Origin of the sequence: Spirosoma spitsbergense DSM 19989 (assembly GCF_000374085.1) — a bacterium.
Lineage (GTDB): Bacteria > Bacteroidota > Bacteroidia > Cytophagales > Spirosomataceae > Spirosoma > Spirosoma spitsbergense.
This window is the reverse complement of sequence record NZ_KB893543.1, coordinates 1-57,671: the sequence shown is the minus strand read 5'-3', so window position 1 is coordinate 57,671 and position 57,671 is coordinate 1. Positions and strand designations below refer to the sequence as shown.

Below are 57,671 nucleotides of genomic sequence, written 5' to 3'. Positions count from 1 at the left end.
AGTGGGTCAGGTAGCGTGGCACATAAACCCTTTAGTTCGCCTAAATTTCTAGCTGCTGCTGCTAACGCCCGCACAATTTTGGGCTGGTAATAATTGATGTTGGGCGGTAAATCGGGTAAATCGTTGAATGGAAGAAGCGGGTCGTAAGCCATACTGCGGTGATGTATGTCGAAAAAATCAGAAATTTTCGACAATGTACTCATTTCATGTCGAATGGCTTAACATTAAACGAGCATATTGTCGAAAAAATCAGAAAAATTCGACATAAAGCAGATCCTTCATTTTACTCCTCTTCTACCGCTCCCGCACCCAGTTCCGCAAACAGCGTTTGCCAGTACTGCGTAACGGCGGGGTTGTTTTCCTTCACCGAAGCATTCGGCTCGAAGGGTAGAACCATGGTGATGTCGGGGCTGCCAATGATGTACCGTTTCAGGGATTCGGCATCCGTTTTGGCCCATTCGTCGGCCTGGGTATTGTCTTTGGGGGGCTTCACCTGAAAATCACGCCGACCGTTGCCCTTCACGCTCTCGATCATGTCGCTGAGATAATACACCCTCACCGTTGCCCCCGATTCGTTGGCTTTGGCAATCACGGGCAGACTGGCCCATATGTCGGTTTCCTGGTTGGACGAACCGACATTCTGTGCCATCAATTGCTGAAATACCCGTTGCCTGATTTGTGCTTTTTCGCGGGTTAGCGTCAGGTTGAACTCGGTTTCGGCGGCTTCCCGGTCGGTTGGGCTGGCTGCTGAGATATCGTCCATTTCAGAGCGAATCGTCACGTTCAGGGCGCGGGCTTTTGACGTGTTTTCGTGAATGAAATACACCTCCAGTTTGTCGCCTTTCTGGTGAATGGTCTGCTCGACAATGTCGGTGATGGCCTGCTGGTATTTACGGGCTACGAAGTCTTTGTTGACGTTCACACTGCGGGTTTTATCGATGAAAATCAGCGTGTAGGTGGGGTCGTTCGTTTTTGCCGGTTTGTCTTTGTCCGATGAACAGGCATTGAGGAATACCAGCAGAAAAAGTGAATAAATGGCTCTACGGTTCATGCGATTGTAAGAAGCATATGGGGGTTGAACGCTCATGGCTTTGGGAGTAACTGTGCCCGTAACGTACTGTCTTCCGGTGCGTTATGGTTCCAGTAATCCGTCTGGATGGTTTTTGTCAAAACCGCTCTGGAGGTCAGGAGAGCATTTCGGCTTTTGTACGTTTCTTTCCAGCCAACGATTTTATACGGGAATCGGTTTTCAAAAACAATCACGAGTGTCCGGTCGTCGGTGTGGTATTCGAGTGTGTACGCTTTTAAAAACTTACCAGGATACAGGACTCCTTCATAATCCGCCAGCGTTCCTTTTACAGGCAACGGTTCCAGGCGTTTATGGCGCAGTCGGGCGGCCATCGTACCGGGAATCAGCTCAAATTCGCCCGTGGGTAATTTAGCGGGATTGATTCGGATACGGTTCCAGAGTTCATCTTCAAGCATGGCTTTGGGAACGGTATATTGTTCATCCGCTTCGTTTTCAAAATACGACTTACCGCTCACCTGATACCCCGCATCGCGGTAATTGAGCTGCTGATAGCTATGGCCACACCAATCCTGTACCGAGGTACTTACTTTTAGTGTATTCGGGAAAGCAGCCGCGCGGTCGTTACCGTTGGATGTGGGCGTAAAAACGGATGTAAACAGCGAATAGTCGTAGATACCCGTTGCAAATTTCCGGACTATATTCGTTTTCAGCACCGGCACCGATTTATCATAGCTGGCCGGTGATTCTGATTTAACCTGCGTGTCGGTGCGGAAGTTTTCCGTTACAAAAATCAGCACTGCTTCGCCGGGATATAGTGCCCCGTATTGGACCTGTTCGAGTGTATAGCTGTTTAGCTCAGCCTTTCCCGTAAACCAGTAGGCGGTAAAATCAGCCGGAACAACCTCAATCGGTTTCGGCTTGTTGTCCGGCTCTTTCTGGAAAATAGTTGCTTTCATGGCAAAGGCGAACGCAACGGACAAGAGCAGAACAATGAGCAGGAAGTTTTTGGTAATGATCTGTTTCATCGGAACCAATAAAATTTCAGAATGCCTGCTTTGTCAACAACGTCAAGTTCATGGTGGTCGGATGTAACTATCTCAGCGTTGAGCAAATGGGCTTGAGCCAATAAAAAAGAGTCCGCCACCGACATACTGAATGTCGCCTTAAAATGGCCTGCTGTTAGTATGAAATTCTCGTCAAGTGTATATAACACCCGTACGGGGAGTAAGTGAATGTCTGCCCATAATTCGTTAGCCTCTACTTCTCCTTTATCCCGGTAGAACTGATAATACAGTTCATAAGCGTTGATAGCATGAACAAATAGCAGGCACTCGGCAGTTTCTGCACGGGACATTAATCTTCTGATTACATCAACACCTGACTCTTTGCCGAAATAGGTTAACAGGGCGTTTGCATCCAGGACATACGTGTTTATCACTATAAAACTGGTTTCTGTTCACGTATTTTCTCCCGTTCATTTTCCTGAGCCAACGTTTGAGTCGTAATGCCAGATTTTGCGTACTTGCCTTCCAGGATACGCCAGTTTGCCGACGTGTTAGTTAGTTTTTGCTCTGGTTCAATCACAATGTAGGGTATTGTTTTCAGCAGATTCAATAGCCCTGCTTTTTGTTCTTCTGGAACATGAATAGTTAACGTGGACATATTTGTACTATTTTTTCTCAAAGCTACTAGCTAACACCTTACCTTGCTTGTTGAACCGACTTTTTCTGGTAACACTGTTAGCCATGGCAAAATTCTCAATTTACCTCCGCACACTCCTTATTCTACACTGCTCACTCTTCATGGGTCATTCTCTTTCTGCGCAGGTGGAGAAAGCGCCCCCCCGCCATGAAGGGGAAGGGCCATACGGGAAACTCATTATCCGGGGTGTTACGCTGGTGAACAGTACCGGCGCACCGCCCATTGGGCCGGTGGATATTGTGGTGGAAAAAAACAAAATTGCTCAAATCAAACAAGTGGGTTTTCCGGGCGTACCCATCGACCCGAAGAGTCGACCACAGGCCGGTCCGGGTGATAAAGAACTGAACTGCGAAGGCATGTACCTGATGCCGGGATTTATAGACATGCACGGCCACATTGGCGGGCAGGCGCAGGGGGCCAACGCCGAATATGTGTTCAAACTCTGGCTGGGACACGGTATCACCACCATCCGCGACCCAAGCTGTGGCAACGGGTTGGACTGGGTGCTGGAACACCGCGCCAAGAGCAATAAGAACGAAATTACGGCCCCCCGTATTCTGGCTTATACGGTATTCGGGCAGGGAGCAAAGGAACCCATCAGTACGCCCGAACAGGCGCGGGCCTGGGTGCAGTTAAATGCCAAACGTGGGGCCGACGGCATCAAATTCTTTGGGGCCGAGCCGAATATATTTCGGGCCGCGCTGGAAGAGAACAAGAAATTAGGTTTGCGGTCGGCCTGCCACCACGCCCAGCTGGAAGTGGCCCGAATGAATGCCCTGGCTACCGCTAAAGCAGGCCTGACCTCGCTCGAACACTGGTATGGCCTGCCCGAAGCCCTCTTCGACGATAAAACGGTGCAGAACTACCCCGCCGATTATAACTACAGCAATGAACAGAACCGTTTCGAGGAAGCGGGTAACCTGTGGCAGCAAGCCGCCAAACCGGGCACCGAACGCTGGAACAAGGTGATGGACGAACTCATTGCGCTGGATTTTACCCTCGACCCCACTTTTAATATCTACGAAGCCAACCGCGAACTGATGCTGGCCCGGCGCGCCGAATGGCACGACGATTACACGATGCCGAGCCTGTGGCGTTTCTACGGTCCCAGCCGGATTTCGCACGGGTCGTACTGGCACAACTGGGGTACAGAACAGGAGGTAGCCTGGAAGAAAAATTACCAGCTCTGGATGGCGTTCATCAACGAATACAAAAATCGGGGTGGCCGCGTTACGGCAGGGTCAGATTCCGGTTTCATTTATCAACTCTATGGGTTTGCCTACATTCGCGAACTTGAGCTGCTGCGAGAAGCCGGTTTTCACCCGCTGGAAGTTATTCGGGCCGCCACCCTGAAAGCCGCCGAAGCTCTCGGTATGGCCGATCAGATTGGGTCGGTAGAAGTAGGGAAACTAGCCGATTTTGTGATTGTCGACCAAAATCCGCTGGCTAATCTGAAAGTGCTGTATGGGACGGGGGCTATTCATCTGAACGACAAAAACGAAGTAGAACGGGTAGGAGGAGTTACCTACACAGTGAAAGATGGTGTTGTGTACGATGCCAAAAAACTGCTGGCCGACGTTCGCCAGATGGTAGCCGATGCCAAGCAGAAAGAAAACTTCGAGATAACCCAGCCGGGCGTACCGGCAAAAGCGGGTAAGGTGTCGGGCGGAAGTAAAAATTGACCGGAGTCATACGCGTTCGTGAGCCGACGGGCAATCGGTTTGGGTTGCCCGTCCTACCTTTACACTATGAAATTACTGCTGTTCGTCCTTCTGTTGACAATAGGTTTAGGCCAGTCGGGTCACGCTCAGTCGATTCCGGAAGGGGCTACTGGAATCGATCTGCAAACGTCTACGGCTGATTCGAGCCTTTACCGTGCCGTACAGGGGTTTCTGGAAACCCAGGATTATGTTATCGAGGATGCCGACGAAGCCCGGTACACACTGGCCACCGAACGCCGGGAGGAAATGAACAACGTGCGGATTCGGGTGCTGGTTACAGTAGATAACGGCATTGCCCATTTCACGGCGGAAGGCCGGGTGCTTGTTGGTGATACATCACCAGAGGAACCATTCGTTTACAAAGGAGACACCAAAGCTGGGTTTATGGTCCTTAATCGCCTGGTCGATCTGTTTGCCAAATCATTCGATCTGGCTACTATCGAGTACGACGTTCCCTGAGGCTGGCTGTATGACCCTGTGTTTGCCAATATAGTAAGAAGACATGAACGGGATTTTGAGAAACCTCATCCTGTCATATGGAGGTATCTGGCAGTAACGAGCAGGTTACTTCATCAAACTTGTTGCCTGTTTTTTCCGGCGATTGGCAATCAGAATCGGCACAATCAGGAAGCTCAAGCTGCTGAGCAGCAGCGAGAAACCAGTTTGAACAGCGTGCAGGAATGTGGCCACGACAACGCCTTCCGTAAGGGTCATTCCGTATAAAACCAATGCCCGGCTAACCAGAAAGTGGTACGTGCCAATTCCGCCCTGGGTTGGTACGGCTATCCCCCCCACTGAACTAACAGTCAGTATGGTCAGGGCGGCCTGGGGAGGGAGTGAAGTCGTTTGGGGAGAAGCAAAAAACAAACTGTACGTTATCAGAAAGGCTAGTCCGAAATTCACGACAGTCAGAAAGATAAACAGGCCCGGCTGTTTGAGTTGCCGAATGCTTAAAAAGCCCCGCTTCACTTCCCTGATAATAGTAATTACCCGGATAATGAGCCGGTTTTTCCAGAAAGCGTCACTTCGAAAAAGCCGATACAGGCCAATAAACAAAAGCAACAGGCTGATAGATAAGATAATAAGTAGTGTGTTCGATGGCTTGGCGGGTGTAAAGCGTCCCGTAACCGGCATCAGTAAGTCAAGCAAATACTGCCCTACCCGCCTGAATTCAAGCATCACTGTCAGGGCGATAATGACCAGCAGCATCACCAGGTCGACAACCCGTTCGGCCACGACTGAGCCAATACCCTGTGCCAGCGGTACACCATCGGTTCGTTGTAGGGTGCCGCAACGGGTTAGTTCACCCGCACCCGGAACGAGCATACTGGCCATTGTGCCGGCCAGCAACGCTATAGTTGTCCGGAACAGTGATGGCTGGTGACCGAGTGCCTGTAGGGTAAGTTGCCAGCGGGCCGCCCGTGCCAGTTGATACAAGCCCGTTATCAAACCCGATATAGCCAGCCACCCGACGTTAGCCTGCCGGAATTGTTGCCCTATTTCGGCCAGCGGAACGTCCTTCAGTACGTACCATAGTAAAACAATGGAAAGCATAACGGGCAACCCCTGCTGAACCAATCGTTTATTCATACGGGCAAATTAGGTATTTTTATAAAGAGATTGCCCGCCACTGGCAGAACTGGCATGGTATTAGTAGATTTGGTTTCGCGTACCTTTTTTGTACAACGTAGCCCATACAATAATTCGTCCGTAGTCTTCCTCATGTCAAAGAAAAAGAAAGGTTCGCCCGTTACTGCGGCAGCACCTTCGACCAGTCATTCGGCCCAATCACCACCAAAACCCCAAGCTACAGCGGTTCGTTCGCAACCCGTTGTGCCGCCAAAACCAGCCGATTTCCCCGAAGCTGAACGACCCTTTGAGTTGATCCGGTTTGATAAGCGGGTAAAGTGGTTTATCGGGATTTGCGTAGGGCTGTTTTTGCTGCTGACTTTAGCGAAAATAAATTATTCGTCCATTGGCATGTGGAACACAGTAATCCCCGATGGTTCGGATATCAAACGGGGTGTTATTTCGGGTACGCCCAAAGCGATACGAATTGATGAATGGGGCGTGGTGACGCCTTTTATGATGTCTCAGGCGCATCAGGGGTTTCCGCTCGAAAACGCTGCCATTGGGGGCGAAAAAGTAGCGTTGGTCGGCTATTATCCAATCAAGCATTTCGTCTCTTTTTTTCGGCCCAGTCATTGGGGGTTTTTCCTGTTCGACTTCGACCACGGTTTTTCCTGGCACTGGAATTTTGTTATTTTCTTCAATCTGATTGCCAGTACGCTTGTTTTTTTACTGTTCACCCGTAATAATTTCTGGCTATCGGTAATGGGGGCATTCTGGCTGGTTTTTTCCCCTGGTTTTGCCTGGTGGTCTTATTTTGTGCTCACTACGCAGTTCGCGGCCAGTTTGCTCCTGATTTCATCTGTCTACCTGTTCTACGCCCGCAACGTCCGTACCCTGCTCATTGCGGGGCCGCTATTTACGTGGTCTTTTGTCATGTTTGCCCTCATCTTATATCCTCCATACCAGGTTATGCTCGGTTATCTGATGATCATGCTGCTCATTGGGTTCGTCTGGAGAAATGCAAAAAAGGAGTATTTGCTGGATAAGGTATGGCTAAAACTGGCCACGTTCGCCATTGCCTTCGTGGTAATGGGTGTTCTGTTTTACCAGTTTTACCTGGATGCCAAACCGACCATCGATGTGATGAGTAATACCGTCTATCCGGGTAAACGCAGCGAAACGGGTGGTACAGGATTTATTGCCAACTGGTTTTCTGAATATTACGCCGGCTGGCTCATCAATAACGATAGTTTCCCAAAAATCTGGCTGAATGTCTGCGAGTTATCCCACTTTATTACGTTTACGCCAGTTGTAGCAGTCGGGTTGGGGATTTATTACCTGCGGCAGAAACAGTTCGATCCGCTGTTGACTATTCTGCTGGGATTCGTTGTTTTTGTATTGATCTATATTGAAGTTGGTTTTCCTGAGTTTCTCGCCAAAATTACGTTATTCGACCTCAGTCCGACCCGCCGGGCGCAGGTGCCCTTTGGTATCGCTAATGTATTTCTAGCCGTTCTGTATCTGGACTACATCAGCAAGCAAAAAAAACTGCTGCTTTCCGGTACAACTGCTGCTTTGCTGACGGTGGCCGTACTGGCCTTCATGGTTTTTGCGGCCTGGCTGAACATCTCAACCTCAGAGGGGTTCTTTAAGGTCCATCAGTTGGTGTTGCCAACGCTGTTTTTTGCGGGCCTGAACTACCTGATGCTACCCGTTACTACCTTCCGCCATAAAGAACTGTACATTGCCGGAGCACTCGTGCTGTTTACCCTGCCCAATCTAAAGATCAATCCGGTTGCCAAGGGAACATCGCCGATAACAGAGAACGCTCTTTACCGGAAAGTGCGGGAAATTCACCTGCAGGAACCCAACGCCAGGTGGGTGGTATTGGGGAGTCAGTATATTACCTACCTCGTAACGGCTACCGGAGTAAACCAGTTGAGTGGCGTAAAAAATCAGCCCGATTTTAAATCGATGCGCGTGCTGGACCCAACGGCCAAACAGGACTCGGCCTACAATCGGTATGCACATACTGTTTACGGCTCTTACATTGATCCTGCCCACCCGGACTCGGTCATTATTCAGAACGGTTATGAAGATGGCTATCAGGTGGGAATTGACCCTTGCTCACCTAAGTTAAGAACACTCAATGTTCGCTATTTTATCTTTGACCGGGTACCCCAACCCGTTGAGATTCGGTGTATGAAACAGGTGGCTGTGTTAGGGAACATTCAAATCTATCGTAGCAATGACTGAGCAGGTATACATCGTGATCCCTTCGTATAATGAGGGCAACGTGATTCGGCAAACGATCAATTCGCTTGGGAGTCAGTACCATATCGTGCTGGTCGATGATGCGTCGACGGATGAGACCGCTAACGCCGTACGCGATCTGCCGGTTTACTACCTGCGTCATGAGATCAATCTGGGGCAGGGAGCGGCTTTACAAACGGGGATGGATTTTGCCCGGCAGCAGGGGGCTGACATTGTTGTTCATTTCGATGCTGATGGGCAACATAACCCGGCAGATATTGATCGGTTCATCGAAACATTGCGTACCCAAAAACTCGATGTGGTGCTGGGCTCCCGTTTTCTGCGTAGAGAGGATTTAATCGCTATTCCGCGGCTGCGCCGTTTGTTGCTGCGGGTAGCCCGGGTTATCAATGGACTACTAACGGGGTTATGGTTGTCTGATGCCCATAATGGTTTCAGGGTGATGAATCGCCGGGCACTAAACGCCATTCAACTCAAGGAGAACAGAATGGCACACGCCAGTGAAATTTTGATGCAGATTCGGCGACTGGGCCTGAAGTACGTGGAGATGCCTACGCACATTATTTACACGGATTACTCACAGGTAAAAGGACAGCGCTGGCAGGGGGCTGTTGATATTCTGATTGACGTCTTTATTAATAAATACTTTCGCTGATGAACGCTGATATTCAATTTACACTAACACCAATTCAGTTACTACTATCTGCTTTACTGCTGGTAGTGGCGGTTGCTTCATTACGTTTATTTCGCAATAGGTTACTCTACCGACTTTTTTTTATCGGTATTGTGTTTACGGGGATTTTATTTGTTGCCGTACCCATTTTACCGGTTTATCTGGCCATAATGCTGGGTGTGGGCAGGGGTGTGGACCTGGTTTTTTATCTACTTTTTACTGGGTTCCTTTTGCTGATTGCGGTACTGTACCGTCGATTACTACAGCATGACGTGATTCTGACGCAGATAATCCGGCAAAATTCTATTAAAAATTGCCGGATTATGAATTTACTAGAAAAACCAACTTAATTAGTTCTACTGACTACTTTTTGCATATACATCCCCAAATTTTGATTTCTTAAAATTTGGGCTGTTTACAAGTTGTTTAAAATCAGATGCTGGTATATAATCGGGAAGGGCCAGTCGCATACTTTCGCCGGGAGAATAGTTGAAGCGCATACTTTCTGAAAGAGAATCAAGTCGCTCAATAACTTCTAATAAATTTTCTTTAGCTTCAGGTACAGTATATTCAAGTGAAATCATAGGTAATGGCTGCGTTAATCCTCGCAGAACTTGTACTTCAAATCCTTCTACATCAACTTTGCAGAAAGAAGGTACACCATAGGTAGCAATTAACTTATCAAGTGTTATAATTGGAACCGTAATTGTTTCATTCCATTCATATTGAGCAAAACGTTCCTGTTGTACTTTATTAATCCACTCTTCGGAAAAACTCGATAGTGTATTTGCATTACTAAGGTGCATAGGTAAATAACCTTCTTCTGCTCCTACACCTTTGGCTACAATGGTAATCTGATTTCCAAAACGACGTTCCAGCCGCTGCACACAGGCAGGTTGAGGTTCAACGGCTACAACACGGGTATTGAGAGCTAGAAAAATACTAGTTCTATCGCCAATGTTCGCGCCTATGTCGAAGCACAAATCACCTGGTTTAACAAGTGTACCGTAAAATTTTTTCCTACGGCCAGCCATAAGCAAATCATAGAAAATGTGCCAATAAGGCGCTACTAGTTGACGAATCATCGGACAGATGTTTATTTAAATTAATGTATCAATCTGGGGGTAAATCCCTCGCCTTTAGGCGAAGACCGCTCAGGCGGCCCTGTTCAGTTTTACTCTTTGGAGCAGCAGAAAAATCACTACTCGTTTTGTTTTTGTTTCTTTAGTCGGCTTCAGCCGAAATCAAACCCATCGGTCTTTTAGCCGATGGTAGTTTAGTTAGCTAAATTCTTATCCATGAATTAGGGATAAGGTCATTTGTCTTGACCGGTAAAAGAGGTTTGCCAAACCACTCTTTTGGCGCTACTACTATTTTACTGGCGTGAGGACTGAGCCAGGCACCCCACCAGCTGAATGAACTGTTGGCGACGATAGCGTGGCGGCATAAGCTCATCAGATACATATCCTGCCAGCTATCATTTTTTTGATTACCACCCACATACGTTGCTGGTTCCAATATAGGGCCTAGTTCCTGGCTTACCCATTCCAGGTCATCGGAAAAAATAAAAAAGAGAGGGTTTTCCAGATGCTCACGCATGAAGGTAACGGCGCGTTCATAGTACGTTCGGTCGCAGAGACCGTGATGTGCGTTGGCTCCTTTGTTAGTTACATAATCGCCCCGGCGGATATGAACAAATACGGAGTTAGGTATGCCGTTTAGGTTATTGGCCAGTCGGCTTGTGAAGGAATTGAAGGGTTGACGGAAAATGAATTTCTCCCGTACATGGACTGTCACTTCCTCAAAATAGTGTTCAGACTGCCAATAGCCTACACAGACTATCCGAGCGGAGGCTGCCGGGATGACCGCTTCCGGATCATCTGTTTCACGAAGTAGTGATGTATTCAGGTCAAAAGGCAGTAAGGCACGTAGTAGATTAAAAGGCGATGCTTTTGGTTTATCGATACCAAATATACACAACTCAAAAGGGCGGTAGGTATAGTTCCGCAGGTTGGCCAGCAATTTATTACTCAGCAAAAAGGTGCTGACGGTAAGTGTATCCTGCCGTTGGTGTGCCAGTTGCATACCAAAGGCATACTGAAACATCTGATTACCGAGACCCCCCATCAACTCAACTACAACCATAGTAACACTGTATTTTGATTGTAAGGGACTATTTTTTAATACATCGGAAATGGTAACCGAAACAAAGAATATCGCTCGATGCGTTGGCATGCCTGTTCAACCGATTCAGTACACGTAGCGCCAGTATCAGCCACCCCATCTCAATGGGGCTAACCCTGAATTTTGAGTATGTATGAGCCACCATAGGCACCCGCACAATTTCCTGAGCCAGGTATTCGTAAAAATTTCCATTGGCCGTAACTTCCAGAATGTTGTAATGTTCACCAAGTACCTGCTGGTAGAAATACCCATTGAAACCAGTGGTAAAATGGTAAGGTGAGAAGTGAGTAATACTGCAAAACGGGGTAGTAATAATAAGGATTCCTACCTTTCTGGGTACACGGGTTAATTCCTGCACGGCCCGATTCGGATCAGGCACATGCTCAAGGACCTCAATGCACATAACTACATCAAATGACTCGTCTGTTATCGGAATAGCTGTAATGTTTAATACAAGGTCGATTCTGGATGTGTCGAACTCACTGGTCTGTAAATCCGATTCGTCGCCTTTCCCGTCGTACTGGTTAAAATCCTGGCTTACGTAATCCAGATGGGTACACCAGGGTTTATATTGTAACTCGCCTGCACGTGCATCCAGTATCTTAAGACCGGCGGGAAGCGCAGCCAGCGGATTTTTCAACCAGGATTTGCGAGTGGCCACATTTTTCAGGGCTACATTAGGTAGTAAGCAATTAATCCAGCGTTTAGCTTTCTCTTGTCCGGCAGCTATTTCCATAGGTTAGTTATGCTTAATCAATTCAAAGATGCCACATCCATAAGTACAGCCAAAATTAGATTGTACGGCATATGACTGCCAATCGGCGTCAATCACAAGTTGCTCATTATAATCTATACACGAAAGATATACAATCGTGTACTGCTTCTCAGATAGTTGAATGAGGTAAGACAGATCGAAAACCCAATGTGCATTGTACACAATACCCTGGGGCCAATTGGCAAAGAGAAATAGAACCATCTACCAGGCTTCAGAATCTGAAGGATATTGGCTAGTGCCTTCAGGTGCCCATCCACATCGATCGGGTCGCCATAACGGCCCAGGCCGAAGTGCTCAATGGCGTGCAGGGCCGATATGGAGTCGGAATAGTGATGGAGGTCAGGAGGTAGGGCCATCAGGTCCGCTTGCCGGAAACTTACGTTGGGGATGGGCCGGTTTAACGGACGAATATCGAGGATTTCAATGGGTCTGAACGTAGCCACGTGGGCCACAAATCCATCAATTCGAGAGCCGATGTCGAGATGACGAACGGGGGTGTTTTTGAAGATTTGCTGCGCTACAAATAAATCCTGTTGAAAATAATGTTTTATCAGATGACCGCTCTCGTCATACCGGTCAAACAAGGCCGGGTAGTAACTGCGTACCGGGAAATCGGTGCGACTGTGCAGTTGCTTTCTGAGTTGCAGGTAACCGTCAATATAAGGGGGAATAGCTCTTATGCCGTTCCATACTACTTGCGATCCTAATCGGACCAATCGGCTAATCATGCTGCTTAAGCGTTTAAAAGTTGACGGGCCTGATTCATGAATTTAACCAACATTTTTTCTGGTAATGTATTGATGAACAGTGTAATAAGTCTGATTCTAATTCGATGATTCCATGGAGGATGATACCCGAAATCGTGTACAAAAGCCTTCTTTACCCCCAGGTTAATCATCCATTTCTTCCGTAGGTTTGTAAACACTGTATTGCTGTCATGGACCCGGTAAAGGGTGAGTGGTTCAGGTAAATTAGCGAACAACAAACCGTTGTGAAGATGTACAAACAAGCTGTAATAGTCGTCGGTAAACGACTTGTGGCGTAAGGTATAGAAATCACCGGCAACAACACCGTTCCGGTACATAATGGCCGGATTGGCCACGGGGAACCTGAGGTAAAACTCCGAATAAATGGCTTCGCTGGTGAGTGGATAACGACGTACTCCTACCTTGTTACCCTGGCTATCGATCAATTCGAGGTAGCTCCCAACCAGAAAGATAGTTGGGTTCGCTTCCAGAAAAGTAACCTGTTTCTCGATCCGGTTCGGCACCGCTACATCATCGGCATCGAGTTTAGCGATGTACTGTCCCTTCGCGTGTCGGCTAGCCAGGTTAGAAGCGGCTTCGCCCGCATGGCCGAGTGGTTCCGGGTGGAAAAGAATGGTAATTCGGCGATCTTTCTGGGCGTACGTTTCTAAAATAGTAGCCGTATTGTCGGTCGAGCCGTTATTGATGATGATTAACTCCAGTTGTTTGTAGCTCTGGTCCAGTATACTCTCAATGGCCTGTCCCAGAAAACGTTCGCCATTGTAAACGGGCATAATAACCGATACGAGTGGGCCGTCTGGAGTCGTCATAGAAAAGCGTTGGGCAATTATCGGACCAAAAGAGTTGCAGGACTACCGGTTCTGGTTATACATCCAGCGTGTATAATGCCCCGGTTTCAAGTTTTTTTTATCGAGAACGCAGGAAAAGTCGGGCTTCGTGTATGGCCTGCCTAACGTACGATCTGTCACATCTTTCCAGGCTATTTCATGGGTGCCCCACAGGCCCAGCCCCCCAAATATGAAATCCGTAACGAATGAAAGGGAGCTGTTGAAATCGTCCTCATAAGGAAAGTTATAGGCGCTTTTGTAAATGGTGAGGCAATAAATGCCGACAGGAATCGCTAACAGGAGTCCCCACAACGTAGTAAATAGAGCGGTAGAGGTTGAATCAGCCGACGATGAAAGCCAGGGAGCTGCTACGGGCTTTATTCGCAAACTTGTTTGTTCAGCGTGTTGCTCAAGTAATAAAATACGTCGGAGAAGAGAAGGGGTCTCGGCTGTAAATATCGCCATTGGGCAGAGCAGTCAGAGTTTGATGTGGTAATTATAATTCATTTTACTTGCTCAGTCAAGGGATAGGATGTATAATAAACTGTTCACAAAGTCGAACCACGCGTTTAAAAAAAGCGTTTGCCAGAAGTCAATAAGGCTAGTCCAACAACTATTTCGTACCTATTTTACGGGAGGCCTGCCTACATTTTTCTCTGTACACTCATCTAAAGAAATTATCGTTCAATGAAGTTGAATCTTCGTTACCAGGAATCCTTTGAAGACCGTCATCATGGTCAGACCGACGTGGCACTGACAGATATGCTCCAGACAGTGGGCGTTACCTCCATCGACCAACTCATTGAGCAAACTGTACCAGATACTATCCGGCTTGAGAAACCACTCGATTTACCTGCTTCCAAGTCGGAAATTCAGTTTCTGACCGACTTTAAAAAGATGGTAGGGCAGAATAAGGTATTCAAATCGTATATCGGCGTTGGATATTATGATACCATTACGCCCAACGTTATTCTGCGGAATATTCTGGAAAATCCGGCTTGGTATACCGCCTATACGCCTTATCAGGCCGAAATTGCCCAGGGACGGCTGGAAGCGTTACTCAATTTCCAGACGGTCGTATCGGACCTGACGGGTATGGACCTGGCCAACGCATCGCTGCTGGACGAAGGAACGGCGGCCGCCGAAGCCATGCACATGCTGTTTGCCATGCGCCCGGCCAGTCGGAAAAATGCCAGTACTTTCTTTGTGTCGGAGCGGTGCCATCCGCAAACCATCGATGTGCTGTTGACCCGTGCCACACCCATTGGTGTTACGGTCCTGGTTGGCGACCACCGTACGGTTGACCTGACGGGCGACGCTATTTTTGGGATGTTGCTGCAATACCCCGCTTCGGATGGAGAGGTGTTTGATTACACCGACCTCATTGCTGCGGCTCACGAACTGAACATCACCGTTGCCGTTGCTGCCGATTTGCTGGCGTTGACCCTGTTAACCTCCCCCGGCGAAATGGGGGCCGATATTGTTGTTGGGTCGTCGCAGCGTTTCGGCGTTCCAATGGGCTACGGTGGTCCACATGCGGCCTTTTTTGCTACCCGCGATGCCTTCAAGCGTCAAATTCCCGGTCGTATTATCGGCGTTTCGCAGGATGCCGAAGGGAGACCCGCTCTCCGAATGGCCCTGCAAACGCGTGAGCAACACATTCGACGGGAGAAAGCCACGTCTAATATTTGTACGGCTCAGGTGTTGCTGGCCGTTATGGCCGGTAGTTACGCGGTATACCACGGTCCGCAACGGCTCCGGGCTATTGCTGCACAGGTACACGGACTAACAAAAGCCTTCGCTACGGCATTGCGCCGGAGTGGTTATGAGGTGAGTACCCAAAATTATTTCGACACCATCACGGTAAAAGTGAACGATGCCGAGTCGCTGAAAAAGTCGGCAAAAGCCGCGCAGATAAATTTGTGTTATCTGCCCGATGGTGAGCACGTAAGTGTTTCATTCGATGAGGCAAAAACGGTTCATGACCTAACGGAACTGCTCACCGTATTTGGCGTGAAGTCGGATCTGGACACGATTCTGGATGGTCTGGAACTTACCTGGCCGGAGCAACTGGTCCGTACGTCGGATTATCTGACACACCCTATTTTTAATACGCACCATACGGAGCACGAAATGCTGCGGTATCTGAAATCACTGGAAGAGAAAGACCTGTCGCTGGTTCATTCGATGATTTCGCTGGGTAGCTGTACCATGAAACTGAACGCCACGGCCGAAATGATTCCGGTTACGTGGTCGGAACTTGGTAAACTACACCCCTTTGCCCCGAAAGAACAGACGGTTGGTTATCAGCAGTTATTTACGGAATTGAATGACTGGCTGTGCGAAATCACTGGTTTTGCGGCCATGTCACTACAACCTAATTCGGGTGCTCAGGGCGAGTATGCCGGGCTGATGGTTATCCGGGCCTATCACGAAAGCAGGGGTGACTATCATCGTACCATCTCCCTGATTCCACAGTCGGCACACGGCACAAACCCCGCCAGTGCGGTAATGGCCGGTATGAAAGTGGTTATCGTGAAATGCGATGAGCGCGGCAATATTGACATCAACGACCTGAAAGCCAAAGCGGAACAGTATAGCAATGACCTGTCGTGCCTGATGGTTACGTACCCATCGACACACGGCGTATTTGAAGAGAGCATCAAGGAAATCTGCGCCCTCATTCACCGCCACGGTGGTCAGGTATACATGGATGGTGCCAACATGAACGCCCAGGTTGGTCTGACCTCCCCGGCTACTATTGGTGCGGATGTCTGCCACCTGAATCTCCACAAAACGTTCTGTATCCCGCACGGTGGCGGTGGACCGGGGATGGGACCTATTGGTGTGGCCAAACAGTTAGTACCGTTTCTTCCCGGTCACGCACTCGTGCATACGGGAGGATCTCAGGCTATCCATGCGGTTTCGGCAGCACCTTACGGCTCGGCCAGTATCCTGGCTATTTCGTATGCCTACATTGCTATGATGGGTGGGGAAGGGCTGACGAACGCCACCAAGCGGGCTATTCTGAACGCGAACTACATCAAGGCTCGTTTGAATGGTCATTACGACTCCCTATATACCGGTACAAATGGCCGTTGTGCCCACGAGATGATTATCGACTGTCGCTCGTTCAAAATGGCTGCGGGGGTTGAGGTAGAAGATATTGCCAAACGCCTGATGGACTACGGTTTCCACGCGCCAACGGTATCGTTCCCGGTAGCGGGTACACTCATGATTGAGCCGACAGAATCGGAATCGAAAGCCGAACTCGACCGCTTCTGCGAAGCCATGATTGCCATTCGTGACGAAATCCGGGAAATAGAAACTGGTGCCGCCGACCGAGTAAGTAACGTGCTAAAACACGCACCTCATACCGCCACGGTGGCTCTTAGCGATAACTGGACCCGTCCCTACAGTCGTGAAAAAGCGGTGTATCCATTGCCACAGGTACGCGCACGGAAGTTCTGGCCAAGCGTTAGCCGCATCGACTCGGCCTACGGAGACCGGAATCTTGTCTGCTCCTGTATCCCGACGGAATCCTACGAAACGGATGTTGCGGAGGAAATGAGTATCGAACAGCAGGCCTAAGATTAAGCCTAACGCGTGGGTACCCGATGCCTGATTGATCCGCTTATTTTCCAGCCTGGTCAATTACGCATTGGGTACCCACTTTGCGTTAGGAAATGTCTCAATAAAAAGCCGATTGTATTCGTTAAAAGTTAGACCCGCCCGAATTTCTGTTATCTTGGGCGGGTTGACCAATTTCTGTTTACTAACCTCTATGAAAACCAATACGTTGTCTGTATTGCTGGTAGCGTTGGGTCTGGCTTTCACGCTAACGGGCTGCAACTCGGCCATGCAGGCGTATAAAAAAGGTGTTCGTCATTTCGATGCTGGCGAATACAATCTGGCGCTGAATCAATTCCAGAAGGCATCAACGGGAACGATTGACCCCGCACGTCTGAATTATTATACGGCGGAATCGTACCGATTATCGAATCGTTTTGGTGAAGCTGTTCCTTATTACCAGAAGGCAATCGAATCGAATACCACTGAACCGGATGCGCGGTTCAACTACGCCTACGCGCTGAAATCGCAGGGGAACTACGCGGCTGCGCTGGAGCAGTTACAGCAGTTCGTGGCTAACGCCCCCAAAACCACCGCAAAAGCTACCCTGAACAAGGCGAAGCAGGAGGTAGAAACACTGAAAGCCATCGACCTCATTGCGAAGAACAAATCGCTCATCAATCTCAAAAACATGGGTAATCTGAACTCGCCGGGGGCTGAATTTGCGCCCGTGGTGCGGGGGGAGGAGTTGATTTTTACAGCGTCGCGGAAAGAGCAGACCTACAAAAATAACGGTCAGCCGATGCTGGGTTTATACAAAACGAAATTACCGCAAAATCCGGATGAAACAGGGAGCGCTGTTGCGGCAGGAGCCCCCGAACTGTTTAGCACAAACGTCTTTCAGGGCAATGTAAATGAAGGGACACCGGCTTTTACAAAAGATGGAAAAACAATGATTTTTGCCAGAGGTAACAATGGTAAACGCAAAGGTGGCTTAGATGTTGATCTGTTTATCAGTCGGTTAGGGGAAAACAGCACATGGAGCGAACCGCTTCGGTTACCCATTAGTGACTCGTTAGCCTGGGATGGTTCCCCCGCTTTTTCGGGCGATGGTAAAACGTTGTATTTTGCCTCAAACCGGGCCGGTGGTGCCGGTGGTATCGATTTATATCGTACCAGCATCGACGCATCGGGGCGGTTTAGCCGCCCGGTCAATATGGGCCGGGACATTAATACACCCGGCGATGAGATGTTTCCGTATGTTGGGCCTGATGCCAAACTATATTTTGCCTCTGATGGGCATCCGGGTTTGGGCAAGCTGGACGTTTTTGTGGCTACCCGTTCGGGTGGCGTTACGCGGGTTGAAAATATGGGACAACCCATTAACTCGCCCGCCGACGATTTCGGTTTGGTTTATACGGACCCAACGAGCGGCTACATGGCATCGAACCGGTCGGGGGGTAAGGGTGACGATGACATTTATTTCTTCCAGGAAGGCCCTGAACGCGACACGACAGTTATCGTTCAGACGCCCCCGGCCAGTGCTCCCAAAACGGTTCACTACTTTATTGCCGGTACGGTTTCGGCCAATGAAACACCTACAACGCCACTCGATTCGGCAAAAGTGCGGATTCTGGACGATGCCACCGGGCAACCTATTGCTGAAGCGACGACGGGCCAACCCGGCACGTTTGGTAAATACCCGTTGCAGGAAGGCAAAGACTACACGATTCTGGCCGAACGAAAAGGGTATCTGACTCACCGGGAGCCGTTTACGATGCAGGGTAAAAGTATTCCGCCCGTGTTTCTGACCAAGCCCGTAACGGATACAACGTTCAATGTAGCTATTGTGCTCGACAAAGCAACGCTCAATAAAACGTTTGTGCTGGATAACATCTATTACGATCTGGATAAGTATAACATCCGTCCCGATGCGGCTGACGAGCTTGATAAACTGGTCACGATTCTGAAGGACAATCCAACGCTGAAAATTGAGTTAGGCTCTCATACCGATGCACGTGCCAGCGATGCCTATAACCAGAAGCTGTCACAGAACCGGGCCAAATCGGCGGTTGAATACATCGTTTCGAAAGGTATTGATGCCGACCGGCTCACCTATAAAGGATATGGAGAAACACAGTTGATTGTGAAAAACGCCAAAACGGAGGAAGAGCACCAACGCAACCGCCGAACGGAGTTCAAGATACTGGAGCTATAACAGACCGGCCAAACAAAGCCATGACCCCATTGGTTGGTATAGGTATCAATCAATGGGTTTTTTATGCAAAACGATAAAATCAGGCAGTTTGCCGTTGTGTTCAGTATCATCACGATGATCGTGATGAATTACCTGTCCAATGCGGGTGCATTCGGTGGTCGGACAAACGGCGAAATCTCCGATAAATACCATACACTCATTACACCGGCAGGGTATGCATTTGCCATTTGGGGGCTTATTTTCCTGAGTTTACTCGCCTTTGCTATTTATCAGGGGCTAGGATCTCAGCGAACGAATCTCCGTTTCCGGGCCATTGGCTGGTGGGTAGTATTGAATGCTTTTTGCAACGCTATCTGGAGTCCGTTATTCAACAATGAAAAGATCGGGATTGCGTTGCTGGTTATTCTGGTCATGCTGATGTCGCTGGTTGTGATTGAGCAGCGACTGCTCGAAAGGCGGCATCAGCCCCTCCTGGCGACCGACCCCAATGCGACTATGCCCGAAGCAAAAGCATCGGTAGCCGAAACATGGCTGGCTCGCATTCCCTTCTCCATTTATTTTGGCTGGGTCACCGTAGCCACCATTCTGAACGTGGCGGTTTACCTGAAGTCGACGGATTTTAGTCTGATGGGGCTGGATGAACAAACCTGGGCAGTAGCCATTCTCATCGTTGGGCTGGTAGTAGGAGCAATCGTTTTTAACCGATACCGTTCGGTAGCCTACATACTGGTTTTTGCCTGGGCTTACGCGGCCATTGCCGCAGAGCAGCAGGGAGTAGAACAAGTCCCCGCTTTGGCAGGGGGTGGTGCTGCGGTAGCGATAGGGTTAGCGGTTATTGGGCTGGTCAGAGCACGAAAAGCCGCCGTTTATTCATGATTAAAAATTACTGCCTTATTTTATCGCCTGATAGAATCGGCGCAGGATACAATCCGGGGAACACCTCTCTACAGGCTGGTGCGGCAGATAACTAAGCAGCACTACCGTTGCCCTGTGAGGCAAAGACCCCCAAAGCCAGTGCCGTTAAGAACCCCATGGCAAATGTGCTGCCTGGCCGGGATTTGGTAAACGGATAAGAGGTCAAGTGGTGCTACCACTTGACCTCTTATCCGTTTACCTGTTCTTACCGAAAACGCTGGATACTGAAGTCCCGGTCGTTGGCGTTCTGGCCGATACGGGCATTAAGCGTATAGACCTGCGCGTTTACGGCAACGCTGGTTGTTGCACCCAGATAACCGGTGGCGTCGTACTTAACAACCGACGCTGTTTGCCAGTTGTCAGTTGTGCGTACCTGAGCCACGCGATTACCGCCTGTCACCACGTACAGATCGTTGTTTAACAACGTGAGGCCGTCGCCGGGCAACGAGTTGGCAACAGGGCTGGTATTGGCCACTATGATCTCGGAAACAGCATTGCCATTGGCCAGATCAACTTTATAGAGCTTCCCCTGGCCCGTGTTAGCAACAATCAGGTAATTATTGGGGTGGTAAACAATGCCGTTCAGGCCAAAGGTCATACTGGAGAACCGAACGTTATCCCGGAGCAGAACGCTCGCGGCCCCATTCGGCATAACCTTGTAAATTACCGGCGAAAACGAGTCCGTCACGTATGCCGTACCGTCGGGAGCCAGGGTTACATCGTTGGCGAAGTTTGGCTCAGCCGCTGGCAGTAGCGCGGCTAGATCAGTCCGACGCTCCAGTTGTCGGGTGTTCAGGTTGAAAACCAGTAGTTCGGCCGTTTGTCGGGTAGTTTCCGGGGTGCTTCTTACTGAACGCCCCTGATCGCTATTACAGACAAACACGCGCTCGCCCGCTACTTTCAGGCCAATGCCTGCAATAAACGCAGGGTCCGTGAGCAGATCCTGGTACCGACCATCGGTGTCAACCGTGCCGATTTTTCCGAACGGAATCGACGTGATCAAAAATTTGGCCAGTTGGGAGGAGTACCCAATACCTTCGGGGTACTGACGCTCGGCCACAAATTCGATGCGCTCCGGAAATGATGCGTTCGGGCTGTTACGGTGGTCTTCGCAGGCGGTCAGCCCTATAGCTGACAAGAGGACAAGTGAGTAGAAAGTGTATTTTGCCTTCATGGTGAATAAGATTGGTTTAATCCTCGTCTTTCGGACGGGACGGAACGTGCCGGGCCCGGAATCCATGTCAATACTTTGTTCACCGAGTTTGTTTTACAACCTTGTATAAGCCTAACTTTTCAGGTACGGTAATGCAGGCTATGCCCTCCCTGGAAGCCAGTTTATTGCAACTTCCAGAGGTTTTAGCGGCTAGGCATTTGGCAAGAAATCAATGATGCAATGCGCGGGAGGGTAGGCTTGAAAAGTACGAAAAGGTAGCCCTCTGCTTGTCGTATTGATTTGCAAACTGTGAGGATACCCTTAGTGGGTGGGTAACGAGGCCATGATGGGGCTAAGTCGATAAACAGTCGACAACGGCATGGCATCGTTGATGCACTTGGGTTTCAACGTCAAAAAAACGTACACTGGTCTTCGTGAAATCGCCCGATTTTTTACATCTCAGCTTCCGCAGAAACCCTGGGTTTATGGGCTGGGTTTCTGCGGAAGCTGAAAAGAAACAACGAAAGGTAACAGGACTCTATTCTTCCAGTACAGTGATACTATTGATTTTGTCACCCTGCTGAATTTCATCGATTATGTCAAGCCCATCGACAACTTTACCAAAAACGGTATGATTACGGTCGAGGTGGGCGGTGTTTTGCCGGTTATGGCAGATGAAAAACTGCGAACCGCCCGTGTTGCGTCCCCGGTGAGCCATGGACAGGACACCCCGGTCGTGGTATTGGTTTTCGCCCGTTAATTCACAGTCGATGGTATAACCCGGTCCACCCGAACCGGTTCCGGTTGGGTCGCCCCCCTGAATCATGAAGTTTGGGATGACGCGGTGAAACTTAACGCCGTCGTAGAATCCTTTTTTGGCTAGTGAAATAAAGTTATCGACCGCTTTAGGAGCATCTTTTTCGAAAAATTCGATGGTCATTGTGCCCTTATCGGTGTTCATTTGTGCCTTTGGCATGATACAATCATTTTTGGTAGAAGGCAAAATTACGATGATTTTTGGTCATTGTCAGGTAAGACGGAGCAAACTGCACTTGTCTTCGGACAGATAGTGAAATCAATTTATTCTTTGAATAAGTCAATTGCATGGGCTCTGAATTTAGGGTAAATAGGGCTAAATTGCCTGATAATTAGAAGCAGGGGGAAATGTATATTAACTAACCTCTTGCTTTTGTGCAATTAGAATAAGTGTCAGGGTACCTTTACCAGTACATAGATGAACCTAATTTATCATGTTGTTGAGGCCAACGAATGGGCAAGACAGGAAAACCAGCCCGTTTATAGGGCCGGTAGTTTGGAAACTGAAGGCTTTATTCACTTATCGACGAAGGAGCAGGTGCCCGGCGTGATGGACCGATATTACCGGAACGTACCAAACCTGCTGGTGCTGCATGTCGATGCGGACAAACTGATTCATGAACTCCGGTACGAGCAGGCCACTAATAATGAGTTATTTCCACACGTATATGGACCCATCAACAAAGATGCAGTGGTAGTAATAGAAAGTAATGATGACGCCAAGTAAATCGTTTTTTGCAGTAAGTATCCTGTTCGTAAGTGTATTGGTTTTTCCGGTATGTGCTCAGGTTGCTCCGGTCAGCCCAACGGGTGGTGCCGTTACCATACAGACAGGCACGGGGCCAGTCAGTACACCTGGCACCATCCAGTCGCAGGCATCCACAACGGCTGGTGGGACCACCCTGCTCCCGGTTCCAACAGCGGGTTTGACCGATAATGAGCTGGCCATTACCACGAGCGGTTTCCAGCGATTTGGTGATTCCATGCTGGAGTCACTCATTCAACTTGGGCTGGATAATAGCCCGAACCTGCGGGGGGCTTTGAGTCGGCTGGAAGAGGCCCGCATTCGGGTGAAGGTGGCTCAGTCGTTTCTATCGCCCTCACTTCGGAGTTCGGTGCTGCTCACCACCCAGAGTCTGTCGCAACACCGTCCGCTGGCCATCTCAACGGCTGTGCCGGATGAGTTACCCCGCTTTCAGCTCAACACGCTTCAACTACTGCCCATCGATGCGAGTTACGAACTGGATTTATTCAAACGGATTCGCTCCGGCATTGCCGTGGCCGATTTACAGGCGCAGGCCAGCGTAGCCGACTATCAATCGTTTCGACTCTCTCTGGCTTCCGACATTGCCCGGACGTACTTGCTGATTCGGGGTAATGATGCGGAACAGGCCGTTTTTAAGCGAAACATCCAGTCGCGTGATACGACCCTGGGTATTCTACGGGAGCGTTTCCGGGTTGGACTGATTAACCAGATTGACGTGCAACGCGCCGAAACAGACTACGCCGGTTTGCAGGTAACGCTCAAAGGGCTGGAACGTGCCCGCAAGGAACTGGTTAATGGACTGGCTCAACTTTGCGCGCAGGACCAGAACCAGTTTTCGGTGCCGGCTGGATTGCTGCCAGTGGCCATCCCATCTTATCCGTATGCAACTGTTACACCCGAACAGTTACAGCGTCGGCCTGATGTAATTCAATACATCCGGCAAAATCAGATAGCGACTGCTCAGGTGACTTTACAGCAAAATACTACGTTACCGCGAATTACGCTGGTTGGCTCTGGGGGGGTGCTGTCGGGGCGGCTTGGGCCGTGGTTCACGCCCAGCAGTGCCACCTTCATTTTGGGGGTCAATGCGTCGGTACCGCTCTATGAAGGTCACCGCGCCCGCCAGACAATAGCCTTGTCGAAACAGCAGGCGCAAACGAATCAGTATGTGTACCAACAGGCCCTTCAACTGGCGCAACGGGATGCCGAAACGGCGTTGGACAACCTCGCTCTACTCCGTCAGCAAATTGATTTGCAGAATCAGACAGCAGCACTGGCCCGCCGAACGGAGCAGTACAACCGCGAATTGTATATGCGTGGACTGGCTACGTATCTGGAAGTACTTGATGCCCAGCGGACAATTCTAACGGCCGAGCAGCAACTGGTTCAACTAAAGAGCCAGGAAGCACAATATGCCGTTGCGTTGCTCCGGGCCGTTGGTGGAGACTGGTAAATGTAAATAAATTCAGGCCCGCATTTTGCGGTGATACCCGTTGGTTGCCAGACGCTAAATATCCTGAACTTTTATGGGGTAAAACAGTAAGATAATGGCAACTTCGTAACAAAATTAGCAAAGCACAGATGAATCATACGTATGTAATTATTATGGCCGGGGGTGTTGGAACGCGGTTCTGGCCCTTTAGCCGGACAAGTTATCCCAAGCAATTTCACGATGTTCTGGGCACCGGCCGGACATTGCTTCAACAAACCGCCGACCGGTTTGACGGTATCTGCCCGCCCGAAAATATTTATATCGTTACCAGTTCGCTGTACAAAGACCTTTGCCAACAACAGCTTCCTCAACTAACGGACGACCAGGTTCTGTGCGAACCCATTGCCCGAAATACAGCACCCTGTATCGCTTATGCGTGTTATAAAATTGCGCAGAAAGACCCGGATGCTATAGTTGTTGTCGCCCCCGCCGACCATATTATCCTCAAAGAAGAAGCGTTTAAGCAAACAATCAGGACAGCTATCGACGCTACAAAATCCGAAGAAATTCTGGTTACATTGGGTATTCAGCCTAGCCGCCCCGACACGGGCTATGGGTACATCCAGTTCATTCCCACCGTAGATACTGCCGCAGTGGATACTGCCACAGTGGATGGTGGTTCAACTAATGTGATTAACAAGGTAAAGACATTCACCGAAAAGCCGCACCTTGAGCTGGCGCAGCAATTTCTGGAAAGTGGTGAATTTGTCTGGAATGCGGGAATCTTCGTCTGGAATGTACAGGCCATCATCCATGCATTTACGCAGTACCTGCCCGAAGTAGCCGAGATTTTTGAGGAAGGTAATGAGGCCTATTACACCGACCGGGAAAAAGCCTTTGTCGATAAAGCCTACTCACTTACGCAAAGTATTTCCATCGACAACGGTGTGATGGAAAAAGCGAAGAACGTGTATGTCGTGCTGAGTGATTTTGGCTGGTCGGACCTGGGTACGTGGAAATCACTGTATGAAGTTTCGGAAAAAAACGCGGATTTCAACGTAATCGACGGCCATATCATGCTGTACGATACCAAAAACTGCATCATTAAAACTCCTAAAGACCGGCTGGTGGTTGTGAATGGGCTGGACGGCTATATTGTAGCCGAATACGACAATGTGCTGATGATTTGCCGGAAAGAAGAAGAGCAGAAAGTGAAAAACTTTGTTTCTGATGCCAAAGAACGGGGCATTGAGTTTGTTTAAGTAGCCTCATGCAGCTATTTTCTTCAGATAAACCCGGCAAGGCAATGGTAGAAACAGGCTGTTCGTTAGTGTTACGAGCTACCCACTGACTTGTGAAAAAAATCGTTTACCTAACTGTCGCTTTACTTCTGGCTCGTATACTGATTCGATGTCAGGACAATACGGCTGAATTTTCGCCTGGTGCGAGCGACCCCCGCATTATCGGTACGTGGCGACTGGTAGAGCGACTCTATCAATCCGACAGTGCTTACTATCGGATTGATTCGGTTTTTGTGAAAGGTGGGTATAAAATCGACTCGGCCATTGTGAATGGCGTTTACATAAAGGATTCGGTTTTCGTGAAAGACCGTTACGTAAAAGACTCCATCCGAATAACAAAAACGATTGATGTAACCCGGAAATATTCCGTAGCCTACCCACAAACCATCACTTTTGCGCCGGACGGTAAGCTGAGTGCCAACGGGAGTGAAATGACCTACTACGCGCCCATTAAGTACTTCCGGGTCGATTCAACGAGTCGGGACAGTTTAGGTGTAAACCTGTACATTACTACCAACCGGGCTACTGTTCCCTTTCGGCAGGGGGTGGCTTTTCGGGCCGATACACTGCTGCTGTTACCCCGATGCGAACGGGCCTGCTACTCCAGGTTTTTACGTGTCCGATAATAGGAATAATTCAGATTTGAAGGGGTAAAAGAATGAGGGGCCAGGTACCAGCAGTTGGTATCATGTCTCCTTATTCGTGCGTTCATTTCTGTCTGAACAGCTACTTACAGTAGCGTAGCCACTCTCTACCGTATGGCCAGTTAAACTAACGACATGTTAACCATCTTTTTTACGGTTCATGAAACATGAAGAGAGTGTATAGGATTTTCGGAGTAGCCTGCTTTATCGATAGCTGTTGCTACCCTTTCTGCAAACTTTATTAGCCGGTTAAAAAAACGGCATGACATATCTCCACCTCACTGATGGTGTTAAGCCCCCATCAGCAGACTACTTGTGGGCAAGTCCATCCTGAATGGCAGGTATTCAACTGGACGAAAAGGTTGACCTTTCTACAGGAATAAAGTCTAAATCAGACTGATACTTAACTTATCCAGCCAATGAAATGGCCTGCCTTTACGACCAAGTCTCAAAACGAAAATTACTCTTTTTCATCCCGGCCGGGTGATAACTGGCCAATACGGGTACTCATTGGTATTGGTCTGCTGTTCATGGCTGCCTTCCTGTGGGTATACTTTCAGCCCCAGAACCGGGGCGTATCCTGGCTGTTCATCCTGCTGACAATATCCGTGCTGTTCAAGTTACTGCGCTTGCTGCATGAATGGTACCATTACTGGCGTGTAAAACCAGCCGCTACACCAAAAACCACCCGCACCTGGACAGTTGATGTGCTGACTACCTACTGCGACGGCGAGCCGAAAGAGATGGTTGTCAATACGCTGCGGGCTATTCAGCGAATTACTTACCCACATACGACATACCTCTGCGATGAAGTCAATGACCCTTATTTACAAGAGATATGCGCTGAACTGGGGGTGATTCATGTAACGAGACCGGATAAAATTGATGCTAAAGCGGGTAATATCAACAATGCCCTCCGGCAGGCAACCGGCGAAATCTGCCTCGTCATTGACCCCGACCATGTTCCTATCCCCAGCTTTTTAGACCAGGTTCTTCCTTATTTCGAAAACCCGGCTGTGGGGTTCGTGCAGTGTGTACAGGGCTACTACAATCACAAAGAGAGCCTCGTGGCGTTTGGGGCTTCTGAACAGACATACAGCTTTTACGGACCCATGATGACCTGTATGGGGAACTACGGTACAGCGCAGGCCATTGGCGCCAACTGTACGTTCCGCCGACGTGCGCTGGATTCAATTGGTGGCCACGCCAACGGACTGTCGGAGGATATGCACACGGCTATGCGGCTCCATGCCGGGGGATGGCAATCCGTTTATGTGCCCCTGCCGCTATCCTATGGTTTGGTACCCGCTACCCTGTCAGCTTATTACAAACAGCAGCTCAAATGGGCCAGAGGGACATTCGAGCTGCTGTTTACAACGTACCCGAAGGTATTTGGGGGGTTAACGGGATTGCAACGGCTTCACTACGCCACCCTGCCCCTGTATTATCTGCTGGGTGTGGTACAACTGATTGATTTACTCATCCCGATTCTATCGCTGATGACGATGAAGCTGCCGCTTCAACTGGACTTGCTGTTATTCGGTACGGTTTATATTCCGCTTATGCTGACTGGCTTTCTGGTTCGGCAATACGCCCAGCGGTGGCTGATTGAACGGCACGAAGCAGGGTTTCACCTGGCAGGGGGGATTCTGGCCAGCGGGACCTGGTGGGTATATGTGCTGGGTTTTGTGTACACGCTGTTCCGGGTGAAGGTGCCCTATATTCCTACGCCAAAAGATGACCGGCCCCGCAATCATATTCTGTTGATATTACCCAATTTATTGATGAGTGTCCTGACGCTGTTAACCATTGCGTACAGCATTTATTGGTACGGGCGGTTCGCTCTGAATAATATTTATTTCCAGCTAATGATTGGTTTTGGCTTACTGAATGCCCTCATCCTGATGCTGAACGTGCTGGTTGGGCAGGAGAAAATGTTAGTAGGCATAAGGAATTGGGTAAGCCGCCTATCTGCCCGTCGGGCGCAAGTCTGGAACGTCCGTGTTCGGGTGTGGACTATACGGTATAGCCTATACAAATGGCTCCGCCGGGCTGTTGTCCCGCTTTTTGGGGGTGTTTTGATCCTGACTATTGGGATGGGGGTGTTTACCTATCGAAAGACAACGGGTACCATACCCCAAAATTTACGCTACGCCAACACGCAGCCTTTTTACGTAGGAATGGCTTTGTATCAACACTTGCCAGCGGCTGGTACCCCTGTCTCTTCCCGGCCCATCATTCCTTACCATCTAAACTGGTCGGTTGAGGCCCGGTCTATTATTCCACTCCCACCCAAACTGGACGTACTCAATCAGCTACCCCTGTTATACATCGAGCCAGCGAACATGGAATCCGGTTCGGAAATGGCTGTTCGTGCGTTCCTGCTTAGTATTATCCGGGGTGAGCGCGATGCGGCTCTCCATCGCTTCGTGCTCGAAACGCGGGCGTACAACCGGTTCGTGTTTGCGAGTTTTATGCCGGAGTTTGACAATGTAGCCCGGCCCTGGGGCGTGGAGCATACGGATAACCTAATCCTGTGCCGACAGGCGTGGCAGCATGTAGTACAATATTGCCACGACCAGAAAGCGACTAATATTACCTGGGTGTGGTGCCCTTTTCTACCCTCAACGCTGGTGACGCATTATCCGGGAAACAGTTTCGTTGACTGGCTGGGCTTCAATGTAACGAATGACCCGAGCCAGGCTCCTGACAGGAAAAGTCACTCTTTTGCCGCCCTCTTTCAGCTTTCTCATACAGCCATACGCACGCATCCTGCGTACAGTATTCGTCAGAAACCGATACTTATTACGAATCTGGCATCGGTAGCCGGACCAACGAATACCGTCCAATGGACGAGTGAAGCCATTGAGTTGGTGCAGGAGCGTTATCCAACCGTCCGGGGCGTTATTTTCAGGGATGAAAACGAGTGGCGTACCTACCGGGAGATGCTCGTGTCCGCCAGAACAGATTGATTTACTGACCAGACTTTCGGGTAGTAATCTGAAAGGAGAAGTTGGCGGTTGCTACGTGCTCGTGGGTATCGAACACGTTCACGAACAGCCGATAAGCGCCTGGTTTTTGAGGAAGGCGAAACTGAATGATCGCCAAATCTGAACGGGTCATTAACCCCTGGATGGCTGGTCTGGGAACGCCAACATAGTCGGAACCCGGTTGCGCCCGTCGCTTCATAACCCACTCGTATGTTAGTGAATCCCGTTCGGGGTCAGTTACTTGTATTTCTGCCCGATGCAGGGTGTCCGAAAGAGGGAACGAACGGTGTACAACTGCTTTTCCATTAATCAGTAGTTGTTGCATAACCGGGGCCATATTGGTTGGTTTTGTGCCTCGCCAGAGTTCCTGCATCAGCCCAACCAGGGGTGTTTGCCGTCGCTGCTCATCGAAAATACTGAACCAGGTATGGGTTTCCTCCTGCTTGCTGCCCCAGTAAAATAAGTAAGCTCCCAGGCAGTTAGGTGGCCGGGGGGCAATGTATTGCTGGTAAAACTGACGGACGAAACCTACTTTCTGCTGACTGTTTGGTTCATCGGGAGCACCCCAGGGAGCGGTGGGTACTTCCCAGTAGGCCGGGGCACCGTATTCAGAAATAAGGTAAGGTTTTTTCCAGCCCCCTTCCCGGAAAAACTCGTCCAGCCGGGCGGTCAGGCCGTAGGAGTTCACCGCTAAAATATCAATCTCCGTGCATCGCTCACTCACTAACCAGATGGCCCGTTTGCTATCGGGCGATATAGCCGTGCTGGTCGGATGGCCGGGGTCGAGTTCGTGGACCAGTCGGGCCAACCGATTCACCTCGTCGAAAACCTTAAAATTATCTGCTTCCTGCGCCCATTCATTGCCAACGCACCACATCAGTAGGGCGGGATGATTTCGGTAGCGGAGTATGGTTTTACGAATGCGTTTGTACTGCCGCTCAACGGCTGCCTGGTCGTCATAATCGAAGCCTTCCATCTCGCGTTCTACCCACAGCCCAAACATGACCGTAAGCCCCAGTTTATGGGCTTCGTCCAGAATTCGTCCCGCGTCAATATCATCCCAGACCCGAATGGAGTTGCCACCACAGGCTGCCAACTCCTCCAGATGGCTGATTCCGCCCGCACCTTTTATGAAGTAAGGCTTTCCGTAGTGTAGTAACTGAAAGCCGCTGTCAGTAGAAACAACCGTTGTTGGGGCTTGCCTGATCGTCGTTTTTGATTGTTGTTCGGTATCCTGGCAACCAGTTAACAGGATGAGAAGAGCATAGATACCCGGCCAGGGCAGCAGTTTCCGGAAGCGTACATGGTCAGGCATCATATAGTAATGACTCGTGCTGGCTGATAGGTCACCACTGCGCATAGCTATTTTGGGCTGGTTTTAGATTTTTGCGATTGTTACCTGAGGCTTTATGGTGTTCGCAGAACTGGTACAAAATGTAATACATAACCCGAATTATATAAGCCAACATCAGCGCAAAGGTTGTCTTTTTTTGTTCTGTACCTGAAGGTGGAAAGGAACGCCTGGAAGACAGATATTGTGCTCATAAAGATATGATACCGACGGATAAAATGACCCAGGCCAGTAAGCCTGTTACGAATAAAAAGGCAAATTCAGCATTGGCGCATGAACAGTTTCCCGTGCTGGAAATGAGCTGCGCTGCCTGTGCGGTGAGTGTGGAGTCGATGCTGAACAATACGCCGGGCGTTGCGCAGGCCACTGTAAACTACGCCAACCAGTCGGCCACGGTGGATTATGACCCGAAGGTGGTTTCGCCAACGGGCTTGCAGCAGGTCATACAGTCAATCGGTTATGATTTGGTGGTCAACGTGGAAGACCCCCGGCAGGTACAGCAGGAAGCACAGGAGAAGCACTACGAATCACTGAAGAAGCGAACCATCTGGGCCGCCATCCTTACGTTGCCCGTAGTAATCATCGGGATGTTTCTGATGGAACCGGCCGGAACAGCGGGTTATAAGAACTACCTGATGATGGGGCTGACCGCTCCCGTCGTTTTTTGGCTGGGTCGCTCCTATTTTAGTAATGCCTGGAAACAGGCTCGCTATGGTAAAGCCAATATGGACACGCTCGTTGCCCTGTCGACCGGAATTGCGTTTCTGTTTAGTGCATTTAACACCGTTAACCCCGAATTCTGGTTACAGCGTGGTTTAACCCCCGATGTTTATTTTGAAGCTGCTGCGGTGGTCATTACGTTTATCTCGCTGGGCAAACTGCTGGAAGAACGAGCCAAATCTAATACTTCATCGGCCATAAGGAAATTGATTGGATTGCAGCCTAACACCGTTCGTGTTGTGGAAAACGGCAACGAACGCGACCTGCCCATTGCGCAGGTTCAGGTAGGGCAGGTACTTGTGGTGCGGCCCGGCGAAAAAATTCCGGTAGATGGGCTGGTTGAGTCGGGGTCATCTTTTGTGGACGAAAGTATGATTTCCGGGGAACCCGTGCCGGTAGAAAAGAAAAAGAGAGCCTCGGTCTTTGCCGGAACCATTAATCAGACAGGGGCTTTTCGCTTTACAGCGCAAAAAGTTGGGGGAGATACGGTGCTGGCGCAAATTATCCGGCTGGTGCAGGAAGCACAGGGAAGCAAAGCACCGGTACAGAAACTAGTCGATAAAATTGCCGGTATTTTTGTGCCGATTGTGCTGGGAATTGCCATACTTACTTTTGTCGCCTGGATGGTGTTTGCGGGGGAGAATGCGTTTACTCATGCATTACTTACGTCGGTTACGGTGCTGGTTATTGCCTGTCCCTGCGCGCTGGGGCTAGCCACGCCTACCGCTATTATGGTAGGTGTAGGCAAAGGGGCTGATAACAATATCCTGATCAAAGATGCCGAAAGTCTGGAACTTGGTTACCGGGTCAACGCCGTGGTGCTGGATAAAACGGGAACAATCACGCAGGGTAAACCTACCGTTACGGATGTAGCGTGGCAGGTAGCGGGACCGGAAGCAGCGACATTGCTGCCCGTTCTATACGCCCTGGAATCGCAGTCGGAGCACCCACTGGCATCAGCGGTGGTCGAGAAGGTACGACATGATTATCCGGATTTGACGGGCGTCGCTCTGGATACATTCGAAAGCCTGACAGGGCAGGGTGTTTCGGGTTCTTACGCGGGTAAAACCTATAGTATCGGGAATGCCCGCTCGCTGGCTAACCGCACGATTGTGGCCGATGCTGCCGTACAAAAATGGGCAACGCAGTGGCAACAGGAAGCAAAAACGGTGGTCTTCTTTGCCAACGATCAGCGTGTGCTGGCCATACTGGCCATTGCCGACCCGGTTAAGGAAACATCGTCCGAAGCCATTAATACGCTCAAACAGCGCGGCATTGCGGTCTATATGTTAACGGGCGACAACGAGCAGACCGCAGGGGCGGTGGCGCGGGCCGTCGGTATTCAGGATTACCGGGCGGAAGTACTGCCGACCGAAAAGGCCGATTTCATTAAACAGTTACAGGCAAAAGGCAGCGTCGTTGCCATGATTGGCGATGGGATCAATGACTCGCAGGCACTGGCCCAGGCCGATGTAAGCATTGCCATGGGGCATGGGTCGGATATTGCGATGGATGTAGCCAAAATGACGCTCATCACCTCGGACCTGACCAGCGTACCGAAGGCGTTGTACCTGTCGAAGAAGACGGTGCAGACCATCCGGCAAAACTTATTCTGGGCTTTCATCTACAACCTTATCGGTATTCCGCTGGCGGCTGGTTTATTATATCCAATCAACGGTTTTCTGCTCAACCCAATGATTGCCGGGGCAGCTATGGCCCTCAGTTCCGTATCGGTCGTAACGAACAGTCTTCGGTTGAAGACGGTTAGGTTATAAGCAGACTGCAGATTTCTTGTAGTAAAAAGACGGCCGCGTTGTGGTCGGTCTGAATAAATAAAACGCTAATAAGACAATGGAAACGCTCAATTTCAAGACAACGATCAAGTGTGGTGGCTGCGTAGCTACCGTAACCCCCTTCCTGAACGACATCGAACAACTCGACGGCTGGAATGTAGATACCAACAGCCCCGATAAAATCCTGACTGTGCAAACTACGGATAACCGGATTGGCGATGTAGTAAAGAAAGCTGTTGAGAAGGCAGGTTTCAAAGCCGAACCTATACCCAGACCTTAATGCAGGTAGTAACCAAAACCGGGCCGTTCCATAAGAACGGCCCGGTTTTGGTTAGGTCAACGAAAAGGTACCCCGCCAGCCCTGTGCCTTGATAGGGGTTAACTGTCCGGCTTTTGTTGACAGGCCAAAGTAGTTGGAATCACTGGAGATATACCCAATGGCGGTAATACGCGAGTTGGTAGCCAGTTTTTCAAACGCCTGCGGACGAACGGTAAATAGCAACTCGTAATCTTCTCCTCCGTTCAGAGCCGCTGTTATCGGGCTGATATTGAATTCATCGGCCGCCAGATAGGTCTGGTCGTCGATGGGTAAATTCTCGTCAAAAATTATGGCACCCAAATTCGATTGATGGCACAGGTGAAGCAGTTCGGAAGCTAACCCATCCGACACATCAATCATGGCAGTAGGAACCACGCCGAGGTCGCGGAGTTCGTGAACAATATCGGTGCGGGCATCTGGGCGTAGCTGACGCTGAACCAGATAGGTTCGCTCTTCAGACAGGTTTGGCTGCATCCCGGAGTCGGCCATAAACACCTGCTTTTCACGCTCTAGTAGTTGCAGACCCATGTAAGCCGCTCCTAAGTCGCCGGTAACACAAACAATGTCATTGACCTGTGCTTTGCTCCGATAGGTAATTGCTTTTTTCGGTACCTTTCCCAAAGCAGACACCGAAATAATCAGGCCGGAACGCGAAGAGGTTGTATCGCCCCCCACCAGATCAATGTTATACGCCTTACAGGCCGCTCTGATACCATCGTACAACTCATCAATGGCTTCAACGGTAAACCGACTGCTCAATCCGATACTAACGGTTATCTGTATAGGCAACCCGTTCATGGCTGCAATATCGGATACGGCAAACGTTACGGCTTTGTAGCCGAGATGCTTTAATGGCACGTAGGTAAGGTCGAAGTGAATACCTTCAACGAGCATATCGGTGCATAACAGCCCAAAATCGTCCCCCCAGTCAAACACAGCGGCATCGTCACCGATACCCAGAATCGTTTCTTTGTGGGCTGGTTTTGGCGTTTTCTGGCGTATGCGCTCAATTAAACCAATCTCGCCAAGGGTGTTTAAATCAGTCATAGGGAGAGATAAAAGGTGTGTCCACAGTTAATAGATTATAAAGATAGAGAAAACAAATCATTACCCATAATCTACCAAAAAGCCGCTCCGTAATTACCCGGGGCGGCTTTTTAATGAAAATATAGTTATTGCTATCCTTATGGATTGGTTAACGTATACACATTGGTGGTACCCCCCGTTTTCTGGCTGGCCGATGTTCGGGTGAGTTTCAGATTAGTGTCGTCAATAGAATTGATGGTAAACGTAATCGAACCATTATCGCCGGTGGGGGATGGATTCAGGTTTGTTAATTTGAGGGTGTTATCATCTGGAACAGAATATTGCCCAACGAATACATTGCCGTCATATTCTGTGTACCTAACGGTTGGGGCGGCACTTAAGTCCAGTTTAAAACCAGCGTAATTACGAATGTTATTGGTAGCTCCCTTCGTGTAAACGGTCGTGCTGTTTTCGTCTACCTTGCTGGCGGTCCATACTTTAGCAATGCGTTCTGAAACGGGGGCCACTTTATTGCTCTTGCAGCTCAGGATTACACTAAACAGGGCTAGTGCCGAAAAGAAAGCGATAGATTGAGTCTTTCTCATAATTAATTCAACTACACAAGGATTAGAAGTGGCTAAAGTTACGCTAATTTTGTTTTTTCCTGCAAAAGTAATGCCTAATAATTCACTCGATTTAGCTAATGGATAGTGCCGCTCTTTATGCCTGATTCGTCACCAACGTATACACGCTCGCAGCTGGCACTGCGTAATGGACAGGATCGCGATAGTATCTGGTGTGCATACCAGGGAATTATCTACGATTTGTCGGCTTCACGACTATGGCGCAACGGAAAGCACTATGAACACTGGGCGGGGCAGGACCTGACCGATGAACTGGCCGACGCACCCCATACCGACGGGGTGTTCAAACGCTTTCCGGTGGTGGGGAAACTTGTATAAACCAGCAGTAGTGGTCATGGGTAATCCTTCATGGTCATGAAGCATGTATCAATTGAGTTAATGACCACACAATTAATTGCGGATAGCGGCTCTACGAAAACTGACTGGCGTTTTTTGGATGCCGATGGTAACGTCCACGCTAGTCAAACGGATGGATTAAATCCATATTATCAGTCGGCTGCCCAACTGGTAGAAATACTGAAAGGGCAACTGCATCTGCCGGTAAACGATGCCCGCATAGAACAACTTTTTTTCTACGGAGCGGGTTGCACTGGGCCTTCTGTAAACGGTATCGTGCGTGATGCCCTGAAAACGCTGGTTCCTGATGCAAGGCAGATCGATGTAAACAGCGACATGCTCGGTGCGGCCCGTGGGGCATCGGGCCATCATGCCGGGATTGTCTGTATTCTTGGAACGGGGTCGAATGCCTGTTGTTACGAAAATGGGCAAATTACGCGGGGAATTCAGTCGCTGGGGTTCTGGCTTGGCGACGAGGGGAGTGGCGGATACCTGGGAAAAACCCTCGTTCGGGATTTTTTTCAGGAACGCCTGCCGGCCGACCTGCATCAGGATTTCCAGACTCGCTACGCGCTCGCCCGGCCTGCGTTGCTCGAGAATGCCTACAAAAAGCCATTTCCGAACCGGTACTTTGCTTCATTCACGCCTTTCCTGTCCGATCATCTGACTCATCCGTACGTTGCGAAACTGGTAACCGATGCGTTTATTTTATTTCTTACTACCTACGTCAAACGCTTTCCGGAATCAGTGTCGTGGCCTGTTCATTTTGTTGGGTCGATCGCTCACTATTTTTCCCGGCAATTGCGTACGGCTGTTGAACAAACGGGATTAACAATGGGTAACCTCCTCAAAGCACCCGCCGAAGGATTGGTTGAGTACCACCGGAATGGATAAATTTCCCGTGTTCGCCGTACCTTTGCCGAACAAAATGAACGTCGGGCAGACGGAGAAGAGGAGGGAAGTCAGGCAGTTTTCTTTGTGCATCCTGTCCTTTCCAGCTGCCCATTGCGTTTAGCATATAGCAACCACAAGAATAGTAATGGCAAACCGGTATTTTTTAAAAGTAAAAGACATTGTTCGGGAAACGCCCGAAGCCGTGACAATCAGTTTCTGGCACCCCATCAACGAGGAAGTACGCTATCAGCCCGGTCAGTTTCTAACATTTTTACTTAACATCAACAATCAGAAAATCAGGCGGTCCTATTCAATGGCATCGTCGCCCCATGTCGACGTATCGTTGTCGGTATCCGTAAAGCGGGTGCCGGGTGGCCTGGTCTCCAATTATCTCTGCGACCGTATCCGGCCCGGCGATGTGCTGGAAACCCTGGAGCCAATGGGTACATTCACCCCGAAACTGGACTTGCAAAACCGCCGTACTATCATCCTGATTGGGGCTGGTAGTGGCATTACGCCCCTGTTTTCGATGGCTAAGTCGGCGTTGCACGTTGAACCCAACAGTCGGGTGTGGCTCATTTACGGAAACCGCAATCAGACATCTATCATTTACAAAGCGCATCTGGATGCGATGGAGCAGGCATATGGAAAATCCAGGTTTCAGACAACGCACGTACTAAGCCAGCCATCGGCCGGTTGGACGGGTGCCGAAGGACGCCTGAATCAGCATACGCTCACTACGTTGCTGGAAGAAATGCCCGCTGCCGACCGTGAGAATGCCAGCGTTTATCTATGTGGTCCTGATGGAATGATGGCCGAGGCCCGTTCGGCACTGGCACTGGTTGGCGTTTCGGCCGAACATATTCATAAGGAGAGTTACGCTACGGCACCAGTAATGGCGGGCGATGTAGTAGAAGAACCCTTCACGGCTGCCGATAGTGGCACGCCTGAAGTAACTGTACTATACGAAGGCAGCGAGTATAAGTTTGCCGTTGCTCCGCACCAGACCATTCTGGAAGCAGCTCTGGACCTGGATATCGATTTGCCCTATTCCTGTCAGGCGGGTATGTGTACGGCCTGCATGGGTCGGTGTATATCGGGCAAAGTAAAACTGGACGAGGAAGAAGGGCTGTCGGAATCAGAACTGAAGGCAGGTTATATACTCACCTGCGTAGCCCACCCCGTTGGGGCCGATGTGGTGATTGAGATTGAGTAAAAGATAGCGTCAGGTTTTTGTCATGCTGAGGTACGAAGCATCTTAATATTCACTTATTTACTCGTCAAAGGACATTAAGATGCTTCGTGCCTCAGCATGACAAAAAACTATGGTTTCGGTGCTGGTTTTGGTATCGCAGGCGTGGCAATTTTTGGGCGCGGTGCTCCGGGTACCGCTGGAGATGGTATCGTTAAGCCATTCGGATGGGCGGGCGGGGTAGGCGCAATGGCAGGCCGGGGTACGCGGACCGGGCGAGGGCCCCTGGCGGGCCGGGGTGTTACACGAATGTTCATAGGTGGCATGGGTGGCACGATGAGCGCCATTTTATCGCCGTACCTCCCCATTTGGTCGGATAATTTATCCAGTTGATTTTCGAGATGTTGGGCTTCCTGTTCAAGCTTTTGCATCGGTATTTTAAGTTCCTCCTGTTTAGCGTTCGACTGCTCCATTTGCCGGTTCAATTCCTCCATGCTCCCTTCCAGCTTCTTGATTTCTGGTTCGAGTGCTTCTACCTGCTTTTCAACCTCCGCCTGACTTAATTTCTGCTTCTCGTTATTGTATAATAACTTCTGATGCTTCTCAATCAGCGCGTTCCGTTGCTCCATCAGCTTGTCTTTCCGCCAGTTTAATACTTCGTTTTGCCGTTCAACTTCCTCCACGGGAAAACGAAGTTTTTCTATTTGGAGTTGTATCGCCTGCATCTGCCGAGAGCGTTGAGCCATTAACTGGCTTAGGCTGTCCATCTGACGTTGCTGGTAACGGCGTACTTCATCCGTATTTCCTGATTTGACCACATTGCCTTCAACCCGATAGAAAATGTTGGTATCTACCGACGCCATTGCGTCATTGATAATCTGGTTGTAGTTTATCGTCTTTACTTCCTCCAGAACATTGTCAACATCAACTGGGAATACGCCCGCCGAGTTAACGGCATCGAACGCGGTTTTTATGATAGTGTTGTAGTCAATTCGGGCTGAACCTTGTGCATTTAAGTCTGTGTTTAAGTCAGTATTCAAGCCTGCGTTTACCGCATCCATCCCGCTCTCAAACGCATTGTTTTTCTCGATAATAGTCAGCAGAATATCCCGATCGGGCTGCTTGACGGTGTCGAGATTGAGTTGACCCGCCATCACCCGGTCAAGTTGGCGTTGCAGACGAGCCACCCGGGTTATGGGTAACTTCTGGCCTTTCCAGATGATGTAGCCAATCCGCTTATTATCCACCATGCCGTACTCTGAATTGGAATCAACCGTATGCTTTCGGGTTGAGTGGGCGGGTTTTGGTTGTTTGGGAGCGGGTTGCTGTTGCTGCACGGCGTACACCGATACACTCATAAACAGGATAGTGGCCAGCGTCAGGCCTGCCAGACTACTATTCGACACGAAGGGGCGCGTGGGCACACCCAATACCCGCTGAACGCGGTGTAATAAATGCTGCCGTTTTGCCGCAAATGCCATAGCCAGTACGGGCGTTTGTGCTGATTGAATCAGCCGTAATTCTTCTACATGGGCCAGTGCCTGCGCGAGTATGCGGCCATTTCCCCCGCAAACCTGCACAGCCAGGTCATCGCAGCAATGTTCACGTTCTTCGCGTACCCGCGCCGACAGCCACCAAAGGGCGGGATGGAAAAAATACAATACTTCCACCACCGATTGTAACAGGTTGACAGCGTAATCGTGCCGCTTGATGTGTGCTAGTTCGTGGGCTAAAACCGCTTCAATTTCACGGGTCGATAAATGCGTGGCCAGACCAAAGGGTAGCAATAAAACGGGTTTCAATACACCCACTACCATAGGCATGGCTATTCGGGCCGACTCCCGAACCTGCACTACCGCCCGAATGGACAACGTAAAACGAATTTGATTGGTCAACTTTAGCCAATGCTGCGAGGCAGGGAGCGTAGCTGTTTTGCTGAGTTGTTGCAGATAAATCCATCCCCCCGCCAGCCGTAGCCCGAACATAGCCACCCCAATCAGGTAGATAAGTACAAACTGACTCAGGTGATTTTCCAGAAATTGCTGCGTTTGCTGATGCCAGGGTATTGACTGAGCCACCGTTTGCCACCGAATCTGTGGTGCATACCAGGCTGCATAGGCTGGAGATAGAGGCTGAGTAGCGGAAACGGGCTGGTAGTACCAGAAAAACGTACCGGCCGAAGCCAATACCTGCGCCAGCAGCGTGAACACACCCACGCGATAGCGGAGTATCCCCGACCGGTGCCGGAGAAAGTAGAGTAGTACCGCAGCGGGTAATACCAGGGCAAAACCCTGCCAAATGGCATGTAGTAACGTCCAGCCTAAGGCATCGGTGATTGGGCTTGTTAGAAAATTATAGACGTTCATGGGAAAATAAGTGGCTTTGGTTGGAAATGAAATCGAAAAGAAATGTAGATACAACGGACCGGCGACACGCCGTAAGTATATAATCAGGATGGTCCTGTAGATCACGCCGGATCATCGGGACGATTCAGATGATCCAGCAGTAGTTTAATCTCGTCCAGCTCCTCCCGAGAAGCTTTATGCTGACCCAGCACCTGCATCACCAGTTTGGACGCCGACCCCCGGAAAGCTGTTTCAACAAAGCGGTCGACCAATCCCTGCTGCGTTGCCTCCTCACTGACGGCTGCCGTGTACGTGTGCGACCGGGCATCCTCCTCGCGGGTGAGCAATCCTTTTTCAACCATAATCTGCATCAGCTTCAGGGCTGTTGTGTACCCCAGATCACGGCTTTGGCTCAGGGCGTCGTGTACCTGTCGCACCGTACTTGGGCCGTTAGTCCAGAGTACATGCAGAATTTCCAGTTCAGCGTCGGTTGGCTTCATAATTCATCTACGAATAATTTCGTAGTAAACATATACGAAATTATTCGTAGATGCAAATGTGTGAACAAAAAAGTGTCAAACGGGATTAAGTTACTACCGGCTAATCTCCGTTTTCTCTCTTTAAAACGGGCCGAAACCTGTACTACCGATGACATCAAACGAAACAATAATTGTACCTACCCGCCCGGCTCGCCTGTTCATTGGCGAAGTCATGACTCTACAGAGTTGGGATGATGTAAAACCGTTTTACGACGAATTACTGAACCGCCCCATCAATACCGCCGACGAACTGAAGCAGTGGCTTATGGACCGTAGTGAGCTGGAGTCCTATCTGTCGGAGGATTTTGCCTGGCGGTACATTCGTATGACCTGCGATACGGCCAACCAGGAACTGGTGAACAACCTGAATTTCTTTATTGCGGAGATTCAACCCCCCATGACTGCCTACGGCAACGACCTGGACCTGAAAGCTGTAAATAGTCCGTATATCAGTGAGTTGACTGATGAAGGGTATGAGGTAATGGTGCGGGGTATGAAGAAAGCCATCGAGATCTTCCGCGAAGAAAATATACCGCTGCAAACTGAATTGCAGACCGAAGAGCGCAAGTATGGAGCCATTGCCGGGGCCATGACGGTAAACATTGAGGGCCGGGAGGTGACCCTACCCGAAGCCAGCGACCGGTTGCAATCCACCGATCGGGCAGTACGGGAGGATGCCTGGCGCAAAATATGGGAACGGCGGTATCAGGACCATAAAGCGCTGGATCAGTTGTTCGACCGATTGCGCGATTTACGCCATCAGATAGCGGTTAACGCCGGGTTTGCTAACTTCCGCGACTACTCCTTCGCGGCTCTTGGGCGATTCGATTATACGCCCCAGGATTGTGTCAACTTTCACGAGTCGGTAGCCGAAGCGGTTGTTCCGCTGTTGGACGAACTGGCTAGTGAACGGAAGAGGAAGTTAGGCGTAAATCCGCTACGCCCCTGGGATAGCAAAGTAGATCTGGCAGGGCAACCGCCGTTGAAACCATTTGCTACGGGGGAAGAATTACTTGAAAAAACCATTAAATGCTTCGACCGGCTGGATAAAGAACTGGGCGATGACCTTCGGATTATGCGGGCTATGGGGCACCTCGACCTAGAGTCGCGGAAAGGGAAAGCGCCCGGCGGTTATAATTATCCGCTCGAAGAGATTGGCGTACCGTTTATTTTCATGAATGCCACCTCCAGCCTGCGCGACCTGGTCACGATGGTACATGAAGGAGGCCACGCAGTACATTCCTTCCTGACCCGCGAACTACCCCTGAAAGCATTCCGTAACCCGCCGATGGAAGTGGCCGAACTGGCTTCTATGAGTATGGAACTCCTGTCGATGGACCACTGGGACGTATTCTTCGATAATCCCGACGAACTGCGCCGGGCCAAACTACAGCACCTGGAATCTATTATCGAAACCCTGCCCTGGGTAGCGACCATCGATAAGTTTCAGCACTGGATTTATGAAAACCCGACGCATACAGATGCTGAACGGCGCGAAAACTGGCTTCGGATTTATACGCAGTTTACCGATACCATAACGGATTGGAACGGATTCGCTTTTTATAAGGAATACATCTGGCAGCGGCAGCTGCATCTGTACGAAGTTCCCTTCTACTACATTGAGTACGGTATTGCGCAGCTAGGAGCCATTGGCGTCTGGCGAAACTACCGACGAGACCCGGCATTGGGTTTGGCAGGTTACAAAAACGCGTTGAGCATGGGTTATAAAGCCCCCATCCGTGAGATATACGCAGCCGCCAACGTACCGTTCGACTTCTCCCGCGATCATATACAGGAACTAATGGCTTTTGTAGCGGAGGAAATCCGTCAATTAAACCAGTAGCTATGTGGCCACCGACAGGGTATAGAAGTAGCTTATTATAACAAATACGCAGCGGATGAAGAAAAAACTAATGCCTAAATACGGTTGACTAAAGACTGTTGCTTATTTTTGCCGAATCAATTAGTAATTAAGTAGCTATGAAACGCGTACTCAACATAGGTCTTTTGGTGGTATCAGTATTGTCACTGGCATCCTGCGACTATCAGAAATACAATACCGTTCGCCAAACCGACAACCGGGCTGAAGATTATAGTTCAGATTACCGTGCTGGTGATGAAGAGGTTTATGGATTAGGCAGGGATTCGGTGGCCGTACAATCACGCTATCAATACACGCCTAACCCCGCTCTGGACGCAAGAACTCAGAAAATTCGCGAAAAACTGTTTGGCGCTGGCACGTCCGGGCAGGGTATATAACGTCTATCGATCGAAAATGTAAAAGCGATTAATCAGTGCATACGTACTGGTTAATCGCTTTTATAGTATGAGACCGCTTACTGGAAAAGCCCTTTCGTTACTACGCCTAATAGACCCGTTGGCTATAATAGGTGTAAATTTTTACGTTACTTTGTTCAACAGTACTGATTCAATAAAAGAGTACTATTTGAATAGCTAATCGCTTTTAAGCAAAAATAGAGACATGAAAATTGCATTAGTTACAGGCTCGGCCGGTTTGATTGGGAGTGAAGCTGTTGCCTTTTTTGCCGATAAGTTTGACCTCATTATCGGGATTGACAACAACATGCGGCAGTATTTCTTTGGCGCCGATGGCTCGACCGAGTGGAACAGGAACCGTCTGGCTGAAGCTTACCCAAATTACCAGCACCGGGCCGCCGATATTCGGGAAGTATCACAGCTGGAGGTGATTTTCCAGGAGTTTGGTACCGATATAAAACTGGTTCTGCATACCGCTGCCCAACCTAGTCATGACTGGGCCGCCCGCGAACCGTTCACCGATTTTGGTGTCAATGCCGTTGGGACGCTCAATATGCTCGAAATGACCCGGCTGCATTGTCCCGAAGCGGTATTCATCTTCACCTCGACCAACAAGGTATACGGCGATAACCCCAATTTTCTGCCATTGATTGAAACCGAAACGCGCTGGGAGATTGACCGGAACCATCCTTATTTTGAGAACGGTATCGACGAGCACATGAGCATCGACCATACCAAGCACTCGGTTTTTGGCGCTTCCAAGGTAGCGGCTGATATTATGGTTCAGGAGTACGGCCGCTATTTCGGAATGAATACCGGCGTGTTCCGGGGAGGTTGCCTGACGGGGCCAAACCATTCGGGGGCGCAGTTGCACGGCTTCCTCTCGTATCTCATGAAATGCGCCATCACGGGCAATCAATACACCATTTTCGGGTACAAAGGCAAGCAGGTTCGCGATAATATTCACAGTTGGGACCTGGTCAACATGTTCTGGCATTTCTATCAGAACCCGCGTCCGGGTGAAGTATACAACGCGGGCGGTGGCCGGTATGCCAACTGCTCCATGCTCGAGGCCATTGCGCTGTGCGAGGAAATATCGGGCAACAAAATGAACTACCAGTATTCGGAAACGAACCGCAGTGGCGATCATATCTGGTACATTTCTGACCTGACGAAATTCAAACAGCACTACCCCGACTGGAACTGGACCTACGACCTTCGGGAAACGATGGCCCAGATTCATGATAGTATGGCGGCCCGATTGGCGGTAACCAAGTAAGTAGTTATTACTGGATTCTGAGGTGGCGAATTCATCAGGAGAATCAGTCACCTCAGAACCATTGTACGCTCCGAATGCCCCACTTCGATACATACCCAATTGCCTATTGGTTACCCGTTTATGCGCTCTGCTGGGCATTGCTCTGGCTGGCCGCCCGGTCATTAATTCAGCGACCGCTTATCGACTGGAAACTGGTTGGGTTACTGTCGCTGGCCTTGTTTTTTCTATTACGGCTTTCAACCATCGTCTTCAATGCGGAAATAAATCCGGACGAGAGCCAGATGATAACGCAGGCGTTTACTCTGTACCACGACCCCGTATACTTCCGGTCGGTTGATGGCACAACGGGGGGGCCGCTGGATAGTTATTTCCTCATTATACCGGGGCTTTTCGGTTTGCCCTTCGATTACGTTACTGCTCACCTCACGGCTTTTTGTCTGGTTGCTAGCTACCTGTGGCTGCTTTTTGTGGTAGTAGGCCGGTGGTTTGGTTCGTCCGTTGCCCCGCTGGTACTATTGCCGTTTGTGTTCATGCTGGGCCTGACCCAGAATGGTGATTTCCTGCACTACAACAGCGAACTGGTTGCGCTTCTGTTGCTCGGTGTGTGCTATTATCTGTACGCTACGCTGCTGCCGCAAAAAACACCCTCTCTGGTTCGCATTGGTCTCATTGGTCTATTACTGGGGATGGTTCCTTTTGGTAAACTACAGGCCATTCCATTAGCCGCTGTGGTAGGGCTGTTTGTATTGCTGGATGTACTGACCCGGGCCCAACTAAGCACGATGGCTAAAGTGAGCCGGGTAATCATACTGGGTGCGGGCAGCCTGGTCTTTCCTGTACTTGTCGTTCTGCTAACAACGGCAAACGGTGTATACGATGATTTCGTCACCTACTACCTGAAAGGGAATTTTCAATACGGTGGCGATACCAATCAACTGGAGAGTTTGCTGCAACTGCCAACATTTTTGCAACGGGGCAGCGAGTTCGACTGGCTGGTCAAACTCATTTTTGGTATCTGGCTGGTAGGTTTCATTACATCGATGCGTCGTGGTATCCGGAATGACCAGGGCGCTTGGCGAATCAGCGGGTTCATCGGCGCTTTATTCATCGCTACCGTGTTTGCCATTACCCGAACTGGTTCTGGCTACGTACACTACCTGTTTTTTATTATCGGTCCCCTGTTTTTTAGTCTGGCCTACGGGTGGCAGCACCTTAGCCTGAACGGGTCTGTCAGTAGATGGATTGGGGTAGGGGCAACTGCTGTTTTCCTTGGTTTATTTGGGGTGCAGGCTATTCAAAACCATCGACAGCAGATTCCTCTCAACAGATACCCATCCGATGGGCAGAATGGTTGGACTGTTCAGCAGTCACCGGTTTCCAGGGTAGTGCGGCAGTATGCCAGACCTGGCGAAAAGCTGGCCGTTTGGGGGTGGCGCTGCGATTATTACGTGCAGGCGAATATGCAGCAGGGTGTTGCCGAAAATCATACGATTCGGAGTGCGTTTGCTCACCCGATGCAGGCCGTTTACAAGCAGCGCTACCTCGATGACTTCCTGCGCTCTTTTCCGCCGGTGTTTGTGGATGCGGTTGGGAGCCAGAATCTTTGGATGAATGACCGAAAAACGCAGGGCCATGAACTGATTAAACCACTCGGACAATTTGTGGCAGTGCATTATAAATACATGGGGCTGGTGAATGATACCCGTATTTACGTTCGGAAGGACAGAATCAATGGCGTTCCAAACGTGGGAAAACCGCTCGCTCACGCTCAATAAATTAGTTTCTTATGTGGAACAAACAAGGTTTAATCTACAAACCCGATGGCACTCAGCCATTCAGCCGTACGCACGCACAGGTTCCGTTTGGCTACCCAATGCCTGATACGCTACGGGTGTATTTCTCCACCCGCGATGAAAATAGTGCATCGGCGGTCTCCTTTGTTGAATTGAATCCCGATAAGCTATCGGAGGTAACGTACGTACATGACAAAGCCTGCCTGACCAAGGGCGAGGTAGGTATGTTTGACGAAACCGGAACGATGCCTTCCTGGTTCTTACCCGTCGACGACGAAATCTGGTTGTACTACACCGGCTGGAACAAAAGCGAAACGGCCAGCTACCGGTTAGCCATCGGACTGGCTATCAGCAAGGATGGCGGATTGACGTTTGAGCGGAAATATACCGGCCCCCTCATGGACCGGTACATCTTCGATCAGGTATGGGTGGCGCAGCCCTGCATCATGCGCGAAGAACAGGCCGATGGGTCGATGCTCTGGCGGATGTGGTACCTGTCCTGCACGAAGATTGAAGTCATTGACGGACACCCGGAACCGTTCTATGATGTGAAGTACGCCGAATCCCACGACGGGCTGGACTGGAAACGAACGGGACAGGTCTGTGTCAGTTACGATGAATTTACCGATGCCATCGGGCGACCAACGGTGTATAAAGAAGGGAATTTGTACAAAATGTATTTTTCCTACCGGAATGCGACCAACTACCGTACCGATGTGCAGCGTAGTTATCGGATTGGCTATGCCGAATCGGAGGATGGCATCAACTGGACCCGGCGCGATGAACTGGCCGGTATCGAACGATCGGAAGAGGGGTGGGATTCAATGATGATGGATTATTGTCATATTTTTCCGCACCAGAATCAACGGATTATGTTCTACAACGGTAATGGTTTTGGTGCGTCAGGATTCGGTTACGCTACGCAACCTAAAACTGATTAAGATCAGTCCGGTGGAATTTGGATTTTATGAAGATAGCCACCTATTTTGTAGTAAATCAGTAAGACGACGATCATGAAAGAAGTAGCAAAATATCTGATAAAAGTTGATGCCGAATTTAAGGATGGCCGGATTGTACCGGAAATTCCGTACGATGAGGTGATGAAACTGGTGAACGAGCCGAACATAGTCATCATTAAAACCGGCATTCCCGAAGAAACCTTACGCAGCGTGATTGCTGCTACCCACGCCTGGGCGTTAAAAACACCCCTGGCCGAAGCCCTCGATCCGTTCGACAATAACCAGCATAAACAACGGCTGCACATTGCCAAAATTCAGCAGGCTCCGCAGTTGTTTCACGACCATACGTTTGATGCTATCCTTGACCTGGAGGAGCCAACCCAGCAGACGCTGATGCAGGTATTCCAGCCGATGCGTACCTTCTGGAACAGCCTGACCGGTAATAATGAAGAATACGGGATCCGCAAAGGCCAATCTTATTTTCACCCGCAGGTAACGCATTACCCACTGGGTGGCAGCTTTTTCGGACGGCACTGGCACCCGCTCAACCCGCAGAAAGTAGGGACTATTCTGGCCCTGAATCAGTACGGGAAGGATTACTCATCGGGTGGTACAGGTTACGTTATCAACGATCATATTGTAGAAACGGAAGGCTACCAGGACATGGGCGACCTGATTCTGTTCCGGTACGATTTACCCCACTGGGTTAGCCCATCGAGCTTTGCCGACCGGTTTAGCTGGGATGATCCCGCCGGGCGCTGGGTGGCTATTCTTCCCTTTTACGACCCCTGGGCCAAACCCGCCGAAAAAGACGAACCTCAGGGCTGGAAGGCACAAATCCAGTCGGCCAAAGAGGTGACGGTTTAACAGTTTATAGTTTGACGTTTATAGTTGCGCGGTGCGGTTTGAACTGGCTTTAGGTCGACCCAGACTGCACCGCGAACTACAAACTACGAACCGCACCGGCGGCCCGGATCAAACTACAAACATCAAATTTATCCCATGCCTAAAGTCAGCGTACTGATTATTACCTATAATCAGAAGAAATTCATTCGGCAGGCTATCGATAGTGTTCTGGCGCAAAAGACTACGTTCCCTATCGAAATTTTAGTTGGGGATGATTTCTCAACGGATGGCACGCGGGAGATTATTCAGGAATACGAACGCCAGTACCCCGGTCTTGTCATTGGCGTATTGCACCCGCACAACATGGGCAAAAATGGGGGAATCAATTTTCTGGAAACCCTCAAGCTGGCCAAAGGGGAATATTACGCGCTGATAGATGGGGACGATTACCTTACTGATCCGTTCAAACTCCAGAAACAGGCCGACCTGCTGGACGCGCATCCGGATTACTCCATGACCTTCCACAATGCGCTGATTACCTATGAGGATGGTAGTCCGTCGCACGTTCTCAATGGACCGGACATGAAGCCGTTTTATACGGTCGATGATCTGATTGGCGATGATGAAATCTGGTTTATGGCTACGTCCAGTACCTTGTACCGGAACAACATTCGCGAATATCCGGCCTGGTTCCGGGAATCGTCGAGTGGTGATATTCCGCGATTGATTCTGAAGGCCAAACTGGGTAAGATTGGCTACATTCCCGACGTGATGTCGGTATACCGGAAGAACAGTGCGGGAGCCAGTTTTCACGATAACTATCAGAACGAGGTTTTTCTGCGCAATCGTATTCAGATGTATAGTGACATCAATCAGGAACTTAACTATCGGTACGACACCGTTCTGCGCCGGAATATGGCCCGTTATTACCGGATGATGCTCGATGCCAAACAGTTTGAAGGGAGTTATTTCCGGAGGGCGCAGATTGCCATGAAGTACCTCTACATGGCAAAACCCGGTTGGCGTGCTGCCAAAGATGTCATTAGAAAGTATATTGTGCCGGAGCCGGTAGCTAAACTATACAGTACCCTGCGCCTGTTGCCCTATCGGTAGTCATTCACCCTAATAGCGGGACGGCCCGCATATGATCCTCTATGAAATTAAGCGTTGTTATACCCGCCTACAACGAGGAAGAGTCGTTGCCTCCCACGCTGCGTATTCTCTATCAAACATTGTCTAGACACGGAATCGACCACGAAATCTGTGTGACAAATGATAACTCAAAGGATGGTACATTGCGTGTTCTGGAACACCTGGCTGCTACAGAAATCCCAACGCTGGTCTATTACACTAATCCGGGGCCTAATGGGTTTGGGTATGCAGTGCGGTATGGTTTAGAGCGTTTCTCCGGCGATTGTGTGGCGGTATTCATGGCCGACCTTTCCGACGACCCGGAAGATTTGGTGAAGTTCTATCGTAAAATGCAGGAAAGCGGTACCGATGCCGTATTCGGCTCCCGCTGGGATAACGGGGGGAAAGTGATTGACTATCCTGAATTGAAGAAGATTATCAATCGCATCGCCAACTTCATTGTTCGGATGACGATGGGTATCAAATACAACGATACCACGAACGCGTTCAAACTGTACCGGCGTGAAACCATTGAGGGGATCAAACCATTCCTGTCTCCCCACTTCAACCTAACCGTCGAACTACCCCTGAAAGCGATTGTTCGGGGCTATACGTACGAAGTAGTGCCCAATAGCTGGACGAACCGGAAGTATGGGGAATCGAAACTGAAAATCAAGGAGATGGGCAGCCGTTACTTCTTTATCCTGATGTACTGCCTGATTGAAAAACACTTCTCTCAGGGCGATTTTCGGAAAAAATCGGCTACCGTTCCCCCTCAAACGGTAAGCCGCTGAGCGTCGACCTACCCGATGATACCCTTCAATCCGGGAATCTGGTAAATGAGCAGCGTTTGAACGATAGCCCAGAGAATCCCGCTGATGAGCATGTACAGAATCAGTCGGCCGGGTTTTACGCCAAACGAGACGGCCAGAACGGTACCGCCAATGGGTGTCAGTATCAAGGGGGTCAGTAAGGCAATGCCTATCATGCCCGACCGTCGCCAGACGCGAATGGCTATGCGAGTTCGTCTCGTAAATAGTCGGGCGGGTTTGGAGCTGTAGTGTTGCCATAAAGCCTGCAGAGCGGCTCCGGCATAGGTTATGGCTACCACGCTGATCATCATGCCGATGGTAGTGCAGAGAGCCGTTTCCAGCCATGACAAGCCCAGTGCAGCGCCCGACAGTGGCCCGCCCAGAAACTTAATAGTACTGGCAATAATAACGGACGCGTACTTGGCAACGGGCATGATGATGAAATTATGCAGGAACAACGTTGTAAAAGTATCCGTTGTTTGATTAAGATGCCGCTAATTCTTCCAACTTATCCTGGCCCACCCGCTTACCAGTACAACGGCCACCTGCAAACCATTCTCCCCAGCCTTACGCGGTTGGTACGCAACGTTACTTATGAGCGCGAACGCCTGACGTTAAACGACGGTGATTTCGTTGATCTGGACTGGATCGACAGGGCACAGAAGAGATTAGTTATCTTGACGCACGGACTGGAAGGCGATAGCAACCGACAATACATTCGGGGAACGGCCAAACTTTTTTCCGACCATAATTATGATGTACTGGCCTGGAATTGCCGGTCGTGCAGCGGAGAAATGAATCAGGCATTCCGTCTGTACAATCACGGTGAAATCGGCGATTTTGGTGAAGTGATTACCCATGCCCTGAAGACCAGAAACTACCAGAAAGTAGTGCTGGTTGGCTACAGTATGGGCGGTAATATCACCCTGAAATACCTTGGCGTTAATGGCCATCAGGTTCCCGATGTAATTAAACGGGGCGTTGCTATTTCGGCTCCTACCGATTTAGGAGCAAGTGCTGTCCTGCTCGATCAGCCATCAAATCGGTTCTATCGGAATCGGTTCAGGAAGAAATTACTGGTCAAGATAAACCAGAAAGCTACCCGCTTTCCCGGACGGCTGGATATGAGTAAACTACAGCAGGTGAAGCAATGGCGCGATTTCGATGAGTTTTTCTCGGCACCCGTTAACAATTACCGGGATGCCGATGATTTCTACAACCAGGCATCGGCCGTCAATTTTATGGCTGGTATCACTATTCCGACGCTATTGCTCAACGCTCAGAATGACCCGCTGTTATCACCCGAATGCTCGCCAGACTGGTTGGCCAAAACCCACGAACATATTTTTCTGGAAACACCCAGAACGGGCGGGCACGTTGGTTTTCAGGTGTCAGGAGATAGGCATACGTATGCAGAACGACGGGCACTGGCCTTCGCCGAACAATAGCTGCGAAAAATGCTATCAAATGCACGTATGATGGCTACGCTGCCAATCCCTTATGACAGAGTACGGATAAGGTCGTTTATCTGATTGATTATTTTGGTATTATCCGGCGTATCGATATCCTGCCCTACTACCTGATAACCGGTCAGCAGTATTTGCGTGTCCGGGAAAGTAGCAGCCAGACGATTTACGTAGGGCTGCACATTGTGGTTTGATAGTGATGAGGTAAGGACGGTAAAGATATAGTCAGGTTTGTGCCGTTCGTAAACAAGTTTCAACTCATTGAACGGAAGGTTCTGCCCCAGATAAATAACCTTGTTTGACCGGGCTGATATAATATAATTGGCAAATAACAGACTGATTTCATGGTATTCTCCTTCCGGGAGAAACAACAGATATTTATCGCCATTTGCCCGCTGATTGCGTCTATTTTCCTCAATCGCTACGATGAGTTTCTGTCGGATCAGGTTGGTAATAAAATGCTCCTGAGCGGGGCCTACTGTATCGGTTACCCATAAGACACCAATACGATTCAAAAACGGATAGATGATATGAATCATCGTGTTCTCGAAGCCGAATCGCTGAATATTACTGGTGATAATTTGCTCGAACCTATCTTCATTGAAATCAAGCATGGCCAGCGTAAGCGCCTGAATCTGATCAGGGTAGCTTAGCTGTTTATCGGTAACCGTAATGACCTTGCTGTACAGATCATCCAGAGATAATTTCGATATATCTGAGATTTTATAGCCGTTGTCTTTCAACATCGCTATGTTCAGTACCAGCTTCAAGTCCTGATCATCGTAAGCTCTAATATTGGTATCTGACCGCTGTGGGGCTATAATGGCGTAGCGTTGCTCCCAAATACGTAGCGTGTGAGCTTTAATCCCCGAAAGTTGTTCCAGATCTTTGATTGAATACGTACTCATAGTAAAGCCAATTAGTAATCTGTTAACGCTGGCTCCAGCTATTTTGTTCAGTCTTTGTGTTCAAACGTTAAACAAAATTTAAGAATAGATAACGGTCATGCGTTTTTCGCTGGAAACTATATACTGGCATGAACTAATGAATGGGGAAAACAAAAAAAGCCCTGACAACGTCAGGGCTTTTACCAGGGTGAAAGACGGGGCTCGAACCCGCGACCTCCGGAACCACAATCCGGCGCTCTAACCGACTGAGCTACAATCACCGTTTTTGGGAGTGCAAAAGTAATAAATAATGGATAATGTACAATGAATAATTTACTATTAACCCGCAAAATTATTCATTGTACATTATCCATTATCCATGTAGAATTACGCCTGTTTGGCTGTTTGATAGCGCTTTTCAGCAGCAGCCCAGTCGATTACGTTAAAGTAAGCCGCAATGTAGTCTGGACGCTTATTCTGATATTTCAGATAATAAGCATGTTCCCAAACATCAAGTCCAATAACAGGGAAGCCCTTCATCTCGGCAATATCCATTAAGGGGTTATCCTGATTGGGTGTCGATGTAACGGCCAGTTCACCTTCGGGGGTTACGATAAGCCAGGCCCAGCCCGATCCAAAGCGAGTGGTTGCTGCTTTGGTAAATTCTTCTTTAAAGGTAGCGAAGGAGCCAAATTTTGTATTGATGGCATCGGCCAGCGTACCCGTTGGTTCGCCACCACCGTTGCCCGAAATAGTGTTCCAGAACATCGTATGGTTGTAATGACCACCGCCATTGTTACGAACCGCAACGGGTGCTTTACTGATATTTGCCAGAATATCGTCGATTGATTTGCTTTCCATGTCTGTACCGGCAATGGCATTATTGAGGTTCGTCACGTAAGCGTTATGGTGCTTGTCGTGGTGAATTTCCATCGTTTGCTTGTCAATATTAGGTTCAAGCGAGTCACTGGGATAGGGAAGGGGATCTAATACAAAAGCCATTATATTGCTTGGTTAGAATGAATGATTATTCGGTTAAATTAACACGTCGACAGTGGTTTATGTTCTTAACCGGTCGAAAAACTTTGAAAGCAACGCTTTGCTTTCCTCAGCCAGTATGCCCGTTTCAAGTCGGGTTTTAGGGTGTAGTAAGGAAGGCTGTATGCGGCTGTAGCCCCGCTTCGGATCGGATGCGCCAATGACCAGTCGACCCAGCTGCGCCCAGAATAAAGCGCCTGCGCACATCACACAGGGTTCCAGGGTTACATAAAGCGTGCAATCAGTCAGGTATTTACTGCCTAAGTAATGTGCGGCTGCCGTAATGGCCATCAATTCGGCATGTGCCGTAACATCGCTGAGCTGCTCGGTTTGATTACGGGCTTTCGCGATGATTCTGTTTTTGCAAACGACCAGTGCACCAACGGGGATTTCCCCATTGTCAGCGGCTTCTTCGGCCAGTATGAGCGCCATTTCCATGAAGTACTCGTCAGGCATAGGTATTGATTCGGCAATCAGCCACGACCCGGCTGATTGCTTACTGTTTTATCACTTTACGAATGGTTTGCCGGTCACCAATCTGAATGCGCAACAGGTACAATCCATTGGGTTGCGTTGTCAGGTCCAGTTCATTGACCCGGTCCCGGGTAGTCCGCTGCAGAATGGGACGCCCACTCGCATCGGTTAGTAGCAGGGTCGCTGGTTGCCTGGTCAAAGGTAAGTCTAATTCAACCATAAGCGTTGTGGCGGTAGGAACCGGGTAAGTTCTTACCAGAGGATCGAGCGGATTGTCGATCACGCCCAGCAGGGGTATTACTATAATGGTAGCCACACCGGAAACGGGGCCGCTGCCACAGGCATTGCTCACACTCGTTAGCCGGTAGGTCGTGGTTTGCGTAGGGCGGGCTTCCAGAACATAAGGGTTACTGCCCACTGTAGCCGAATAACTGCGGAGGCTGTCCGAATATACGATGGCCCACGGCCCATCGCCCCCCAGCGTCATGGTCAGGTTGACCGGCATGGCTTCATAAATGGTTTGTGAACCCGTTAGTACGGCGCTGGCCAGGGCACGTATGGCTAGTAGGGTTGGACTATTGCTGCCGACGATACCGATTTCCGGGTTGTTGGCTTTGACTCGAACAAAATAGTTTCCTCCGGGCAGCGTAGTGGGCAGAGTAGCGGTCACCGGCGAACTCATAGCCGTGGCGGGTAAATCATATTTCTTTGTAGTGTCGACCAGACTAACCAACTCAACGTTGAACGTATTGCCGGTGTTGAATGTGCCGGTGGTGGTGAAAGGCACGGAGAGTGACCGGCCAACGCAAAGCGTAGAAGTTGTTAGTATACTGGTTTCTATGGTGGGTACACGAACACTTACCTGAGCCGTGGCCGGACTGCCGGGTAACCCTACTCCACAACCATTCGTAACCGTTTCGACCTGGTAGATGGTGTTTCCCCGGGGCAGCACCGAAATAGTTGTGTCGGCTGTGATAGAACTACCGCTGTATCCCCCGGTGATGGTGTACGTGAACGGCCCGGAACTGGTAAATGTTAGCCGGAGGGGGACTTTTTGGCCCAGATTCGTACTGGCAATAGGAGCAAACAGGGCCAGGGTAGGTGGTGATGTAACAACCGCTTTGATGGTTGCACGTGGACTGTAGCACCCATTGGTCCCAATCTGATACACGTAAAAAGGGTCGCCACCAGGCACTACATTGGTATTCAGGGTCGAGGGCGTAGGCGCATCGGTGGTAATCCGCCCGTACGGGTCAATCCACTTCAACTGACTACCCGTTTCGCCATTGGCTTGCAGTGGAACTGCTTTGGCGTTTACGCAGTACGTTACAACAGCCTTTGGCGTAATGGGGGCAGGTAAGGTGTTGACGTTAACCTGGATAGTCGCTTTAGCTCCTTCACAGTTGTTAACGGTCTGACTAACCTGATACGACTGGGTGCCAGCCCGGTCGAGCGAAGGAATCGGGGCGTTAGGGTAGGCGTTGCCATCGGGATTGTACCATCTTAGATTCTGTCCGCTAGCCGTTAAGGGAATAACATTTTGTGGGGGCTGGTCCTGCTGCGTCTGGCAATACGTCAAGTTCGATACCCCTGGCTGGCCGGGCAGGGGGTTGATAATGACTGTCAGACTGGCTTTGGGACTTTCGCACCCCTCGCCGGAGGTTTGGGTCACTTTATAAACCTGGTTCCCTACCGTACCCGTGCCGGGTACAGGAGTGACCCCCAGGAGATTGTCTGCCCCGTCGTACCATTTCAGCCCTGTGCCATTCGCCGTCAGTGCCTGAGCCGTACTGTTATTACAGAAACTAACCGGGCTTACACCGGGCGCACCGGGCGTTGTTTTGACCCGTGCCCGTATGGTGGCCCGCCCCGCAGTACTTCCCAACCCCGACTCGCACCCATCCAGTGTTTGACTAACATAGTAGGTATACGTTTTATCGACATTGGTAGGAATCGCCGGGGGAGCCGCAGAAGCCGTACCACCCGATGCATTCTCGCCATACCAGTTGAGGGTCGCATTCGGAACCGGCGTGGCCGTCAGCGGGACAGCCGGGTAATTCTGGCAGAAACTCACGTCCTGAACAGCGGGTAAGCTGGGGGTTACTTTAATAGTAACCGGAATGGCACGAACGTAACTCTCACACCCATTAACGGTTTGAGTAACGTAGTAATTTATGCTACCTATAAAGCTGGAACTGGTAGATGGTACCGTTATTTCCGTAGCCGGATTCCGGTTCGTGGAATCCGTACCGTACCATTTCAAAGCGATTCCGTTGGCTACCAGCGGAGATGCGGTTTCGGTTTGGCAGTAAGTACGAGGGGGAATGACTGATGGCGGAACAGGGACGGCGTTGACAGCAACGGTAATAGAGGCTCTAGGGCCTTCGCAACCGCTTAGCGTTTGACTGACGTAGTACAGGGTTGAGCCTACGGTGGTAGTGGCCGGGGGGCCGGGATTAGGGGTTGCTGTGCCTCCCGTTGCTGAAGTTCCGTACCAGTTAAGTGTGGCACCAGCGGAGGGTGTCGCCACCAGGGCATAACCGGTTCGGTTCTGACAGGCAGTAATGGGGGTTGTGATGCCTGGAGCAAAAGGAGTTGCTTTCGTGGTAACGCCAATTGCAGCTCTGGGGCCTTCACAACCACTTACGGTCTGACTGACGTAATAATTGACCATCCCTGCCGAACTAGTGGTGGGTATGGTGGCTGTTGTTGAAGCGATTCCGCCTGTTGCTGCCGTTCCGTACCAGTTGAGTTTACCACCATCAGACGGTGTCGCTACAAGGGCAACAGCAGCCTGATTCTGGCAATAGGTAAGCGTCGTCGTTGTCGGTACGGATGGGGCAGGGTTTATAACCACGGCAATACCGGTTCGGGCGCTTTCGCAGGTGCCCACGGTTTGGCTTACGTAATAATTTATTGTACCGGCAGATGTTGTGTTGGGTACTGTTGCTACTGAAGAGCCAGTACCACCGACGGCAGCTGTACCATACCATTTCAGGTTCTGCCCGGTTGCCGTTAGCGATGTCGCCACTGCTCCGGCGCAATAGGGGGGCGGGGCAGTAGCTGTTGGGGCGGCTGGTGCGCTGTTTACCGTTACAGTCAGGCTGGCCCGGAGGCTTTCGCAGGAACCTATGGTCTGGCTTACGTAATAAACAGTAGTACCGGCGGTTTTTGTAGAAGGAGTAGGGGCAATGGAAGAGCCTGTACCAGCCGATGCCGACGTGTACCAGGTAAGTGTAGCACCGGGTAAAGGCGTCGCCGTTAATGAGGTAGCAGACTGACCGATACAATAGCTGACGGATGATACACCGGGGGTATTGGGACCTACTGATACGTTGACCGTAATAACACTACGGGCACTCTCACAGCCACCAACAACCTGGCTAACCGAGTAGGACGTTGGACCTGCCGATTTGGTGTCGGGGGTTGGGGCTGTGGCACTCGTTGATGTGCCGTCTACTGCGTACCATTTCAGCGTACCTCCTGTCGAGGGAGTGGCTGCCAGCGGAGATGCGACCTGGTTCGTACAGTACGTTATGGGCGTTGTTATACCCGGCGAAACCGGAACATTAACGGTGAGGGAGGACAGACTGGTCGAGCCTGTCTGAGATGGCGTGCTGGCTATTACCCGCACCCGATAGCCAGTACCCGCGCCAGTCGATGAAGGGATTGTGGCATTGATAGTACCGGATGTTACGCTGGATAGTGTGCCAATTACCACCGGTTTTATCGGGAAAACGCCGGTTGCATCGGAGAGTTGTGCCGAGAAGGTATTTCCAGCCGCAAAGGACGCAGAAACAGTATACGCAATAGAAACGGCTCCACCGGCACAAACGCTGACCGGGCTAATCGTCCCGGTCGAAATAGTCTGAGCCGTACTGCGGGTAGACAACCCGGCAATACTCAGGCAGATGAATAGATAAGCGTAAAGTGTACGTCTCATATAAAAAATGCTCATTATAACGTATTGCAATGATGGTTTAGATTACCCACTGAGGCACAGAGTAATAGGTTCTCCAGCCAATTTTTCGAGAATACCTGCCCACTCGCCCGTGAGGCCGGACAATATAAACTCGGCTCTTTTTTGCGCACAGACGGACTACTCGGCGTAAAATTGTACAGCAACGCAAAGCCCCGCACATGGGCCGTGGTTGTGCTTAGACTCGCATGAAAATGACCGCAAGCGTACACATGCCGTGTTAACAGACGCATCACCCGATC

52 protein-coding genes and 1 tRNA gene (1 of these 53 running past the window's edge) are annotated in these 57,671 nt (G+C 49.9%); 27 read left to right on the top strand and 26 right to left on the bottom strand.

Annotated elements, in window-relative coordinates; translation table 11 throughout:
* From B157_RS0114730 to B157_RS0114710, 5 genes are all read right to left on the bottom strand, one after another.
* A protein-coding gene (locus B157_RS0114730; RefSeq protein WP_026308709.1) for a Fic family protein crosses the window boundary here: on the bottom strand, positions 1-152 show its 5' end (the start). Its footprint begins 937 nt before the window's first position; 152 of the gene's 1,089 nt are visible here — the first part of the coding sequence; it begins with the start codon at positions 150-152; its stop codon lies off the left edge, out of view.
* A gap of 131 nt (positions 153-283) precedes the next feature.
* On the bottom strand, positions 284-1,051 hold the full coding sequence (locus B157_RS0114725) for a hypothetical protein (protein WP_020604065.1): 768 nt from the start codon (positions 1,049-1,051) through the stop codon (positions 284-286).
* Between the two features lie 32 nt (positions 1,052-1,083).
* Positions 1,084-2,055, bottom strand: a complete 972-nt coding sequence (locus B157_RS0114720; RefSeq protein ID WP_020604064.1) for a hypothetical protein — start codon at positions 2,053-2,055, stop codon at positions 1,084-1,086.
* A complete protein-coding gene (locus B157_RS0114715) occupies positions 2,052-2,468 on the bottom strand; it encodes a PIN domain-containing protein (protein WP_020604063.1) in 417 nt (138 codons plus the stop codon). Before B157_RS0114715 ends, B157_RS0114720 begins: the two co-directional genes overlap by 4 nt.
* Positions 2,468-2,692, bottom strand: coding sequence for a hypothetical protein (locus B157_RS0114710; RefSeq protein WP_020604062.1), 225 nt, complete (start codon positions 2,690-2,692; stop codon positions 2,468-2,470). The genes B157_RS0114715 and B157_RS0114710 overlap by 1 nt, the downstream gene beginning before the upstream one ends.
* Positions 2,693-2,832: 140 nt before the next feature.
* Here B157_RS0114710 and B157_RS0114705 point away from each other — a divergent pair, with 140 nt between their 5' ends.
* Both B157_RS0114705 and B157_RS0114700 read left to right on the top strand, forming a co-directional pair.
* The gene (locus B157_RS0114705) at positions 2,833-4,413 is read left to right on the top strand and encodes an amidohydrolase family protein (protein ID WP_020604061.1); all 1,581 of its coding nucleotides are present in this window, start codon (positions 2,833-2,835) and stop codon (positions 4,411-4,413) included.
* A gap of 66 nt (positions 4,414-4,479) precedes the next feature.
* Entirely contained in the window at positions 4,480-4,911 is a 432-nt protein-coding gene (locus B157_RS0114700; RefSeq protein WP_020604060.1) for a hypothetical protein, read from the top strand.
* A 105-nt stretch (positions 4,912-5,016) separates the two neighbouring features.
* Here B157_RS0114700 and B157_RS0114695 read toward each other — a convergent pair whose 3' ends face one another.
* Positions 5,017-6,042, bottom strand: a complete 1,026-nt coding sequence (locus B157_RS0114695; RefSeq protein ID WP_020604059.1) for a lysylphosphatidylglycerol synthase transmembrane domain-containing protein — start codon at positions 6,040-6,042, stop codon at positions 5,017-5,019.
* A gap of 132 nt (positions 6,043-6,174) precedes the next feature.
* Here B157_RS0114695 and B157_RS0114690 point away from each other — a divergent pair, with 132 nt between their 5' ends.
* From B157_RS0114690 to B157_RS0114680, 3 genes are read left to right on the top strand one after another with little or no spacing between them, the layout of a single operon-like run.
* Positions 6,175-8,280: a DUF7657 domain-containing protein gene (locus B157_RS0114690; RefSeq protein WP_020604058.1), complete on the top strand. Its 2,106-nt coding sequence runs from the start codon at positions 6,175-6,177 to the stop codon at positions 8,278-8,280.
* The gene (locus B157_RS0114685; RefSeq protein WP_020604057.1) at positions 8,273-8,953 is read left to right on the top strand and encodes a glycosyltransferase family 2 protein; all 681 of its coding nucleotides are present in this window, start codon (positions 8,273-8,275) and stop codon (positions 8,951-8,953) included. Before B157_RS0114690 ends, B157_RS0114685 begins: the two co-directional genes overlap by 8 nt.
* A complete protein-coding gene (locus B157_RS0114680; RefSeq protein WP_020604056.1) occupies positions 8,953-9,321 on the top strand; it encodes a DUF2304 domain-containing protein in 369 nt (122 codons plus the stop codon). Before B157_RS0114685 ends, B157_RS0114680 begins: the two co-directional genes overlap by 1 nt.
* Positions 9,322-9,327: 6 nt before the next feature.
* Here the strand turns inward: B157_RS0114680 and B157_RS35435 are convergent, their stop codons facing one another.
* The 6 genes from B157_RS35435 to B157_RS35425 all read right to left on the bottom strand — a co-directional run bounded on the left by B157_RS35435 (position 9,328) and on the right by B157_RS35425 (position 13,989).
* Positions 9,328-10,056, bottom strand: coding sequence for an FkbM family methyltransferase (locus B157_RS35435; protein WP_020604055.1), 729 nt, complete (start codon positions 10,054-10,056; stop codon positions 9,328-9,330).
* Positions 10,057-10,255: 199 nt separating this feature from the next.
* Positions 10,256-11,116 (bottom strand): alpha-1,2-fucosyltransferase, encoded by an 861-nt coding sequence (locus B157_RS0114670; RefSeq protein ID WP_020604054.1) that lies wholly within the window; start codon positions 11,114-11,116, stop codon positions 10,256-10,258.
* 28 nt (positions 11,117-11,144) lie between these two features.
* A complete protein-coding gene (locus tag B157_RS0114665; RefSeq protein WP_020604053.1) occupies positions 11,145-11,891 on the bottom strand; it encodes a class I SAM-dependent methyltransferase in 747 nt (248 codons plus the stop codon).
* A gap of 113 nt (positions 11,892-12,004) precedes the next feature.
* On the bottom strand, positions 12,005-12,658 hold the full coding sequence (locus tag B157_RS35430) for a DUF268 domain-containing protein (RefSeq protein WP_052647001.1): 654 nt from the start codon (positions 12,656-12,658) through the stop codon (positions 12,005-12,007).
* A gap of 5 nt (positions 12,659-12,663) precedes the next feature.
* A complete protein-coding gene (locus tag B157_RS0114655) occupies positions 12,664-13,506 on the bottom strand; it encodes a glycosyltransferase family 2 protein (protein WP_157618449.1) in 843 nt (280 codons plus the stop codon).
* 42 nt (positions 13,507-13,548) lie between these two features.
* Complete coding sequence (locus B157_RS35425) at positions 13,549-13,989, bottom strand: hypothetical protein (RefSeq protein WP_157618448.1); 441 nt, start codon at positions 13,987-13,989, stop codon at positions 13,549-13,551.
* Positions 13,990-14,211: 222 nt separating this feature from the next.
* Between B157_RS35425 and gcvP the strand changes: the two genes are divergently transcribed.
* The 3 genes from gcvP to B157_RS0114635 all read left to right on the top strand — a co-directional run bounded on the left by gcvP (position 14,212) and on the right by B157_RS0114635 (position 20,188).
* A complete protein-coding gene (gene gcvP / locus B157_RS0114645) occupies positions 14,212-17,115 on the top strand; it encodes an aminomethyl-transferring glycine dehydrogenase (protein WP_020604050.1) in 2,904 nt (967 codons plus the stop codon).
* Between the two features lie 193 nt (positions 17,116-17,308).
* Positions 17,309-19,312, top strand: coding sequence for a CHU_0125 family OmpA-like outer membrane integrity protein (locus tag B157_RS0114640; protein ID WP_020604049.1), 2,004 nt, complete (start codon positions 17,309-17,311; stop codon positions 19,310-19,312).
* Between the two features lie 63 nt (positions 19,313-19,375).
* The gene (locus B157_RS0114635; RefSeq protein ID WP_020604048.1) at positions 19,376-20,188 is read left to right on the top strand and encodes a TspO/MBR family protein; all 813 of its coding nucleotides are present in this window, start codon (positions 19,376-19,378) and stop codon (positions 20,186-20,188) included.
* Positions 20,189-20,432: 244 nt separating this feature from the next.
* Here the strand turns inward: B157_RS0114635 and B157_RS0114630 are convergent, their stop codons facing one another.
* Entirely contained in the window at positions 20,433-21,401 is a 969-nt protein-coding gene (locus B157_RS0114630) for an SMP-30/gluconolactonase/LRE family protein (protein ID WP_020604047.1), read from the bottom strand.
* A 517-nt stretch (positions 21,402-21,918) separates the two neighbouring features.
* Entirely contained in the window at positions 21,919-22,356 is a 438-nt protein-coding gene (locus tag B157_RS0114620; protein ID WP_026308706.1) for a peptidylprolyl isomerase, read from the bottom strand.
* A 258-nt stretch (positions 22,357-22,614) separates the two neighbouring features.
* On the opposite strand from B157_RS0114620, the gene B157_RS0114615 reads away from it, so the two are divergent.
* From B157_RS0114615 to B157_RS0114595, 5 genes are all read left to right on the top strand, one after another.
* On the top strand, positions 22,615-22,923 hold the full coding sequence (locus B157_RS0114615; RefSeq protein WP_020604044.1) for a DUF952 domain-containing protein: 309 nt from the start codon (positions 22,615-22,617) through the stop codon (positions 22,921-22,923).
* Positions 22,910-24,415, top strand: a complete 1,506-nt coding sequence (locus B157_RS0114610; protein WP_020604043.1) for a TolC family protein — start codon at positions 22,910-22,912, stop codon at positions 24,413-24,415. The genes B157_RS0114615 and B157_RS0114610 overlap by 14 nt, the downstream gene beginning before the upstream one ends.
* 128 nt (positions 24,416-24,543) lie before the next feature.
* A complete protein-coding gene (locus tag B157_RS0114605) occupies positions 24,544-25,656 on the top strand; it encodes a mannose-1-phosphate guanylyltransferase (RefSeq protein ID WP_020604042.1) in 1,113 nt (370 codons plus the stop codon).
* Positions 25,657-25,748: 92 nt separating this feature from the next.
* Positions 25,749-26,321, top strand: coding sequence for a hypothetical protein (locus B157_RS0114600; protein WP_020604041.1), 573 nt, complete (start codon positions 25,749-25,751; stop codon positions 26,319-26,321).
* A gap of 437 nt (positions 26,322-26,758) precedes the next feature.
* On the top strand, positions 26,759-29,311 hold the full coding sequence (locus B157_RS0114595; RefSeq protein ID WP_020604040.1) for a glycosyltransferase family 2 protein: 2,553 nt from the start codon (positions 26,759-26,761) through the stop codon (positions 29,309-29,311).
* A gap of 1 nt (position 29,312) precedes the next feature.
* Here B157_RS0114595 and B157_RS0114590 read toward each other — a convergent pair whose 3' ends face one another.
* Complete coding sequence (locus tag B157_RS0114590; protein WP_020604039.1) at positions 29,313-30,689, bottom strand: glycoside hydrolase family 2 TIM barrel-domain containing protein; 1,377 nt, start codon at positions 30,687-30,689, stop codon at positions 29,313-29,315.
* Positions 30,690-30,880: 191 nt separating this feature from the next.
* On the opposite strand from B157_RS0114590, the gene B157_RS0114585 reads away from it, so the two are divergent.
* Together B157_RS0114585 and B157_RS0114580 are read left to right on the top strand one after the other, a co-directional pair.
* Entirely contained in the window at positions 30,881-33,175 is a 2,295-nt protein-coding gene (locus B157_RS0114585) for a heavy metal translocating P-type ATPase (RefSeq protein ID WP_020604038.1), read from the top strand.
* A 76-nt stretch (positions 33,176-33,251) separates the two neighbouring features.
* Positions 33,252-33,473, top strand: coding sequence for a heavy-metal-associated domain-containing protein (locus B157_RS0114580; RefSeq protein ID WP_020604037.1), 222 nt, complete (start codon positions 33,252-33,254; stop codon positions 33,471-33,473).
* Between the two features lie 51 nt (positions 33,474-33,524).
* Here the strand turns inward: B157_RS0114580 and thiL are convergent, their stop codons facing one another.
* Entirely contained in the window at positions 33,525-34,559 is a 1,035-nt protein-coding gene (thiL, locus tag B157_RS0114575; protein ID WP_020604036.1) for a thiamine-phosphate kinase, read from the bottom strand.
* 137 nt (positions 34,560-34,696) lie between these two features.
* Positions 34,697-35,143 carry an immunoglobulin domain-containing protein gene (locus B157_RS0114570; protein ID WP_020604035.1) on the bottom strand — a complete coding sequence of 149 codons (447 nt, stop codon included), beginning with the start codon at positions 35,141-35,143 and terminating at the stop codon, positions 34,697-34,699.
* Between the two features lie 117 nt (positions 35,144-35,260).
* Here B157_RS0114570 and B157_RS0114565 point away from each other — a divergent pair, with 117 nt between their 5' ends.
* The 3 genes from B157_RS0114565 to B157_RS0114555 all read left to right on the top strand — a co-directional run bounded on the left by B157_RS0114565 (position 35,261) and on the right by B157_RS0114555 (position 37,628).
* On the top strand, positions 35,261-35,500 hold the full coding sequence (locus B157_RS0114565; RefSeq protein ID WP_020604034.1) for a cytochrome b5 domain-containing protein: 240 nt from the start codon (positions 35,261-35,263) through the stop codon (positions 35,498-35,500).
* 60 nt (positions 35,501-35,560) lie between these two features.
* A complete protein-coding gene (locus B157_RS0114560; RefSeq protein ID WP_026308705.1) occupies positions 35,561-36,412 on the top strand; it encodes an N-acetylglucosamine kinase in 852 nt (283 codons plus the stop codon).
* Positions 36,413-36,557: 145 nt separating this feature from the next.
* Positions 36,558-37,628, top strand: coding sequence for a ferredoxin--NADP reductase (locus B157_RS0114555; RefSeq protein ID WP_020604032.1), 1,071 nt, complete (start codon positions 36,558-36,560; stop codon positions 37,626-37,628).
* A 107-nt stretch (positions 37,629-37,735) separates the two neighbouring features.
* Here the strand turns inward: B157_RS0114555 and B157_RS0114550 are convergent, their stop codons facing one another.
* Positions 37,736-39,970, bottom strand: coding sequence for a M56 family metallopeptidase (locus B157_RS0114550; RefSeq protein WP_020604031.1), 2,235 nt, complete (start codon positions 39,968-39,970; stop codon positions 37,736-37,738).
* Between the two features lie 101 nt (positions 39,971-40,071).
* Positions 40,072-40,449 carry a BlaI/MecI/CopY family transcriptional regulator gene (locus B157_RS0114545; protein WP_020604030.1) on the bottom strand — a complete coding sequence of 126 codons (378 nt, stop codon included), beginning with the start codon at positions 40,447-40,449 and terminating at the stop codon, positions 40,072-40,074.
* A 148-nt stretch (positions 40,450-40,597) separates the two neighbouring features.
* Between B157_RS0114545 and B157_RS0114540 the strand changes: the two genes are divergently transcribed.
* The 8 genes from B157_RS0114540 to B157_RS0114505 all read left to right on the top strand — a co-directional run bounded on the left by B157_RS0114540 (position 40,598) and on the right by B157_RS0114505 (position 49,567).
* A complete protein-coding gene (locus tag B157_RS0114540) occupies positions 40,598-42,331 on the top strand; it encodes a M3 family oligoendopeptidase (protein ID WP_020604029.1) in 1,734 nt (577 codons plus the stop codon).
* Positions 42,332-42,468: 137 nt separating this feature from the next.
* Entirely contained in the window at positions 42,469-42,747 is a 279-nt protein-coding gene (locus B157_RS0114535) for a hypothetical protein (protein WP_020604028.1), read from the top strand.
* A gap of 223 nt (positions 42,748-42,970) precedes the next feature.
* Positions 42,971-44,044, top strand: coding sequence for an NAD-dependent epimerase/dehydratase family protein (locus B157_RS0114530; protein ID WP_020604027.1), 1,074 nt, complete (start codon positions 42,971-42,973; stop codon positions 44,042-44,044).
* A gap of 74 nt (positions 44,045-44,118) precedes the next feature.
* The gene (locus B157_RS0114525) at positions 44,119-45,819 is read left to right on the top strand and encodes a hypothetical protein (RefSeq protein ID WP_020604026.1); all 1,701 of its coding nucleotides are present in this window, start codon (positions 44,119-44,121) and stop codon (positions 45,817-45,819) included.
* An 11-nt stretch (positions 45,820-45,830) separates the two neighbouring features.
* Positions 45,831-46,778, top strand: coding sequence for a glycoside hydrolase family protein (locus B157_RS0114520; RefSeq protein WP_020604025.1), 948 nt, complete (start codon positions 45,831-45,833; stop codon positions 46,776-46,778).
* 72 nt (positions 46,779-46,850) lie between these two features.
* The gene (locus tag B157_RS0114515) at positions 46,851-47,663 is read left to right on the top strand and encodes a hypothetical protein (RefSeq protein ID WP_020604024.1); all 813 of its coding nucleotides are present in this window, start codon (positions 46,851-46,853) and stop codon (positions 47,661-47,663) included.
* 135 nt (positions 47,664-47,798) lie between these two features.
* Complete coding sequence (locus B157_RS0114510; protein ID WP_020604023.1) at positions 47,799-48,755, top strand: glycosyltransferase family 2 protein; 957 nt, start codon at positions 47,799-47,801, stop codon at positions 48,753-48,755.
* Between the two features lie 41 nt (positions 48,756-48,796).
* A complete protein-coding gene (locus B157_RS0114505) occupies positions 48,797-49,567 on the top strand; it encodes a glycosyltransferase family 2 protein (RefSeq protein ID WP_026308704.1) in 771 nt (256 codons plus the stop codon).
* A gap of 8 nt (positions 49,568-49,575) precedes the next feature.
* Here B157_RS0114505 and B157_RS0114500 read toward each other — a convergent pair whose 3' ends face one another.
* Positions 49,576-50,019, bottom strand: a complete 444-nt coding sequence (locus B157_RS0114500; protein WP_041952119.1) for a hypothetical protein — start codon at positions 50,017-50,019, stop codon at positions 49,576-49,578.
* A 54-nt stretch (positions 50,020-50,073) separates the two neighbouring features.
* On the opposite strand from B157_RS0114500, the gene B157_RS0114495 reads away from it, so the two are divergent.
* Positions 50,074-51,033 carry a YheT family hydrolase gene (locus B157_RS0114495; protein WP_020604020.1) on the top strand — a complete coding sequence of 320 codons (960 nt, stop codon included), beginning with the start codon at positions 50,074-50,076 and terminating at the stop codon, positions 51,031-51,033.
* A gap of 50 nt (positions 51,034-51,083) precedes the next feature.
* Here B157_RS0114495 and B157_RS0114490 read toward each other — a convergent pair whose 3' ends face one another.
* The 6 genes from B157_RS0114490 to B157_RS39355 all read right to left on the bottom strand — a co-directional run.
* Positions 51,084-51,959 carry a MerR family transcriptional regulator gene (locus B157_RS0114490; protein WP_020604019.1) on the bottom strand — a complete coding sequence of 292 codons (876 nt, stop codon included), beginning with the start codon at positions 51,957-51,959 and terminating at the stop codon, positions 51,084-51,086.
* A 185-nt stretch (positions 51,960-52,144) separates the two neighbouring features.
* A tRNA-His gene (locus B157_RS0114485) sits at positions 52,145-52,220 on the bottom strand.
* A 105-nt stretch (positions 52,221-52,325) separates the two neighbouring features.
* Complete coding sequence (locus B157_RS0114480; protein WP_020604018.1) at positions 52,326-52,940, bottom strand: superoxide dismutase; 615 nt, start codon at positions 52,938-52,940, stop codon at positions 52,326-52,328.
* 57 nt (positions 52,941-52,997) lie between these two features.
* Complete coding sequence (locus B157_RS0114475; protein ID WP_020604017.1) at positions 52,998-53,432, bottom strand: nucleoside deaminase; 435 nt, start codon at positions 53,430-53,432, stop codon at positions 52,998-53,000.
* A 40-nt stretch (positions 53,433-53,472) separates the two neighbouring features.
* On the bottom strand, positions 53,473-57,393 hold the full coding sequence (locus B157_RS0114470; protein WP_245565088.1) for an Ig-like domain-containing protein: 3,921 nt from the start codon (positions 57,391-57,393) through the stop codon (positions 53,473-53,475).
* A 14-nt stretch (positions 57,394-57,407) separates the two neighbouring features.
* On the bottom strand, positions 57,408-57,671 hold a 264-nt coding region (locus B157_RS39355), incomplete at its 5' end, for a hypothetical protein (protein ID WP_211224996.1).

Coding starts and splice junctions, on each gene's coding strand:
- B157_RS0114490 (WP_020604019.1), bottom strand. CDS start 51,959: ATGAGTACGTATTCAATCAAAGATCTGGAACAACTTTCGGGGATTAAA.
- B157_RS0114480 (WP_020604018.1), bottom strand. CDS start 52,940: ATGGCTTTTGTATTAGATCCCCTTCCCTATCCCAGTGACTCGCTTGAA.
- B157_RS35425 (WP_157618448.1), bottom strand. CDS start 13,989: ATGGCGATATTTACAGCCGAGACCCCTTCTCTTCTCCGACGTATTTTA.
- B157_RS0114505 (WP_026308704.1), top strand. CDS start 48,797: ATGAAATTAAGCGTTGTTATACCCGCCTACAACGAGGAAGAGTCGTTG.
- B157_RS0114495 (WP_020604020.1), top strand. CDS start 50,074: ATGCCGCTAATTCTTCCAACTTATCCTGGCCCACCCGCTTACCAGTAC.
- B157_RS0114550 (WP_020604031.1), bottom strand. CDS start 39,970: ATGAACGTCTATAATTTTCTAACAAGCCCAATCACCGATGCCTTAGGC.
- B157_RS0114515 (WP_020604024.1), top strand. CDS start 46,851: ATGAAAGAAGTAGCAAAATATCTGATAAAAGTTGATGCCGAATTTAAG.
- B157_RS0114615 (WP_020604044.1), top strand. CDS start 22,615: ATGAACCTAATTTATCATGTTGTTGAGGCCAACGAATGGGCAAGACAG.
- B157_RS0114585 (WP_020604038.1), top strand. CDS start 30,881: ATGATACCGACGGATAAAATGACCCAGGCCAGTAAGCCTGTTACGAAT.
- B157_RS35435 (WP_020604055.1), bottom strand. CDS start 10,056: ATGATTCGTCAACTAGTAGCGCCTTATTGGCACATTTTCTATGATTTG.
- B157_RS0114640 (WP_020604049.1), top strand. CDS start 17,309: ATGAAAACCAATACGTTGTCTGTATTGCTGGTAGCGTTGGGTCTGGCT.
- B157_RS0114710 (WP_020604062.1), bottom strand. CDS start 2,692: ATGTCCACGTTAACTATTCATGTTCCAGAAGAACAAAAAGCAGGGCTA.
- B157_RS0114630 (WP_020604047.1), bottom strand. CDS start 21,401: ATGAAGGCAAAATACACTTTCTACTCACTTGTCCTCTTGTCAGCTATA.
- B157_RS0114540 (WP_020604029.1), top strand. CDS start 40,598: ATGACATCAAACGAAACAATAATTGTACCTACCCGCCCGGCTCGCCTG.
- B157_RS0114610 (WP_020604043.1), top strand. CDS start 22,910: ATGACGCCAAGTAAATCGTTTTTTGCAGTAAGTATCCTGTTCGTAAGT.
- B157_RS0114510 (WP_020604023.1), top strand. CDS start 47,799: ATGCCTAAAGTCAGCGTACTGATTATTACCTATAATCAGAAGAAATTC.
- B157_RS35430 (WP_052647001.1), bottom strand. CDS start 12,658: ATGATTAGCCGATTGGTCCGATTAGGATCGCAAGTAGTATGGAACGGC.
- gcvP (WP_020604050.1), top strand. CDS start 14,212: ATGAAGTTGAATCTTCGTTACCAGGAATCCTTTGAAGACCGTCATCAT.
- B157_RS0114680 (WP_020604056.1), top strand. CDS start 8,953: ATGAACGCTGATATTCAATTTACACTAACACCAATTCAGTTACTACTA.
- B157_RS0114700 (WP_020604060.1), top strand. CDS start 4,480: ATGAAATTACTGCTGTTCGTCCTTCTGTTGACAATAGGTTTAGGCCAG.
- B157_RS0114570 (WP_020604035.1), bottom strand. CDS start 35,143: ATGAGAAAGACTCAATCTATCGCTTTCTTTTCGGCACTAGCCCTGTTT.
- B157_RS0114705 (WP_020604061.1), top strand. CDS start 2,833: ATGGGTCATTCTCTTTCTGCGCAGGTGGAGAAAGCGCCCCCCCGCCAT.
- B157_RS0114535 (WP_020604028.1), top strand. CDS start 42,469: ATGAAACGCGTACTCAACATAGGTCTTTTGGTGGTATCAGTATTGTCA.
- B157_RS0114725 (WP_020604065.1), bottom strand. CDS start 1,051: ATGAACCGTAGAGCCATTTATTCACTTTTTCTGCTGGTATTCCTCAAT.
- B157_RS0114555 (WP_020604032.1), top strand. CDS start 36,558: ATGGCAAACCGGTATTTTTTAAAAGTAAAAGACATTGTTCGGGAAACG.
- B157_RS0114620 (WP_026308706.1), bottom strand. CDS start 22,356: ATGCCAAAGGCACAAATGAACACCGATAAGGGCACAATGACCATCGAA.
- B157_RS0114635 (WP_020604048.1), top strand. CDS start 19,376: ATGCAAAACGATAAAATCAGGCAGTTTGCCGTTGTGTTCAGTATCATC.
- B157_RS0114605 (WP_020604042.1), top strand. CDS start 24,544: ATGAATCATACGTATGTAATTATTATGGCCGGGGGTGTTGGAACGCGG.
- B157_RS0114595 (WP_020604040.1), top strand. CDS start 26,759: ATGAAATGGCCTGCCTTTACGACCAAGTCTCAAAACGAAAATTACTCT.
- B157_RS0114545 (WP_020604030.1), bottom strand. CDS start 40,449: ATGAAGCCAACCGACGCTGAACTGGAAATTCTGCATGTACTCTGGACT.
- B157_RS0114695 (WP_020604059.1), bottom strand. CDS start 6,042: ATGAATAAACGATTGGTTCAGCAGGGGTTGCCCGTTATGCTTTCCATT.
- B157_RS0114690 (WP_020604058.1), top strand. CDS start 6,175: ATGTCAAAGAAAAAGAAAGGTTCGCCCGTTACTGCGGCAGCACCTTCG.
- B157_RS0114670 (WP_020604054.1), bottom strand. CDS start 11,116: ATGGTTGTAGTTGAGTTGATGGGGGGTCTCGGTAATCAGATGTTTCAG.
- B157_RS0114565 (WP_020604034.1), top strand. CDS start 35,261: ATGCCTGATTCGTCACCAACGTATACACGCTCGCAGCTGGCACTGCGT.
- B157_RS0114590 (WP_020604039.1), bottom strand. CDS start 30,689: ATGCGCAGTGGTGACCTATCAGCCAGCACGAGTCATTACTATATGATG.
- B157_RS0114665 (WP_020604053.1), bottom strand. CDS start 11,891: ATGGAAATAGCTGCCGGACAAGAGAAAGCTAAACGCTGGATTAATTGC.
- B157_RS0114720 (WP_020604064.1), bottom strand. CDS start 2,055: ATGAAACAGATCATTACCAAAAACTTCCTGCTCATTGTTCTGCTCTTG.
- B157_RS0114470 (WP_245565088.1), bottom strand. CDS start 57,393: ATGAGACGTACACTTTACGCTTATCTATTCATCTGCCTGAGTATTGCC.
- B157_RS0114475 (WP_020604017.1), bottom strand. CDS start 53,432: ATGCCTGACGAGTACTTCATGGAAATGGCGCTCATACTGGCCGAAGAA.
- B157_RS0114655 (WP_157618449.1), bottom strand. CDS start 13,506: ATGACGACTCCAGACGGCCCACTCGTATCGGTTATTATGCCCGTTTAC.
- B157_RS0114525 (WP_020604026.1), top strand. CDS start 44,119: ATGCCCCACTTCGATACATACCCAATTGCCTATTGGTTACCCGTTTAT.
- B157_RS0114560 (WP_026308705.1), top strand. CDS start 35,561: ATGACCACACAATTAATTGCGGATAGCGGCTCTACGAAAACTGACTGG.
- B157_RS0114500 (WP_041952119.1), bottom strand. CDS start 50,019: ATGCCCGTTGCCAAGTACGCGTCCGTTATTATTGCCAGTACTATTAAG.
- B157_RS0114580 (WP_020604037.1), top strand. CDS start 33,252: ATGGAAACGCTCAATTTCAAGACAACGATCAAGTGTGGTGGCTGCGTA.
- B157_RS0114530 (WP_020604027.1), top strand. CDS start 42,971: ATGAAAATTGCATTAGTTACAGGCTCGGCCGGTTTGATTGGGAGTGAA.
- thiL (WP_020604036.1), bottom strand. CDS start 34,559: ATGACTGATTTAAACACCCTTGGCGAGATTGGTTTAATTGAGCGCATA.
- B157_RS0114520 (WP_020604025.1), top strand. CDS start 45,831: ATGTGGAACAAACAAGGTTTAATCTACAAACCCGATGGCACTCAGCCA.
- B157_RS0114685 (WP_020604057.1), top strand. CDS start 8,273: ATGACTGAGCAGGTATACATCGTGATCCCTTCGTATAATGAGGGCAAC.